This is a genomic window from Streptomyces sp. NPDC001816, from assembly GCF_042892235.1.
Lineage (GTDB): Bacteria > Actinomycetota > Actinomycetes > Streptomycetales > Streptomycetaceae > Streptomyces.
In genome coordinates this window covers 594,713-637,480 of record NZ_JBIATY010000003.1, presented here as the reverse complement: position 1 = coordinate 637,480, position 42,768 = coordinate 594,713, and the positions used below count along the sequence as shown (strand labels likewise).

The following is a 42,768-nucleotide window of genomic DNA, read 5'->3' as shown; positions in this document are numbered from 1 at the left end:
CCGCCGCGGCGCCGGCCCGCGGGCGGGGCGCGCGGGCGCCGGGCGCCGGGGGCCCCCCCCCGGGGGGCCCCCCGGGGGGGGGGGGGGCGCGGCCCGCCCCCCCCCCCCCCCCCCCCCCCCCCCCCCCCTCGAAACTTCAGGGCGTCAGTCAGACCCCGAGCCACGACCGCCGGAACCTGAGTATCAGCATCAATGTCAGAGCCGGGCGGTAGCGTCGGATCATGTCCAATCAGGCGGGGAGCGGCGAGCGGCGGCCGGCCGTACTCGAAGGTGTCCTGGAGCGGATCACGTACGCCAACGAGGAGAACGGCTACACGGTCGCCCGGGTCGACACCGGCCGCGGTGGCGGCGATCTCCTCACGGTGGTGGGCGCGCTGCTCGGCGCCCAGGTCGGCGAATCCCTGCGCATGGAAGGCCGCTGGGGCTCCCACCCCCAGTACGGCAAGCAGTTCACGGTGGAGAACTACACGACGGTCCTGCCGGCCACCGTCCAGGGCATCCGCCGCTACCTCGGATCCGGCCTGGTCAAGGGCATCGGCCCGGTCTTCGCCGACCGCATCACCCAGCACTTCGGCCTGGAGACCCTCCAGATCATCGAGGAGGAGCCGAAGCGGCTGATCGAGGTCCCCGGCCTCGGCCCCAAGCGGACGAAGAAGATCGCCGACGCCTGGGAGGAGCAGAAGGCGATCAAGGAGGTCATGCTCTTCCTCCAGACCGTCGAGGTCTCCACGTCCATCGCGGTGCGGATCTACAAGAAGTACGGCGACGCGTCGATCTCGGTCGTGAAGAACCAGCCGTACCGGCTGGCCGCCGACGTCTGGGGCATCGGCTTCCTCACCGCCGACAAGATCGCCCAGTCGGTCGGCATCCCGCACGACAGCCCGGAGCGGGTGAAGGCGGGCCTCCAGTACGCGCTGTCCCAGTCCGCCGACCAGGGCCACTGCTTCCTGCCCGAGGAGCGGCTGATCGCGGACGCGGTCAAGCTGCTCCAGGTCGACACCGGGCTGGTCATCGAGTGCCTCGCCGAGCTGGCCGAACCGGCCGAGGAGGGCGCGGATCCCGGGGTGGTACGCGAGAAGGTGCCCGGACCAGAAGGGGACGCGGAGCCCGTCACCGCCGTCTACCTCGTGCCCTTCCACCGCGCCGAACTCTCCCTCTCCGCCCAGCTGTTGCGCCTGCTGCGGACGCCGGAGGACCGGATGCCGGCCTTCCGGGACGTGAACTGGGCCAAGGCGCTGGGCTGGTTGAGGTCCCGCACCGGAGCCGACCTCGCCCCCGAGCAGGAGGCCGCCGTCCGGCTCGCGCTGACCGAGAAGGTCGCCGTGCTCACCGGCGGGCCCGGCTGCGGCAAGTCCTTCACAGTCCGCTCGATCGTGGAACTGGCCCGCGCCAAGCAGGCCAAGGTACTGCTGGCCGCCCCCACCGGCCGCGCCGCCAAGCGGCTCGCCGAACTGACGGGCGCTGAGGCCTCCACGGTCCACCGGCTGCTGGAGCTGAAGCCCGGCGGCGACGCGGCCTACGACCGGGACCGCCCGCTGGACGCCGACCTGGTCGTCGTGGACGAGGCGTCCATGCTGGACCTGCTGCTCGCCAACAAGCTGGTGAAGGCGGTGCCGCCGGGGGCCCATCTTTTGTTCGTCGGTGACGTCGACCAGCTGCCCAGCGTCGGCGCCGGGGAGGTGCTGCGCGACCTGCTGGCCGAGGGCGGCCCGGTCCCGGCCGTGCGGCTCACCCGGGTCTTCCGGCAGGCCCAGCAGTCCGGCGTGGTCACCAACGCGCACCGCATCAACGCCGGGCAGCATCCGCTCACCGACGGCCTGAAGGACTTCTTCCTCTTCGTGGAGGACGACACCGAGGAGGCCGGCCGGCTCACCGTGGACGTGGCCGCCCGGCGCATTCCGGCCAGGTTCGGGCTCGACCCGCGCCGGGACGTCCAGGTGCTCGCGCCCATGCACCGCGGCCCGGCCGGCGCCGGCACCCTCAACGGCCTGCTCCAGCAGGCCATCACGCCCGGCAGGCCCGACCTGCCGGAGAAGCGGTTCGGCGGCCGGGTCTTCCGCGTCGGCGACAAGGTCACCCAGATCCGCAACAATTACGAGAAGGGGAAGAACGGCGTCTTCAACGGCACCGTGGGCGTGGTCACCTCGCTCGATCCGGTCGACCAGCGGCTGACGGTGCTGACGGACGAGGACGAGGAGGTCCCGTATGAATTCGATGAACTGGACGAGCTGGCACACGCGTACGCGGTGACGATCCACCGTTCACAGGGGAGTGAATATCCCGCCGTGGTGATCCCCGTCACCACGGGAGCCTGGATGATGCTTCAGCGGAACCTCCTGTACACGGCGGTGACACGGGCGAAACGGCTGGTCGTCCTCGTCGGTTCACGCAAGGCGATCGGACAGGCGGTGCGCACGGTCTCGGCCGGACGGCGCTGTACGGCACTGGACTTCAGGCTCCAGGGCTCCTGACCGGCCCCTGAGCAGGGGCGGCGACAGCGGCGGCGGGCCGCATCGCAAAAAATGATCGATCAAACGAGTCGCAAAGGTCACAGAGCACTTCCAGATGCCGGTCGGAGGGGGCAGGATGAGCAGGTTGGCGGCACTGAGTGCCGCCAATAGGCCCAATGGTCGACCCCGAGTGCACTCTCCTGAGCCAAATGGGGGATGGTAGAGACAGTCAGGGCACCTCGAAGATGAGGCACTACGTCGGTGAGGGAAGACGTGAGCGACAACTCTGTAGTACTGCGGTACGGCGACGGCGAGTACACCTACCCGGTGGTCGACAGCACCGTCGGTGACAAGGGCTTCGACATCGGGAAGCTCCGCGCCCAGACCGGTCTGGTGACTCTGGACAGCGGTTACGGCAACACGGCCGCCTATAAATCCGCCGTCACCTACCTGGACGGCGAGGCGGGCATCCTCCGCTACCGCGGCTACCCCATCGAGCAGCTCGCCGAGCGCTCCACCTTCCTCGAGGTGGCCTACCTGCTCATCAACGGTGAGCTCCCGACGGTCGACGAGCTGAGCACGTTCAAGAACGACATCACGCAGCACACCCTGCTGCACGAGGACGTCAAGAACTTCTACAAGGGCTTCCCGCGCGACGCCCACCCGATGGCCATGCTGTCCTCGGTCGTCTCGGCGCTGTCCACCTTCTACCAGGACAGCCACAACCCGTTCGACGAGAAGCAGCGCAACCTCTCCACGATCCGCCTGCTCGCCAAGCTTCCGACGATCGCGGCGTACGCGTACAAGAAGTCGATCGGTCACCCGTTCGTCTACCCGCGCAACGACCTCGGCTACGTCGAGAACTTCCTGCGCATGACCTTCTCGGTCCCGGCGCAGGAGTACGACCTGGACCCGGTCGTCGTCTCCGCGCTCGACAAGCTGCTGATCCTGCACGCGGACCACGAGCAGAACTGCTCGACCTCCACGGTCCGTCTGGTCGGCTCCTCGCAGGCCAACATGTTCGCGTCGATCTCGGCCGGCATCTCCGCCCTGTGGGGCCCGCTGCACGGCGGTGCCAACCAGTCCGTCCTGGAGATGCTGGAGGGCATCCAGGAGGCCGGCGGCGATGTCGACACCTTCATCCGCAAGGTGAAGAACAAGGAGGACGGCGTCCGCCTGATGGGCTTCGGCCACCGGGTCTACAAGAGCTTCGACCCGCGCGCCAAGATCATCAAGGCCGCCGCGCACGACGTCCTCTCCGCTCTCGGCAAGTCCGACGAGCTGCTGGACATCGCGCTCAAGCTGGAGGAGCACGCGCTTTCCGACGACTACTTCGTCTCGCGCAGCCTCTACCCGAACGTGGACTTCTACACCGGCCTGATCTACCGCGCCATGGGCTTCCCGACCGAGATGTTCACGGTCCTGTTCGCCCTCGGCCGCCTGCCGGGCTGGATCGCCCAGTGGACCGAGATGATCAAGGAGCCCGGCTCCCGCATCGGCCGCCCGCGCCAGATCTACACGGGCGTGGTCGAGCGCGACTTCGTGCCGGTCGAGGAGCGCTGACACCTGCCGGTGGGGGCGCCGGGTGACTGGTGCCCCTCGTTGGGCTGTGCCGTTCGGGGGCGCTCGTCCAAGAGCTCGATGCTCAAGGAGCGTGGGCGGCTGCCGGTCCGTTGCGGTTGGTCGCGCAGGTCCCCGCGCCCCTTGGGGCGCTGCACTGAGCGAGCTCCAGAAGTTGAGCGAAAACAGAAGGCGCCCTGAGCCGTCAGTCCCCCCACGGGCCGACGACCAGGGCGCCTTCCCATGTCCCGGTGCGGATTCCCCCCACGGGATCCGGCCGGGCGCTCGGAGAGGACAGCGCCTGAACCGCTGTCTGAGCACGACGAGCAAAACCCGTCGTACTCCAGTGATGCGGTGCGATCTGCCGGGACAACGCACGCTGGGAGGGCCGCTCAAAGCTTCCCGGTGTGCGTGCCCCGGCAACGCATCTCTGAGGAAGTCCCCCAAGACATCCCCAGATGCCAGTCAGCGCCCCCCAAGACGCTGTTCTGACATCGCCAACTTAGACCTTCGAACCCCTTCGATGGTTACGTTCGCATCACTGTGATCTGCGTCTCTTGCATATGTCCCTTAGGTGCGCAAGAGCCCCGATACGGCGATCGAGGCTCAAGCGTAAGGAAGATGCGCGAGCCTTGTGAAGAGCTTATGTGAGGCGCGCGCCCGACTCTAGAGGGACTCTTACTTCGGCTCCACCTAACCCCCGGTAACACCGGGGGTACTTCAGCGGAACCGGCGCAGTCGCAGGCTGTTGGTCACCACGAAGACCGAGGAGAAGGCCATCGCCGCCCCCGCGATCATCGGGTTCAGCAGGCCCGCGGCGGCCAGCGGCAGCGCGGCCACGTTGTAGCCGAAGGCCCACACCAGGTTGCCCTTGATCGTGGCGAGGGTGCGCCGGGAGAGCCGGATGGCGTCCGCGGCCACCCTCAGGTCCCCGCGGACCAGCGTCAGGTCTCCGGCCTCGATCGCCGCGTCCGTCCCGGTGCCCATGGCGAGCCCCAGATCGGCGGTGGCGAGCGCGGCCGCGTCGTTGACGCCGTCACCGACCATCGCCACGGCGCGTCCCTCGCGCTGCAGCCGCCGTACGACGTCCACCTTCTCCTCGGGGAGCACCTCGGCGATCACCTCGTCGATGCCGACGGTGTGCGCGACCGCCTCGGCGACCGTCCGGTTGTCCCCGGTGAGCAACACCGGCGTGAGCCTGAGGGCGCGCAGCTCGCGCACCGCCGCGGCGCTGGTCTCCTTGACCGCGTCGGCGACGGCGAGCACCCCGCGGGCCTGTCCGCCCCAGCCGACCGCAACGGCCGTACGGCCGTCCTGCTCGGCCTGCCGCCCGGCCCGGGCCAGCTCCTCCGGGAGCGCGTCGAACAGCCGCCCCACGGCCACCTCGCGGCCTTCCACGCGGCCGCGTACGCCCCGCCCGGGGACGTTCTCGAAGTGCTCGACCGCGGGGAGCGTGCCGACTCGATCCTCGGCGCCCGCGGCGATCGCCCGCGCGACGGGGTGCTCGGAGGCGTGCTCCAGGGCTCCGGCGAGCCGCAATACCTCCTTCTCGTCCTCGCCGTCGGCGACGTACACCGCCTGGAGGGTCATCCGGCCGGTGGTGACCGTGCCGGTCTTGTCCAGGACCACGGTGTCGACGCGGCGCGTGGACTCCAGCACCTCGGGGCCCTTGATGAGGATGCCGAGCTGGGCGCCCCGGCCGGTGCCGACCATCAGCGCGGTCGGCGTGGCGAGGCCTAGCGCGCAGGGGCAGGCGATGATCAGCACGGAGACGGCGGCCGTGAACGCGGCGGAGGTGTCCCCGGTGGCCGCCAGCCAGACGCCGAAGGTGCCGAGCGCGATGAGGATGACGACGGGGACGAAGACGGCGGAGATCCGGTCGGCGAGCCGCTGCACCTCGGCCTTGCCGTTCTGCGCGTCCTCGACCAGCTTCGCCATCCGGGCGAGCTGGGTGTCCGCGCCGACCCGGGTCGCCTCCACCACCAGCCGGCCGCCCGCGTTGACCGTGGCGCCGGTGACCTGGTCGCCGGGGCCGACGTCCACCGGCACCGACTCGCCGGTCAGCATGGCCGCGTCCACCGCGGACAGGCCCTGGACGACCGTGCCGTCGGTGGCGATCTTCTCCCCGGGCCGTACGACGAACCGGTCGCCCACGGTCAGCGCGGCCACCGGCACCCGCACCTCGCGCCCGTCCCGCAGGATGGCGACGTCCTTGGCACCCAGCTCCATCAGGGCCTTCAGGGCCGCGCCCGCGCGGCGCTTGGAGCGGGCCTCCAGATAGCGGCCGAGGAGGATCAGCGCGACGACTCCGGCGGCGACCTCCAGGTAGACGGTGGAGGCGCCGTCCATCCGCGAGACGGTGAGGCGGAACTCGTCGTGCATGCCGGTCATGCCCGCGTCGCCGAAGAACAGCGCCCACAGCGACCAGCCGAACGCGGCCAGCGTGCCGACCGAGACGAGGGTGTCCATCGTGGCGGCGCCGTGCCGGGCGTTGGTCCAGGCGGCCCGGTGGAAGGGCAGGCCGCCCCAGACGACGACCGGCGCGGCGAGCGTGAGCGAGAGCCACTGCCAGTTGTCGAACTGCAGCGCGGGGATCATGGCGAGCAGGACGACGGGGGCGGCGAGCAGCACGGAGACGAGCAGGCGGTGCCTGAGGGCGGTCAGTTCCGGGTCGTGCCCGGCGGCTTCCCGGACCTCGGGTTCGGGCTCCGGCGGCGCGGGCTCCTCGGCGGTGTAGCCGGTCTTCACGACGGTCGCGATCAGGTCGGCGACCTGGACGCCCTCGGCGTAGCTGATCTTCGCCTTCTCCGTCGCGTAGTTCACGGTTGCGCTCACGCCGTCCATGCGGTTGAGCTTCTTCTCCACCCGTGCGGCACAGGAGGCGCAGGTCATCCCGCCGATGAGCAGCTCGACCTCGGACGTGCCGCCTATCTCGCTCGCTGTCTCGGTGGTGGTGCTGGTCATGTCCGGACTCCAGACATCGGACCGGACCGCGCGGATCCAGTATCAGCTGGCCGGCACGGCCCGGTCGGTGAAAGTTTTCGGGGTTCGCACCCGGGATGCGGGGCGGGCCCGTCGCTCGGGTCGTGCGCTCAGGCCCTGCCGGCCAGCTCGAAGCCCGCCTCGTCCACGGCGGCGCGGACGGCCTCGTCGTCGAGCGGGGCCTCGGAGACGACGGTCACCTCGCCGGTCGACGCGACGGCCTTGACCGAGCTGACGCCGGGAATCTGGGAGATCTCGCTGGAGACGGAGCCCTCACAGTGGCCACAGCTCATGCCGGTCACCTTGTAGACAGCGGTGACGGAGCCCGAAGTGTCGGTCTGAGCGGTCATGTCGTTACTCCTCGTCGTGGCGTGTGGGGCCAGTGGGGTCCACGGGGGAGCCCCACTTTTTTCAGACTATACCCCTAGGGGGTATTTCTCCAAGAGGTGCCCCGGTGTGCCAGTGACCGCACCCAGGCGACGCCGAGCACGGCGACGAGCATCGGACCGCCGACCGAGAACAGGGTGAACAGGTGCTCCTGCGCGGCGCTGGGCCGCGGGATGTACCCCTGCGCGAACAGCTCAGGTGCCAGGCCGGTGCCCGACAGCCGGGCCACCAGCCAGATCGCGATGCCGTGGGTGGCGTCCCACAGAGCGTGCAGCACGCAGACGCCCAGCCAGGCGCCGACGACCGGCGCGGCGAGCCGGAAGTGCCCGTTCGGGCGCCGGTGGGCCAGCAGGACGCCGCCCGCGATCGCCGTCCACAGGCCGTGCCCGAAGGGGGCGAGCACCCCGCGCAGGATCTCCGTCTCCAGCAGTGCCCTGAGGCCGACGCCGTCGGCGGAGACGGCCGCGCCGAACGCGTACCCGCAACTCTCCAGAGCCGCGAAGCCGAAGCCGACCGCCGCGCCGAGCACCAGCCCGGCCCGCATCCCGCGGATGCCCGGCTGCCGGCGCAGCGCGAACACCAGCGCGCCGAGCTTGGCCGCCTCCTCGATCAGGCCGACTCCGGTGAACATGCCCAGGGAGGGGCGGAGCAGGTACGACTCCATCAGCGAGGCGCCGAGCACGCCGAGCGTGCCCCCGGCGAGGAAGCAGCCGAGGATCGCGCTGACGCCCAGGTCCCGGGCGTGCCGCTCGTACGCCCACAGCGCGAAGACGACGGGGACCAGGAAACCGCCGAGCAGGATGAGGGTCGGCAGCAGTGCGGTGCTCTGTGTCGCGTACGTCAGCAGTTCGGTCAGCGCCCACAGGGTGAGCCCGCCGCCCAGGCAGCGCTTCCACAGGCCGGCGCCGATGCGCGGGTACGGCGGCGGGGGCTGCTGGGGGCCGGGAATGCGGGCCCGGGGCATACCGGGCGGCGGCGAGTGGGTCACGTCGGTCCTCTGGAGCTCCTGCTGGGCGATTTATCCGCACTCTAGGCAGATGTTCCCAGGGGTGGCAGTCCGGGGACCGCAGCGGGGTCACGCGCCGCCGAGCCGGTCGCCCACCAGAGGCTGCAGGTAGCGGATCAGGACGTCCTTGATCTCCTGGACGTAGGCCGCCTGCTCGGCGCCCTCGTGGGCGAGGACGAGCTCCAGGCCCGCCTTGTAGATACCGAGGCAGACGTGGGCCGTGCGCGTGACGTCGGCCGGGTCGGCCTCGGGCAGGAGGGAGCCGAGCAGGCCCTCGATGCGGCCGATCACGGTGGCGTGCAGCTGGTCGTGGGCCTCGGCGATCCTGCCGGGCACGTCGGGGCCGTGCATCAGTGCGAAGAAGACCGGGTGCTCGGTGTTGAAGGCCATGAACCGGTCGACGGCCGTGCCGATGGCCTCCTCCAGCGGGGTGGCGGGGTCGACCGGCGTCAGCACCTCGCCGTACGTCTCCTGCATCTGGTGCATGAGGCGGTCGCCCAGCTCGACGGCGAGCGCCTCCTTGTTCGGGAAGAACTGGTAGAGCGTGCCCGGCGAGACGCCCGCCTCGCGCGCGATGGCGTTGGTGCTGGCGGCGGTGTAGCCGGTGGTGCAGAAGACCCGGGCGGCGGCCTGGAGGAGCTGCGCGATACGGCGTTCACCGCGTGCCTGACGACGGCGCGGCTGCTCCTTCTCCGAGGTGTCGGACACGCGTGATCCCCAGCCCTTCAAAGGCGATTGACAAACACGAGCGGTCGCTCGCATTCTTGAGAAACGCGAGCGATCTCTCGTGTTTGCCAGTTTATGGCAATGACCGATCCATGCTGCCTGCCTGCACAGACATGGGTCAGGGTGAAGGGGACACCGCACGATGACCGAAGTCAACAAGGCGCCGACCCCGGGGGACGGACCGCCCCGCGTCGGGGGATGGACACGTTTCGTGACCGCCCGCCCGCGCCTGTCGCTGCTGGTGGCCCTGGTGCTCACCGCGCTCGCCGTGCTGGCCGGCAGCGGCGTCGCGGACCGGCTGGGCAGCGGCGGCTGGGAGGACCCGGCCGCCGAGTCGACGTACGCGACCAAGGCGCTGGAGCGCGAGTTCCCCGACTCCCAGCCCAACCTGCTGCTCCTGGTGGACTCCGGCCACGCCTCCGTGGACGACCCGGCGGTCGCCGCCCGGGCCCGCGACCTGGCCGAGCGGCTGGCCACCGAGCAGGGCGTGACCGGCGTCGGCTCCTACTGGCAGTCGAAATCCCCCGCCCTGCGTGCCGAGGACGGCCACGAGGCGCTCATCGCCGCCCGCATCACCGGCGACGAGAACGCGATGGGCAGGACCCTGGACCGCATAGCGCCCCACTACCGGGGCACGCACGGCCCGGTCCAGGTGAAGGTCGGCGGCATCGTCGCGGTACGGCACGAGATGCAGACGATCATCAAGGAGGACCTCACCCGCGCCGAGATGATCGCCCTGCCCATCACCCTGGTCCTGCTGGTGATGGTCTTCGGCAGCGCGATCGCGGCCCTGCTGCCGCTGGGCATCGGCATCGTCGCCATCCTCGGCACGAACGCGGTGCTGCGCGGCCTGACGTCCTTCACCGACGTCTCCGTCTTCGCGCTGAACCTCACCACGGCCCTCGGCCTCGGCCTCGCCATCGACTACGCCCTGTTCATCGTCCGCCGCTACCGCGAGGAACTCTCCACCGGAGCCGACCCGTTGACCGCCGTGGGCACGACCCTGCGCACGGCCGGCCGCACGGTCCTGTTCTCCGCCCTCACCGTCGCGGTCTCCCTGGCCGCCATGATGGTCTTCCCGCAGTACTTCCTGCGGTCCTTCGCCTACGCCGGCATCGCCGTGGTCCTGCTCGCCGCCGCGGCCGCGCTGATCCTGCTCCCGGTCGCCCTGCTCCTGCTCGGCCACCGGGTCAACGCCCTCGACCTGCGCCGCCTCTTCCGCCGCGGCCGCGAGCCGAAGGCCGCCGGAACCGAAGGCACAGCCTGGGCCCGCGCCGCCACGCTGGTGATGCGCCGTGCCCCGCTCTTCGCGCTCGGCACGACCGCCCTGCTGGTGCTCCTCGGACTGCCCTTCCTGGGCGTGAAGTTCGGCACCGCCGACGACCGCCAGCTGCCCTCGGGCGCCGAGTCGCACGTGGTGCAGCAGCACATCCGGGACGGCTTCCCGGGCACCCCCGGCGGTGGCCTGGAGATCCTCGCCGAGGGCAAGGCCACCGAGACCCAGTACGCGGACTACAAGCAGCGGGTGGCCGCCCTGCCCGAGGTGGTCCGCGTCGACGGCCCGCTGGTCAAGGGCGACACGGCCTACTTCACGGTGCAGCCGAAGGGCGAGGCAGTCGACAGCGCCGCCCAGAGCCTGGTCGGCGACCTGCGCTCGCTCAAGGCCCCCTTCGACACCAAGGTGACCGGCACGGCGGCCGTCCTGGTCGACTCCAAGCACGCGATAGGCGAACACCTGCCCTGGGCGGGCGCGTTCATCGCGATCGTCACCCTGCTGCTGGTCTTCCTGCTCACCGGCAGCGTGCTGATACCCCTGCAGGCCGTGGTGCTCAACGCGCTCAGCCTGACGGCGATGTTCGGCGCGGTGGTCTGGGTGTTCCAGGACGGCCACCTCTCCGGAGCGCTCGGCTTCACCAGCCCCGGCTCGATCGAGACCACCCTGCCCGTCCTGATGTTCTGCGTGGCCTTCGGCCTCTCCATGGACTACGGCGTGTTCCTGCTCTCCCGCATCAAGGAGGAGTACGAGCGCACCGGCGACCACAACGAGGCGGTCCGCCACGGGCTGCAGCGCACCGGCGGGCTGATCACCGCGGCGGCGGTCATCCTCGCGGTGGTGATGGTCGCCATCGGCACCTCCCGGGTGACCAACACCAAGATGCTGGGCCTCGGTATCGCCCTCGCGGTGCTGATGGACGCGATGGTCGTCCGCAGCCTCCTGGTCCCGGCGATCATGCGGCTCACGGGCCGCGCCACCTGGTGGGCCCCGGCCCCCCTGCGCCGCTTCCACCAGCGGTTCGGACTCAGCGAGGGCGAACCGGCCGTGCCGGCGCAGGAGGAGAAGGAGCCGGCAGGGGTGTGAGGCCCGTGGCTTCCATGGCAGGGTGACGCGCATGAGAGCCGTGGTGTTCGACCAGTACGGGGAGCCGGCCGAGGTACGGGAGGTGCCGGACCCGGAGCCCGCCGAGCACGGGGTGGTGGTGCGGGTCGAGGCGACCGGGCTGTGCCGCAGCGACTGGCACGGCTGGATGGGACACGACCCGGACATCACGCTCCCGCACGTACCGGGGCACGAACTCGCCGGTGTCGCGGAGACCGTGGGCGCCCGGGTCACCGGCTGGCGGCCCGGCGACCGGGTCACCGTGCCGTTCGTCTGCGCCTGCGGCAGCTGCCCGTCCTGCGCGGCCGGCGACCAGCAGGTGTGCGAGCGCCAGACCCAGCCCGGCTTCCACCACTGGGGCTCCTTCGCCCAGTACGTGGCCCTCGATCACGCCGATGTGAACCTGGTCGCGATCCCGGACGGGATGGCGTACGCCACGGCCGCCGCCCTCGGCTGCCGCTTCGCCACCGCTTTCCGCGCGGTGGTGCAGCAGGGCCGGGTGGCGGCGGGGGAGTGGGTCGCGGTGCACGGCTGCGGCGGGGTCGGGCTGTCGGCGGTGATGATCGCCGCGGCCTCGGGAGCGCGGGTGGTCGCCGTCGACGTGTCGCCCCGGGCCCTGGACCTGGCCCGGAAGTTCGGGGCGGCCGAGTGCGTGGACGCGACCGGCGTGCCCGGCACCGCGGCCGCCGTCCGGGAGCTGACCGGCGGTGGCGCCCATCTCTCCCTCGACGCCCTCGGCTCGCCCGCCACCTGCGCGGCCTCCGTCGACTCCCTGCGCCGCCGCGGCCGGCACGTCCAGGTGGGCCTGCTGCCCTCACCGGACGGCACCACCCCCGTCCCACTGGCCCGCGCCATCGCCCTGGAGCTCGAACTCCTCGGCAGCCACGGCATGGCCGCCCACGCCTATCCGGGCATGCTGGAGCTGGTCGGGTCCGGGGTGCTGCGCCCGGACCTGCTCATCACACGCACGATCGCGCTCGACGCGGTCCCCGAGGCCCTGGCGGCGATGGGGACGGCGCCGGGCGCGGGCGTGACGGTCATCGAGCCGTGGAGCTGAGCGCCGCCCACTCACGGTCCAGGATCGACATGATCACCTCGTCGGTCCACTCGCCGTCCTGCCGCTGTATCTCCCGCCGGACCCCCTCGACCCGGAACCCGACCTTCTCGTAGACGTGCAGGGCCCGGCGGTTGTGGGCATAGGCGCCCAACTCGATCCGGTGCAGGCCGAGTTCCCCGAAGCCATGGGCGACGATCAGCCGGGTCGCCTCGGTGCCGATACCGCGGCCGCGGCCCCGGGGCCCGATCAGCGTGCGGAACGTGCAGCTGCGGGTGGCCGGGTCGTACTCGTGCAGGACGACCTCGCCGAGGACTTCGCCGGTCGCGGGGTCGGTGACGGCCAGGTCGAGACGGTCGGGGGCGGTGGCCCGGGAGCCGTACCAGGACCGCACCCGCTCCGGGGTCAGGTCGGTGGACGGATCGTAGGTGAAGCGGAGGACCTCGGGGTCTTCCATGATCTCCCACATGACCTCGGCGTCGGCCTCGGTGAAGGGACGCAGGACGGTCTTGTGGCCGGTCAGGACGGGTTTGATGGAGAAACTCATGAGGCGACTGTGCCCCACGAGGCAGGTGGGGCACAGGTGAATTTCCGGCAGGCGAGGTCCGGGTCAGTCCATTCTTCGGCCCCGGTTGCCCGGCCGGGAGGCGACCCATGCGCGGACGGTGTCGGCGTACCAGTAGGGCTTGCCGCCCTCCACGTGGTCGGGCGGAGGCAGCAGGCCGTGCTTGCGGTAGGACCGTACGGTGTCCGGCTGCACCCGGATGTGCGCCGCGATCTCCTTGTAGGACCAGAGCCCTCGGTCGGTCATGAGTTGCACCTCCCTGCGCGCGCCGCGGCGGCGACCGGGGGCGGCCGTCGGGGGAGCCGGGCGTTGCGCTGGCGATCACCAAGCCTGTGTCCGGTGAACGACGCAGAGTGACCGCAGGAAAGCGGCTGTTGACCTGGTGTGACCGAGAACCCGCAGAGCCGCGACATGTGTGACAGGAAGTGGGTGTTTGTGACACGCCTGCAGCAATAGGCGTGCGCCGACGTGATCGCCGAGCCGGTCCGGACCGGCGCCCGCGCACGGGAGGGCGGACCGGGGCTCGCTGCGTCGAGTCCCGGTCCGCCGGCTTCCCGCACCTCCGACGGCTCCTCGCTCCCGGCCGGGCTGCCGGATCCCCCGTGTCCAACAGCCGAGCCGCCGACGGCCTCGCTTCCCCCGGGAATCGACCGGCCGGAAGATCAGCGTGCCCCTACCGGTTGCCGCGGGTATTGGAAAAAACCGCACCCCGGCCGGGTGCGAGAACCAGGCTCGTCGCCTCGCCCGCCATCCGGTCCGGCACCGAGCGCGCCGCCGGCAGGCGCCGGGCCGCAAGGAACTCGCCGGGCGTGCAGCCCGTCATCGCCTTGAACTCGCCGCTCAGGTGCGCCTGGTCGTAGAACCCGCACAGGGCCGCCGTCTCCGCCGGCCCGCGCCCCGCCGCCAGCAGTCGCTTCGCCCACTGCAACCGGAGCACCCGGGCGGCGGCCTTCGGACCGAGGCCGATCTGCTCACGGAAGCGGTTCTCCAACTGCCTTACGCTCCAGCCGACTTCCTCGGCCAGCCGGGGGACCGGGATCGCACCCCGGCTGTGCCTCAGCAGCGACCAGGCACGCACCACCCGGGCAGAGCCGGGAACGCCCGCCCGGGTCCACCGCAGCAACACCTCGTCCAGCAGGGCGAACCGCTCGGACCAGCCGGGCAAAGCGGCGAGAGCGGCGGCCAGTTCACCCACACCGGTTCCCAGTGGATGGGGTAACTCGTCCGGATCCAGGGACCGGTTGGCCAGTTCGTGCTGGGGCGTGCCGAACAGCGTGAACGCGGCCCATGGCGCGAGCAGAACCTCGATGCCGGAGAGCCGCCCCGCGTGTTCGCCGAGGGCCGGTGTGGTGGTCAGCCCGTTGACTACGGAGACCAGGGTCGCCGGGGTCCGCCCGGCCCGCGAGATACGTACGGGCTCCTCGAAGCCGAGCAACAGCGTGGCCGCCCCGATCGGCGTCTCCAGCCGCCGCCGCGGCCGGTCGAGGGCCATGCGTATCCCGCGATAACTGATCACACCGGGCCGCAATGCCGGATGGGGCTGTGCGGGAACGACCTCCCACGAGACCCCGTCCGTCATGCGCCCTCCTGCACTGAGCCGAAGGGCACTCATACTACGAGCGGCGAGGACAACCCCCTAGGGGCGCGGGGAACTGCGCGACAAGCCACATAAGACCTGCACGCGCCCACCCATAGAACCCGGCACCCCCGTAGGCACCCTCACGCCCCGCACGACCGAAGAAACGCCCGAGTCCGCCGAGCGACAGGCAGCGGAGCGTCGGGCGCGCACGGGTACATGTCCTGCTCGACGATCCCGAACAGATCCACCCCCAGCCTCTGCGCGGCCTCCAGCACCGGCCCCAGCGCAGGCACCCCGGAGGGCGGCTCACACATCACGCCCTGGGCGACCGCGGGCCCGAACGGCGTCCCCTTCGCCCGCACGTCGGCCAGGATCTCCGGATCGACCTGCTTCAGATGCAGGTACCCGATCCGCTCGCCGTACGTCTCGATCAGCTTGACGCTGTCCCCGCCGCAGTACGCGTAGTGCCCGGTGTCCAGGCACAGCGACACCAGGTCGGAGTCGGTGCCGTCGAGGAATCGGGTGACGTTCTCCTCGCTGTCGATGTGGGTGTCGGCGTGCGGGTGGACCACGATCGACAGGCCGTACCGCTCCCGCACCTCGTGTCCGAGTCGCTCGGTCAGAGAGGTGAGATTCCGCCACTGTTCGGAGGTCAGTGTGTCGGGCTCCAGCACCTCGCCGGTCTTGTCGTCCCGCCAGAAGGACGGGATGACGACCAGGTGGCGGGCGCCCATGGCCTGGGTGAGGGCGGCGATGTCGGAGACGTGCGACCAGGTCTTGTCCCAGACCGCCGCGCCGTGGTGCAGGCCGGTGAAGACCGTGCCGGCCGACACGTTCAGGCCACGCCGCGCGGTCTCCTCGGCGAGCACCGCCGGGTCGGTCGGCAGATAGCCGTAGGGGCCCAGCTCGATCCACTCGTAGCCCGAGTCGGCGACCTCGTCGAGGAAGCGCTGCCAGGGGACCTGCCGCGGGTCGTCCGGGAACCAGACGCCCCAGGAGTCGGGCGCCGATCCGATCCGGATACGGGAAAGTGAGGAGGGTGACAACGACGTCATGCCCGTCAGCGTGCGGGGCGGTGGAAAGCGGTGTCAAGGTCTGGTCCGAATGTCTGGACAAAACATTGACAGGGCTCGGCGGACAGGACTAGAAAGCCGGGGAGAGCCGTGACGAAGGGAAGCCGATGGCGTACGACCTGATCACCATGGGGCGGATCGGAGTGGACCTCTACCCGCTGCAAACCGGTGTCCCGCTCGCCCAGGTGTCGTCCTTCGGCAAGTTCCTCGGCGGGTCGGCGACGAACGTCGCGGTGGCCGCGGCCAGGCTCGGCCGGCGGACCGCCGTGATCACCCGCACGGGCGACGACCCGTTCGGCGCCTATCTGCACGAGGCCCTGCGCGGCTTCGGCGTCGACGACCGCTGGGTCACCCCGGTGCCCGGACTGCCCACGCCGGTCACCTTCTGCGAGGTCTTCCCGCCGGACGACTTCCCGCTCTACTTCTACCGGCAGCCCAAGGCGCCGGACCTGGAGATCGACGCCCACGAGCTGGACCTGGACGCGATCCACGAGGCACGCGTCTTCTGGGTCACCGGCACCGGCCTGAGCGAGGAGCCCAGCCGTACGGCGACCCTCGCGGCCCTCGCCCACCGCGCGAAGTCGGGCCCGACGGTCTTCGACCTCGACTGGCGGCCCATGTTCTGGAACGACCCGGCATCCGCCCGCCCCTTCTACGCCGAGGCGCTGCGCCACACCACCGTGGCCGTCGGCAACCTGGACGAGGTGGAGGTCGCCACCGGCGTGCGCGAGCCCCACGCCGCGGCCCGCGCACTGCTGGACGCCGGGGTCGAGGTCGCCGTGGTCAAGCAGGGACCCAAGGGCGTCCTCGCCGTCAACAACAAGGGCGAGTCCGCCGAGGTCCCGCCGCTCCCCGTCAACGTCCTCAACGGACTCGGCGCCGGTGACGCCTTCGGCGGCTCCCTCTGCAACGGCCTGCTGGAAGGCTGGGACCTGGAGATGATCATGCGACACGCCAACGCGGCCGGCGCCATCGTGGCCTCCCGCCTGGAGTGCTCCTCCGCGATGCCCACCCCCGACGAGGTGGCCGCCGCGCTCGAGGCCGGAGCGGTCCTGTGAGGGCGGGCAGGGTGGCAGGCACCCACCACGAGGGCGGGGACGGCAGCCGGTCGCCGCGCGTCGACGTCGCCGAGCTGGTCCACACCCGCACCCACCACCCCGAGGCGATCGCCGAGGCCGCCGCCCGGCGGGCGCGTAGGCCCCTCCTCAACGAGCACGGCCGGCTGATGATCGTCGCCGCCGACCACCCGGCCCGTGGCGCACTCGGCGTCGGCGACCGGGGGCTCGCCATGGCCAACCGCGCCGACCTGCTGGAACGCCTGTGCCTCGCGCTGTCCCGGCCCGGCGTCGACGGCGTCCTCGCCACCGCCGACATCCTGGACGACCTGCTTCTGCTCGGCGCCCTCGACCACAAGGTCGTCATGGGCTCCATGAACCGTGGCGGCCTGCAGGGCGCCAGCTTCGAGCTGGACGACCGCTTCACCGGGCACCGGCCCGAGGACATCCAGCGCCTCGGCTTCGACGCCGGCAAGCTGCTGCTGCGCATCGACTACGACGACCCGGGCTCCCTGACCACCCTGGAGTCCACCGCCCGCGCCGTCGACGCGATGGCCGCGCTCCGGCTCCCGGTCTTCGTGGAGCCGTTCATCAGCCGGCGCGGCCCCGACGGACGGCTCCGCAACGACCTGAGCGCCGAGGCGGTCACCAAGTCCATCGCCATCGCCTCCGGCCTCGGCGGCTCCTCGGCCTACACCTGGCTGAAGGTGCCGGTCACCGAGAACCCCGACGACATGGCCCGGGTCATGGAGACCTCGACCCTGCCGGCCGTGCTGCTCGGCGGCGACGTCGGCGACTCGCCCGAGGAGCAGGTGGCCGCGTACGAGAAGTGGCGCGGCGCGCTGCAACTGCCCACCGTGCGCGGCCTGGTGGTCGGCCGCTCGCTGCTGTATCCGGCGGACGGCGACGTGGCCGCCGCCGTGGACACCGCCGTAGGACTGCTGTGAGGGCCGCATGACCAGCACCGACCTGCACCTGCCCCGGGGCGCCACCGCGAACGCCCAGTACGCCGTCGACATCGACCCCAAGCGGGCCGGCTGGACGCACAGCAGCCTGCGCATCGTGGAGTTGTCACCGGGCGGTACACATACGTTCACCACCGGGGACAGTGAGTGGATCGTGCTTCCGCTGCACGGCGGATGTACCGTGCGAATCGCGGAAGAAGAATTTCAACTCCTGGGCCGGGAAAGCGTGTTCGCGGGGGTTTCCGACTTCGCGTACGTGCCCCGGGACGCCCAGGTCCTGATCGCCTCCGGCGCGGGAGGCCGCTTCGCCCTGGCAGGAGCGAAGTGCGAGCGACGACTCCCCGCCCGCTACGGCCCCGCGCCGGAGGTCCCCGTCGAGGAGCGCGGCAGCGGCACCTGCGCCCGCCGGGTGCGCAACTTCGCCTCTGCCGACTCCTTCGACTGCGACAGGCTGATCGCCGTCGAGGTGATCACACCCGGCGGCAACTGGTCCTCGTACCCGCCGCACAAGCACGACGAGTACCGGCCGGGCGAGGAGTCCGAGCTGGAGGAGATCTACTACTTCGAGATCGACGGCCCGAACGGTTTCGGCTATCAGCGCGTATTCCCCTCGCGCGAGGGCGGGACCGACGTCCTCGCCGAGGTCCGCTCCGGTGACGCCGTCCTCGTACCCGACGGCTGGCACGGCCCGTCGATCGCCCAGCCCGGGCACGACATGTACTACCTGAACGTCATGTCCGGTCCGGGGCAGACGCGGGAGTGGCGGATCTGCTTCCACCCGGACCACGTAGAAGGCACAGGGGGTTACCGATGACGACCTCGACGACGAGGCTCACGGTCGCGCAGGCACTCGTCCGCTTCCTCGCCGCCCAGTACACGGAACGCGACGGCCGGCGGCAGCGGCTGATCGGCGCCACCTGGGGCATCTTCGGGCACGGCAACGTGGCCGGCCTCGGCCAGGCGCTGGTCGAGTACCAGGACGTGATGCCGTACCACCAGGGCCGCAACGAGCAGTCCATGGTGCACGCGGCGGTCGGCTACGCCCGCCAGTCGAACCGCCTGTCCACCCACGCCGTGACCACCTCCATCGGGCCGGGCGCGACCAACCTGGTCACCGGCGCCGCCCTGGCCACCATCAACCACCTCCCGGTGCTGCTGCTGCCCGGCGACGTCTTCGCCACCCGCCCCGCCGACCCGGTCCTGCAGCAGCTGGAGGTGCCGTACGCGGGCGACGTGTCGGTCAACGACACGCTGCGCCCGGTGTCCAGGTACTTCGACCGGATCACCCGGCCCGAGGCCCTGATCCCGAGCGCCCTGCAGGCCATGCGGGTCCTCACCGACCCCGTGGAGACCGGCGCGGTCACCCTCGCCCTGCCGCAGGACGTGCAGGCCGAGGCGTACGACTGGCCCGCGGAGTTCTTCGCCGAGCGCGTGTGGACCGTACGACGCCCCGGCGCGGACCCCACCGAACTCGCCGAGGCGGTCCGGGCGGTCCGGGCCGCGAAGCGCCCGCTCGTCATCGCGGGCGGCGGAGTCCACCACAGCCGCGCCGAGGAGACCCTCGCGGAGTTCGCGGAGGCCACCCGGATACCGGTCGCCTCCACCCAGGCAGGCAAGGGCTCGCTGCGCCACGACCACCCGCAGGACGTCGGCGGCGTCGGCCACACCGGCAGCGCGACCGCCGACGAGCTGGCCCGCACCGCGGACCTGGTGATCGGCGTGGGCACCCGCTACACCGACTTCACCACCGCTTCCGGCACCCTCTTCGAGAACCCGGACGTGCGTTTCCTCAACCTCAACATCGCGCCCTTCGACGGTCACAAGCTGGCCGGGCTGCCCCTGGTCGCGGACGCCCGCAGCGGCCTGGGCGAGCTGACCGAGGCGCTGGAGATGCACGAGCACCGGGTCGCCGACTCCTACGTCACCGAGTACACCGAGGACAAGGAGCGCTGGGAACAGCGCGTCGACGCCTGCTTCGAGGCGGACGAGCCGGACATCAGGCCGACCCAGCCGCAGGTCCTCGGCGCCCTGGACGCCCTGGTGGACGAGTCCGACATCATCATCAACGCGGCCGGATCGCTCCCCGGCGACCTGCACAAGCTGTGGCGGGCGCGCTCGTTCGACCAGTACCACCTGGAGTACGGCTACTCCTGCATGGGCTACGAGATCCCGGCCGCGATCGGCGTGAAGCTCGCCGCGCCCGAGCGGAACGTGTGGGCGCTGGTCGGCGACGGGACGTACCTGATGATGCCGACGGAGATCGTGACCGCCGTGCAGGAGGGCATCGCGATCAAGATCCTGCTCGTGCAGAACCACGGGTACGCCTCGATCGGGGGTCTGTCGGAGTCCGTGGGCGGCGAGCGGTTCGGCACCGCCTACCGCTTCACCTCGGACGACGGCACCTTCACCGGTGCCCCGCTGCCCGTCGACCTCGCCGCCAACGCGGCCAGCCTCGGCATGCGCGTCCTGCGAGCGAAGACCGTACGGGACCTGCGCGCGGCGCTCGCCGAGGCGCGGGCCGCCGACACTGCCACATGTGTCTACGTGGAGACCGAAACGTCCGACACTGTGTCGGGCGCGCCTCCGGCGCAGGCCTGGTGGGATGTTCCTGTGGCCGAGACCGCGACCCGATCGTCCGCGGTCAAGGCACGTGAGCTGTACGAACGGCACGTCTCGACCCGACGCCGCCATCTGTAAAAGGAGTTTCTGGGCATGACGAAGATCGTCAACCACTGGATCGGCGGCAAGACCGTCGAAGGCGCGTCGGGTACGTACGGGCCGGTCACGGACCCGGCGACCGGCGCGGTCACCACCAAGGTCGCGTTCGCGTCGGTCGACGAGGTGGACGCCGCGGTAGCCGCCGCGAAGGACGCCTTCGTGACCTGGGGCCAGTCCTCGCTGGCCCAGCGCACGTCCATCCTCTTCAAGTTCCGGGCGCTGCTGGACGCCAACCGGGACGCCATCGCGGAGCTGATCACCGCCGAGCACGGCAAGGTGCACTCCGACGCCCTCGGCGAGGTCGCCCGCGGTCTGGAGATCGTCGACCTGGCCTGCGGCATCAACGTGCAGCTCAAGGGCGAGCTGTCCACGCAGGTCGCCAGCCGCGTCGACGTGGCCGCGATCCGCCAGCCGCTGGGTGTCGTCGCCGGCATCACGCCGTTCAACTTCCCGGCGATGGTCCCGATGTGGATGTTCCCGATCGCCATCGCGACCGGCAACACCTTCGTCCTCAAGCCGTCCGAGAAGGACCCGTCGGCCGCCGTCAAGATCGCCGAGCTGCTGTCCGAGGCCGGTCTGCCCGACGGCGTCTTCAACGTCGTCCACGGCGACAAGGTGGCCGTCGACCGCCTGCTGGAGCACCCGGACGTCAAGGCCGTCTCCTTCGTCGGCTCGACCCCGATCGCCCGCTACATCCACACCACGGCCTCCGCCAACGGCAAGCGCGTGCAGGCCCTGGGCGGCGCCAAGAACCACATGCTGGTCCTGCCGGACGCCGACCTGGACGCGGCCGCCGACGCCGCCGTGTCCGCCGCCTACGGCTCCGCGGGCGAGCGCTGCATGGCCATCTCCGCCGTCGTCGCGGTCGGCTCCATCGGCGACGAGCTGGTGGAGAAGATCCGCGAGCGCGCCGAGAAGATCAAGATCGGCCCCGGCGACGACCCGACCTCCGAGATGGGCCCGCTCATCACGAAGGTCCACCGCGACAAGGTGGCCTCCTACGTCGAGGGCGCGGCGGCCGAGGGCGCCGAGGTCGTGCTCGACGGCACCGGCTACACGGTCGAGGGCTACGAGGACGGCCACTGGATCGGCATCTCCCTGCTCGACAAGGTGCCCACGTCCGCGAAGGCCTACCAGGACGAGATCTTCGGCCCGGTGCTGTGCGTGCTGCGGGTGGACACGTACGAGGAGGGTGTCGCTCTCATCAACGCCTCGCCGTTCGGCAACGGCACCGCGATCTTCACCCGCGACGGCGGCGCCGCCCGCCGCTTCCAGCTGGAGATCGAGGCCGGCATGGTCGGCGTGAACGTCCCGATCCCGGTCCCGGTCGGCTACCACTCCTTCGGTGGCTGGAAGGACTCGCTCTTCGGCGACCACCACATCTACGGCAACGACGGCACGCACTTCTACACCCGCGGCAAGGTCGTCACCACCCGCTGGCCGGACCCGTCCGAGGCCCCCGCCGGCGTCGACCTCGGCTTCCCGCGCAACCACTGAGGGCTCCACCACCTCTTGTCAGGCCGTCCGGATTCCGGACGGCCTGACATTTTTTTGACGCCCCAGCTGCGATTCTCGTTCTGGTGGGATCAAACGGATGACGAAAGGGTTAGCGGCAAATGACCTTGGAAAGCAAGGTCAGATTCCACTGTGGCTTGATGGATGCGCCTACAGGGCGCTACAGCCTGCGAAAGTGATGCCGCGTGAGTCTTTCGGGAACTGCGAATTCCGTAGGTAAACGGCCATTGACGCAGCGGTTTTCGTCGGGGTTCTATGCAGCGCCGGGAGCGGACGAGACAAACGCAAGACGAGCCGCCGGAGGCGATAGCGCTCCCGACCCCACCCTCAGTCGCACGAGTCGATCGGAACCGCCGCATGACCGACACGCTCCGCCCTGTCGAGACAGCCGTCATAGACGCTTCCGGGGCCCCTGACAGCCCCCAGAAGCTCAAGCGTTCCATCGGCGTCGTCGGCGGCACCCTGCTGACGCTCTCCTGTGTCACGCCCGCCTCCACGCTCTTCGTGGTCGTCCCCGACCTCTTCGGCTCCCTCGGTACCGCCACCGCCCTGACGATCGCCATCGGCTCCCTCCTCTGTATCGCCGTGGCGTTCTGCTACTCCGAGCTGGGCACCCTCATCCCCAGCGCGGGCGGCGAGTACGCGATGGTGTCGACGATGGCCGGCCGGCTCGCGGGCTGGCTCGTCTTCGTGCTGTCCCTGCTGGTCGTGATGATCGTCCCGCCGGTGATCGCGATGGGCACGGCGGACTACCTCGCCCCGATCGTGCACCTCGACCCGTCGATGACCGGCGCCGGCGTGATGCTGCTCGCCACCCTCGCCGGCCTGCTCGACCTGCGCGCCAACGCCTGGATCACCGGCATCTTCCTGGTCCTGGAGGTCATCGCCGCCGGGGTCGTCGCCCTCCTGGGCTTCACCCACGGCCACCGCGGGGCCGGCAGTCTGCTCTCCATGCAGGTGGCCGGCGAGAACGGCCACACGGACACCGTGACGGCCATGCTGGTGGTCTCCGGACTCGCCATCGCCCTCTTCGTCACCCAGGGCTTCTCGACCGCCGTCTACCTCTCCGAGGAACTGGAGCACCCGCGCCGCAACGTCGCCCGCACCGTGCTCGCCACCCTCGCGATCTCCACCGTGATCATCCTGGTCCCGGTCGCCGCGATCACCATGGGCGCCTCCGACCTCAAGGAACTGACCGGCGGCGACATCAGCTCCATGGTCACCGCCTGGTCCAACTCCGCGGTCGGCACCTTCGTCAGCCTCTGCGTGGCCCTCGCGATCATCAACGCGGGCATCGTCATGGTCATCCAGAACTCCCGCGTCCTGTTCGCCTCCGCCCGCGACAAGGCCTGGCCCGAGCCGGTCAACAACGTCTTCTCCAAGCTCGGCCGCTTCGGCTCCCCCTGGGTCGCCACGCTCGCGGTCGGCGTCCCCGGCGCGCTGCTCTGCTTCGTCAACCTGGACACCCTGTACGGCGTGACGGGCGTCTCGGTGACCGGCATGTACCTGCTGGTCGCGGTCGCCGCCCTGCTGTCCCGCCGCGGCTCCCACAAGCACACGCCGGCCTGGCGGATGCCGCTGTGGCCCGCGATGCCGGTCCTGCTGATCGTGGTCCTCGGTTACATCCTGAGCCAGCAGGAGGCGAGCTACCTGCTGTGGACCGGCGGCATCACCGCGGCCGCCACCCTCTACTGGGCCTTCTACCTCCGCCCGCGCCGGGAGACCCGCTGGCTGGTGTCGATCCCGGAGGACGCGCAGGCGTAACGAACCCGCTCGACACTTCCCGCGTCCTCGCCGCCCGCACCGTGCCGGGCGGCGAGGACGTCGTCGTACCACGCCTGAAGTACGCCGGGGCGGACCCGTACTCCCCAAGGAGGGCCCCGGGTTCAGCCCGGCGGCCGCATCCGTTGTCGGAGGCGGACCGTACCGTTGAGGCATGGATCTTCGAGTGCCCGCGCCCGCACTGCGCGGGCTGCTGAAGGGACCGCGGCGGCTTTGGGCCGCCGCGGCCGCCGTCGTGGTGCTCGCCGGCGCCGGTACGTGGACGGCCGTCGCCTCCGACGACGCGCCGCCGGTGCACCGGAGCGACCGGGTCATGACCATGGCCGACGGGACGCGCATCGACACCTCGTACTTCACGGGCGCCGCCGCCGGCCGTCGCCCCGCCGTGCTGCTCGGCCACGGCTTCGGCGGCAGCAAGGACGACGTACGGCAGCAGGCCGAGGACCTCGCCCGCGACGGGTACGCGGTGCTGACCTGGTCCGCGCGCGGCTTCGGCCACTCCACCGGGAAGATCGGGCTGAACGACCCGAAGCACGAGGTCGCCGACGTCTCCCGGCTCATCGACTGGCTGGCGAAGCAGCCCCAGGTCCGCCTCGACAAGCCGGGCGACCCCCGCGTCGGCGTGGCGGGCGGCTCCTACGGCGGTGCGATCTCCCTGCTCGCCGCCGGACACGACCACCGCGTCGACGCCATCGCCCCGGCCATCACCTACTGGAACCTCGCCGACGCCCTGTTCCCGAACGGCGTGTTCAAGAAGCTGTGGGCCGGCATCTTCTTCAACACCGGGGGCGGCTGCGCCAGGTTCGAGCCGGAGCTGTGCCGGATGTACGACCGGGTCGCCGAGTCCGGCACCCCGGACGCGGCCGCCCGCGAGCTGCTGGAGCAGCGCTCGCCGTCCGCGGTCGCCGACCGCATCAAGGTGCCCACCCTGCTGGTGCAGGGCCAGACCGACTCCCTGTTCACCCTCGCCCAGTCCGACGCCGCCGCGCAGGCCATCAGGGCGAACGGCGCGCCGGTCGACGTCGACTGGATCGCCGGCGGACACGACGGCGGCGACCTGGAGAGCGGCCGGGTGCAGGGGCGGGTCCGGGCCTGGTTCGACCACTACCTCAAGGGCGACACGTCCGTCGGTACCGGCCCGGCCTTCCGGATCACCCGCACGGGAGGTGTCGACGCCACCGACGGCGCCGCCCAGTTGCGCGGCGCGAGCGCCAAGAGCTATCCCGGCCTGCACGACCACCGGCGGACCATCGCCCTGACCGGCCGCGCGCAGCGCTTCGCGAACCCGGCCGGCGCCAGCCCGCCCGGCGTCTCCGCCCTGCCCGGCCTCGGCGGCACCGGCGGCCTCGCCCAGCTCTCCGCGCTCGGCGTCGGCGTCTCCCTCGACTTCCCCGGCCAGTACGCGAAGTTCGACTCGGCACCCGTGACCACCGACCTCAGGATCACCGGCTCGCCGACCGTGACGGCCCACGTCACCTCCACCAGCGAGGACGCCGTCCTGTTCGGCAAGGTCTACGACGTCGGCCCCGACGGCACCCAGCAGGTGCTGCCCGCCCAGCTCGTCGCCCCCCTCCGGGTCACCGGCGCCCGCACCGGCAAGGACGTCACGATCACCCTCCCGGCGATCGACCACGACGTCCAGAAGGGCCACCGGCTGCGCCTGGTCCTCGCCTCCACCGACCTCGGCTACGCCTCACCGGCCGCCCCGGCCACGTACACCGTCTCCCTCCGGGGAGACCTGAGCGTGCCGACGGCCCCCGCCGTCACCACCGCGGCGGCCCCCCTGCCCGCCTGGGTGTGGTGGCTGCCCCTGGCCGGCGCCGCGGGCGCGCTCGCCCTGCTGTTCACCGGCCGCCGCCGTACGACAGCCCCGGCGCCCGACCCGGCACTCGCCGAAGTCCCGCTGCAGATAACGGACCTGAGCAAGCGGTACGCCAGGTCCGCCGACCGGTACGCGGTGCGCGAGCTGTCCTTCCGCGTGGAGAAGGGCCAGGTCCTCGGCCTGCTCGGGCCCAACGGTGCGGGCAAGACCACCACCCTGCGCATGCTGATGGGCCTGATCAAGCCGGACGGCGGCGAGATCCGCGTCTTCGGCCACGCCATCCGGCCCGGCGCGCCCGTGCTGTCGCGGGTCGGCGCCTTCGTCGAGGGCGCGGGCTTCCTTCCGCACCTGTCCGGCCGGGAGAACCTGGAGCTGTACTGGCGGGCCACCGGCCGCCCGCCCGAGGACGCGCACCTGGCCGAGGCCCTGGAGATCGCCGGCCTCGGCGACGCCCTCGCCCGCGCGGTGCGCACCTACTCCCAGGGCATGCGCCAGCGCCTCGCCATCGCCCAGGCCATGCTCGGCCTGCCCGACCTGCTCATCCTCGACGAGCCCACCAACGGCCTCGACCCGCCGCAGATCCGCGAGATGCGCGAGGTGATGATCCGCTACGCGGCCGCTGGCCGCACGGTGATCGTCTCCAGCCATCTCCTCGCCGAGGTCGAGCAGTCCTGCACCCACCTGGTGGTGATGGACCGCGGCCGCCTCGTCCAGGCGGGTCCGGTGGGCGAGATCGTGGGCTCCGGTGACACCCTGCTGGTCGGCACCGGAACCCCCGTCGAGGAGCCGGTCGTGGAGAAGGTGGCCGCGCTGCCCGGCGTCGCCTCCGCCGTGCGCACCGAGGACGGACTGCTGGTCCGCCTCGAACCCGGCGGCACGGCCGCGCGGCTGGTCGTGGAGCTGGTGCGCCTGGAGGTGCCCGTCGCCTCGGTCGGCCCCCACCGGCGCCTGGAAGACGCCTTCCTCACCCTGATCGGAGGTTCCGCATGAGCACGCTCGCCGAGCGCACCGAAACGGCCTCCGGCTACCGCGCGGGCCGCACCCTGCCCCTGCGCGTGGAGCTGGTCCGCCAGCTCAAGCGGCGCCGCACGCTGGTCATGGGCGGGATCCTGGCCGTCCTGCCGTTCGTGCTGCTCATCGCCTTCGCGATCGGTGGCGACCCGGCAGGGCGCAACGGCCAGGTCACCCTGATGGACACGGCCACCGCGTCCGGCGCCAACTTCGCCGCGGTCAACCTGTTCGTCTCGGCGGGCTTCCTGCTGGTGATCCCGGTCGCCCTGTTCTCCGGGGACACGGTCGCCTCCGAGGCCGGCTGGTCCTCGCTGCGGTATCTGCTGGCCGCGCCCGTGCCCCGGGCCCGGCTGCTGTGGTCCAAGCTCGTCGTGGGGCTCGGGCTGAGCCTCGCCGCGATGGTGCTGCTGCCGGTCGTGGCCCTCGCGGTCGGCACGGCCGCCTACGGCTGGGGCCCGCTGCAGATCCCCACCGGCGGTGCACTGGACTCGGGCACGGCGGCCCAGCGACTGGTGGTCGTGGTGGCGTACATCTTCGTGTCCCAACTGGTCACCGCGGGACTGGCGTTCTGGCTGTCGACCAGGACGGACGCCCCGCTCGGCGCGGTCGGCGGCGCGGTCGGCCTGACCATCGTCGGCAACGTCCTGGACGCGGTCACCGCCCTCGGCCACTGGCGCGACTTCCTGCCCGCGCACTGGCAGTTCGCCTGGGCCGACGCCGTCCAGCCGCACCCCGAGTGGTCCGGCATGATCCAGGGCACCGCGATTTCCATAACGTACGCCCTGGTGCTGTTCGCCCTGGCCTTCCGGGGTTTCGCCCGCAAGGACGTGGTGTCCTAGGTCACCGGAAGATCACCCGCCGGTCTCGACGGGCCCCCGCCGTGGCCGGTTCGAGACGCATCCGCAACCCCCTGGGGCGCACGTTCCGGCAGCCCGCGCCGTCACAGTCGGCAGAGGTCGCACAAGCCGACGTCAACCGACGCAGGGGGAACGTGAGATGGAGCGGAACCGGACACAGCGATCACGGCGGACACGCGGCACGCTGCTCGCCCTCACGGCGGCGGGCAGCCTGCTGCTGACGGCCTGCGCGGCGGGCGGCACCGGAGACCACACCAACAGTGCCGACAAACACGGCCTGCCCGCCCCCGCCCCCGGTCAGGACAACGGGAGCGACGACAAGGGCTTCGAGACGGCCCCGTCCGACGACCACCTCTCCACCTTCGCCCTCGACGTCGACACCGCCTCCTACACCTACGCCCGCCGCACCCTCGCCGACGGCCGCACCCCCGACCCGTCGACGATCCGCCCCGAGGAGTTCGTCAACAGCTTCCGCCAGGACTACCGCCGCCCCGACGGCAACGGCTTCTCCGTCACCGTCGACGGCGCCCGCACCGCCAGGCCGGACTGGTCCCTGGTCCGCGTCGGCCTCGCCACCCGGGCCGCCGAACCGGCGCAGAAGCGCCCGCCGGCCGCGCTCACCTTCGTCGTCGACGTCTCCGGCTCCATGGACGAACCCGGCCGCCTCGACCTCGCCCGGCAGTCCCTGGACACCATGACGGACCGGCTGCGCGACGACGACTCGGTGGCCGTCGTCACCTTCAGCGAACACGCCGAGACCGTCCTGCCGATGACCCGGCTCGGCGGCCACCGCGGCGAGGTCCACGACGCCGTCGACGGCCTTGAGGCCCAGTCCTCCACCAACCTCGGCGCGGGCGTCGAGACCGGCTACGCCACCGCCGTCGAGGGCCTGCGCAAGGGCGCCACCAACCGGGTCGTCCTGGTCTCCGACGCCCTCGCCAACGACGGCGAGACCAGCCCCGACGCGATCCTGCGCCGCATCGACTCCGCCCGCCACGAGCACGGCATCACCCTCTTCGGCGTCGGCGTCGGCAGCGACTACGGCGACGCCCTCATGGAACGCCTCGCCGACAAGGGCGACGGCCACACCGCCTACGTCTCCGACACCGACGGGGCCCGCAAAGTGTTCTGCGAGCAACTCCCGCAGAACATCGAGCTGACCGCCCGCGACGCCAAGGCCCAGGTCGCCTTCGACCCGCACACCGTCGCCGAGTTCCGCCTCGTCGGCTACGACGACCGCAAGGTCGCCGACGACGACTTCCGCGACGACCACGTGGACGGCGGCGAGGTCGGCCCCGGCCACACCGTGACCGCCCTGTACGCGGTGCGCACCCGGCCGGGCGCCGACGGCCACCTCGCCACCGCCACCGTCCGCTGGCTCGACCCCACCACCCGGGCCCCGCACGAGGAGACCGGCGCCCTGGAGACCGGAGCCCTCAAGGACTCCGTCTGGGAGGCGAGCCCCCGCTTCCAGGTCACGGCGGTCGCCGCCTACTTCGCCGACGCCCTGCGCGCCGGCGGCACCGACCACGGCCCCACCCTCCCCGGCGCCCCCAGCCTCACCCGCCTCGCCGCCCGGGCGGCCACGCTGGCCGACGTCACCGAGGACCGGGACGTCCAGGCGCTCGCCGACACGATCCGGGAGGCGCACGACACGGACACCCGGGACTGAGACACCGCACGTCCCATTGACCGCTCCTTACTTCGGAGTAAGTTGCCGTCCCGGCAGCCACGTTCCTCGCCACCACCGGGAGCCGTCATGGGCGTACGCAGGGATCTGAAGCGGGCACGGCGGCGCACCGACCTGGCGGCCCGTGGCTCGGTCGAGATCGTGAGAGACGCGATGGGCGCCGTGCGCGAGGTGCGGGCGGCGCCCCTGGCAGCGCCGCTCGCCGCCGGCTCCCTGGCCGACCTCCCGTTCACGCACGCGGCCGAGACCCCGGACGCGGTGCTGCTGCGCCGCCGTACCGAAGGCGCCTGGTGCCCGGTCACGGCAGCCGCCTTCGCCGCCGAAGTCACCGCCGTCGCCAAGGGGTTGATCGCCGCCGGACTCGAACCCGGCGGCCGGGTCGCCGTGATGTCCCGCACCCGCTACGAGTGGACCGTCCTGGACTTCGCGATCTGGGCGGCCGGCGGCCAGTCCGTGCCCGTCTACCCGACCTCCTCCGCAGAGCAGGTGGAGTGGATTGTCCGCGACTCCGGCGCCCGCTACGTCGTCACCGAGACCGCCGAGCACACGGCTGTGGTGACCGCCGGCACTGCCGGCCACTCCCGGCTGCCGCGCGTATGGCAGATCGAGGCAAGTGCCCTGAGCGGGGCGACGCCCCGAAGGGGCGCGGGGCGCCATCGACATGCGGCTCCGCCGCGGGGCGCGACCGGCCACGACGGCACTGCAGACGATCGACGGCCCTTCGCGGCGCTGCCGGCGGAGCGCCTCGCCGACCTCACCGCCCTCGGCCGCGATCTGGCCGACGACGAGCTCGCCAAGCGGCGCGCCGCCCTGACCCCCGACACCATCGCCACCCTCTGCTACACCTCCGGCACCACCGGGCAGCCCAAGGGGTGCGTCCTCACCCACGCCAACCTGCACGCCGAGGCCGCCAACACCCTCGAACTGCTGCACCCGGTCTTCCGGGCCGTCACCGGCCGGACGGCCTCCACCCTGCTCTTCCTGCCGCTCGCCCACATCCTCGGCCGCACCCTGCAACTCGCCTGCCTGATGGGCCGGATCGAGATCGGCCACTTCCCGAGCGTCAAGCCGGACGAACTCCGGCCCGCGCTCAAGGAGTTCCGGCCCACCTTCCTGGTCGGGGTGCCGTACCTCTTCGAGAAGATCCACGACACCGGGCGCGCCACCGCCGAGAAGATCGGCCGCGGCGCCTCCTTCGACCGCGCCGAACGGATCGCCGTGCGCTTCGGTGAGGCGTACCTGAGGAAGTTCCTCGGCACAGGCAAGGGCCCGGGGCCCGGCCTGTACGCCGCCTGGGCCCTGTACGACCTGCTGGTCTACCGGCGCATCCGCAAGGAGCTGGGCGGCCGTATGCGGTACGCCATCAGCGGCGGCTCCCCGCTGGACCGCAACCTCAACCTGTTCTTCCACGCGGCCGGGATCGTCGTCTACGAGGGCTACGGCCTGACCGAGACCAGCGCGGCCGCCACCATCGTGCCCCCGCTCGGCCCCCGCCCCGGCACGGTCGGCCTGCCGGTCCCCGGTGTGTCCGTGCGCATCGCCGACGACGGGGAGGTGCTGATCAAGGGCGGGGTGGTCTTCGGGTCGTACTGGAACGACCCGGCGGCCACCGGCGCCGTCCTCGCCGACGACTGGTTCGCCACCGGCGACCTCGGCTCCCTGGACGAGGACGGCTACCTCACCATCACCGGCCGCAAGAAGGACATCCTCGTCACCTCCGGCGGCAAGAACGTCTCCCCGGCCGTCCTGGAGGACCGGCTGCGCAGCCGCTCGCCGGTCGGCCAGTGCGTGGTCGTCGGGGACAACCGGCCCTTCGTGGCGGCCCTGATCACCCTCGACCCCGAGGCGGTCGCGCACTGGCTGGCGGTACGCAGGCTGCCCCCGGACACCCCGCTGACCGAGCTGGTCCGTGACGAGCGGCTGCGGGCCGAGGTGCAGAAGGCGGTCGACTACGCCAACGAGGCCGTCTCGCGCGCCGAGTCGATCCGCACCTTCGCGCTGGTCGAGGGAGAGTTCACCGAGGACAACGGGCTGCTGACGCCGTCCCTGAAGGTGCGGCGGCACGCCGTGACGGCGGTCTACGCCGAGCGGATCGAGGAGCTGTACCGGAGGTAGCGCACGCGAGCGGCGGGCCACCGGGGGAACCGGTGACCCGCCGCTCGGGGGAGTCTGCTCAGCTGTTGGACTGGCCGTTCGCCGACAGGGCCGAGATGTCGTCCAGGATGTGCGAGGCCGGCTCGTCGCCCTTGGCCTGGGTCGAGTTCTCCGCGCACTGCTGGTTCTGCGGCGCGGACAGGACCGGGATGTCCTGGACGCCGACGTTCGCGATGAGCGCGGCCACCGACTGGACGTTGACCTTCGCCGGCAGGCCGACACAGGGCTTGTTCACCGAGCCCTGGACCAGCGACAGCTGCGGGCTCATGTCGCCGAGCGTGGCGGAGTTGCCGAACGAGGACTGGGCCTGGTTGCCGCTCTGGGCCGTGGTGCCGTGGTCGTTGCCGGTGGCAAGGGCCTGGGGGGCGGCCGCACCCGCGAGACCGGCGACGGAGGCGGCGACGGCCGCGGTTGCCCACAGCTTCTTCATGTTCGTTCCCTTCGAAAGGCGGACTCCGGGGAGGAGCTGCGTGATCGTCAACGGCCCCCGCCGCGCCGGAGTTGCGGGCTTTGCCTCGATCGGAGGAGCGCAGTCCGATGAGGTGGCAAACGCCCTGGCCTTGGTGCATCCGGGTGGGCCGGAACAGGCCGACGGGCCGCCGAGAAGTCGGCGGCCCGTCGGGGAGGGCCCGTGCAGGGCCGGGGCGATCTCCGGATCAGCTGTTGCTGGTGCCGTTGGCGGACAGCGCGGAGATGTCGTCCAGGATGTGCGAGAGCGGCTCGTCACCCTTGGCCTGGGTGGAGTTCTCGACACACTGCTGGTTCTGCGGCGCGGACAGGACCGGGATGTCCTGCACGCCGACGTTGACCAGCGCCAGAATGGACTGGGCGTTGACCTTGGCCGGCAGCCCGATGCAGGGCTTGTTGAACGAGCCCTGGATGAGCGCCAGCTGGGGGCTCAGGTCCCCGCTCGTGCTGGAGTTGCCGAACGACTGAACGGCGTCGTTGCCGCTGAGGGCGGTGGTGCCCGTGTCGTTGCCGGTGGCGAGGGCCGGCGACGCGGCGGTGGCGGAGAAGCCGACGACGGAGGCGGCGACCGCGGCGGAGGCCAGAACCTTCTTGATCACTTGCAATTCCCTTCTGGAGAAACCCCGTCCATCGGAGCGTCCTGGTCAACTGCCCATCAGGCGATGGGTTGCTGTCCTTCACTCTGATGGCCTACGCGGGGGCCGTGACGCATGCGCGAGGGGCGAACGGCAGGGGAATTCCACGGAATCCACGGAGTCGAACGATCCGATCGGGTGATGCCCCGCTGATGCCCCGCAACCTATCGGTTCGGGCGTGGTTGATGCCGGGCAGGAACGTGCGTCTTGGCGAGCAGTGAGGAAAGGAAAGCGAAATGCTGAAGAAGGCAATGGCCGCGGCGGCGGTCGCCGCGTCCGTGATCGGCGTGTCGGCGGCGGTGGCCCCCCAGGCGCTTGCCATCGGCAACGACACGGGCACCACGGCTCAGAGCGGCAACCAGGCCCAGGAGGCGTTCGGCAACTCCACCACGGCCGGGAACATGAGCCCGCAGCTGTCGCTGGTCCAGAGCTCGCTCAACAAGCTGTGCGTCGGCCTGCCGGCGAAGGCCAACGCCCAGTCCATCCTCGCCGCCGTCAACGTCGGCGTGCAGGACATCCCGGTCCTGTCCGCGCCGCAGAACCAGCAGTGTGTCGAGAACTCGACCCAGGCCAAGGGTGACGAGCCGCTGTCGCACATCGCGGACGACATCGCCGTCCTGGCGGGCAACGGCACCGGCAACGGCTGACCCGCTCCGGTCCGAAGGCCGCTCGGGTGGCGCGCGGAGTTCCCCGCCGCTGCCCGGGCGGCTTTCGCTGTCTTTCCCGGCCCTTCTCGAAGAAGCGTTTCTCCACGCATACGCCAACTTGTCAATTCTCTGAAGGCGTTCGAGTGAATTCCAGGACGACGCGCGTTCCGCAGTTTCTTCGGCTGTCTATCCCTCGTTTTACAACCTGCCGGTCATGGTGCGAGCCGTTCAAGCTGTGCTCGCTCGGTTTCGGCCGTCATAGGGGCATGACCGCAGAGAAGGGAAAGTTCATGAAGAAGAGCGCTGCCGTCGTCGCCGGCGCCATCCTGGCCCTGGGCGGGGCGGCTCCCGCGTTCGCCGACGCCGGGGCAACCGGCGAGGCGTCCAACTCCCCCGGCGTGCTGTCCGGCAACGTGGTCCAGGTCCCGGTCCACGTGCCGCTCAACGTCTGCGGCAACACGGTGGACATCATCGCGCTGCTGAACCCGGCGTTCGGCAACACCTGCGCCAACGGCTGACGCACGTAACGCAACGAACCAGCCCACCGGCTGTGTCCTGGCCGGCCTCGGACCGTCGATCCTTCGATCTCTTCGTCCCGAGGCCGGCCTTCCCACTTCTTCGAGCAGGAAGACAACGAGATTGCGACAGACCCTCAGCAAGGGCATGGTCGTGGCCGCCGCCGCGACAGGGATGGTGTCCTTGTGCGGCAGCCACGCGTTCGCCGACACGGGCGCGCAGGGCGCCGCCCAGGGCTCGCCCGGCGTGCTGTCCGGCAACACTGTCCAGGTCCCGGTGGACGTCCCGGTCAACGTCTGCGGCAACTCCGTGGATGCTGCTGGTGCGTTGAACCCGGCGTTCGGCAACTCCTGTGCCAACACGCACGGTTCGACGAGCGGTGGCAGCGACGAGGCCGCGTCCTCGCGCAGCGGCGGCAGCCACACGATTCCGTCTCCGCGTGGTGGCAGCCACACCACTGTGCCTCCCTATGGCGGCGAGGTTCACAGGACTCTGCCCGCGTACGGCGGCGGTGAACACTCGACTGCGCCCCTCTACGGCGGCGGCGACCAGCAGCCGGGGCAGCCGCCCGGCCTGGCGCACACCGGTGGTGACACAGGGGCCATGCTGGCGACCTCGGCCGCCGGTGCCGCGCTGCTCGCGGCAGGGGCGGTTCTGTACCGACGCAGCCGGACGGCCGCCGGTCGGTAGCGCGCGGGGTGCCGGACCCCAGTGCCCGGCACCCCGCGTTCCTGCCACACGCAGGCGCCCTCCGCAGTGGCGCCGTCCCGCATCCTTCAGTGCCGTACCGTCTCCGGCATCTCGCCACGCCGTGCGGCCGGGATCCGCCGACCCCGCGCGCAGTCGGCGTCGGCCCCGCGCACCAGCGTGCCCGCCGTGAAGGTCGCGCCGTGTACGAAGCGCATCGCCGGGCCGAAGCCCGGGGCCGTGACCAGACCGGCCAGGAACAGGCCGGCGGGGTACGACGACTCGAAGTCCATCCCCACCGCCGGGGCGCTGTCGGCCGCCGTCGCCGGCAGCGCGCGCAGCTCGGGGGAGAGCGGTCGCGGCCGGTCGCGGCCGGCCCGGAACCCGGTCGCCGCGATGACGTGCCCGGTCTCCAGCGTCCGCGCCCCGCCCCGCCGGGCCACCGTCTCCAGGCGCAGCCCGCCCTGCACCTCACGTGCGGCCGCCACCTCCTGGCCGAGCAGCACCTCCTCCCGGCTCTCCACCCGCTCCCGCACCCACCAGGCCCCGGCCGGACCGGACGCACTGGCCGCGATCCAGGGACGGGGATCACCCCAATGGCGGCACAACTCCGAGGGGCGCTGTGCGTTGACACAGCGCCGGGCATCCCGCCCGGATGTTTGTGTCGATTCCAAGGAGCATCTCTCCATGTCGCGTATCGCGAAGGGTCTGGTCCTGACCTCCGCCGCCATCGCGGCCGTCGCCGGCGGTGCCGGTGTGGCTGCCGCCGACTCCGGCGCGCTCGGCTCCGCCGCCAACTCGCCGGGCGTGGCGTCGGGCAACGTCGTCCAGGTCCCGGTCCACGTGCCGGTCAACGCCTGCGGCAACACCGTCAACGTCGTCGGTCTGCTGAACCCGGCGTTCGGCAACACCTGCGCCAACGGCTGACGTCGGGACGCAACCCTTGGGCCGGCCGCCCGCCCGCGCATCGTCCGCGGGTCGGCGGCCGGTTCTGGTCCCCCCCCGGATGGTTCACTCCGGGTGGGCGAGCGATTGCGGAACGTCATGGCTGGTTCAACGGTGGGCTCATACCCCTGCCCCCACCGAAAGGAACCCCATGCGTGTGCTGCCCGTGCGGCGTCTCGCGTCCACCACCCTCTGCGCCGCCCTCCTGGTCGGCATCGCCGGCCCCGCCGCCGTCGCCGCCGACTCGGCCCGGGAGCGCACCCACGCCGGCTCCCACTCGGCGGTCCCCGGCGCCGATGCGCTGCTCTCCCAGGTCAGGTCCCTGCGCAATGTCGACCCGCGCTCAACCCGGTCGTCGACCTGCTCGACCAGTCCCTTCAGAGGGGCCGACTGACCCCCGACCAGGCCCGGAAGCTCGGCGACGCGGCCAAGGAAGCCATCGCCAAGGCCGCCGCGACAGCACCGACGACGCCGGCGACGCCGACCGCGCCGGCCAAACCCACCGATCCGGCTTCGCCGACCACTCCGGCGACACCCACGGCCCCGGCGACTCCCACGGCCCCGGCGACACCCACCGCTCCGGCCACACCGAATACGGATGCCTCGCCGAGTACGTCCGCCTCGCCGAGTACGTCCGCCTCGCCGAGTATGTCGGCCTCGCCGAGTACGTCGGCTTCCCCGAGCGAGTCCGCGAAGCCGACCGTGCCCGCCACCCCGTCCCTGCCGCCCAGCCCGAGCGTGGGCGCGCCGACCGTGCCCGCCGAGCCGAGCAAGCCCGCCGTCCCGGCCGCGCCCCTGCTGACCACGTTCGCCAAGAGTGACGTCAAGGCCACCCAGGCCCGCGACCTCACCGACGACCTGCAGAACGCGATCGACGCGCTGATCCAGGCCGTCACCTCCAACCTCGACGGGCTGCCGGACGCCGTCACCGGAGCTGTGAGCGACCTGGTCGACCTGATCACCTCGATCCTCGACGGCCTGCCGCTGCCCAGCCTGCCGACGGCCCCGCCGACGCCCACGGGCTGATCCTCGCGACCCCCGCTGTCGGCCGTCGTGCCCGTCGTCACCGTCGGGCACGACGGCCGAGCGCTGTTCACGGGCGGGAGAGGGGGATCTCATATGTCTTCTCGGCGCGGGGTTTCCGGCCCGGAGGGAAGTCGTTAGGCACGGCGTCAGAACTCCCTGGGGTGACCTGAGTTGTCGAAGAAAGGAACAGGATGAAGTCCCTGAAGGCTGCCGCTGTCGTTGCCGGTTCCGTGGCCCTCGTCGGCGTCGCCGCGCCCGCGTTCGCCGCCCACAGCACCGCCGACCTCACGCCCACCAGCCTCAACGGCGCCGTGAACACACTCTCCAAGGGCGGCCTCACCCTGAACGACGTCATGCCGCTGCAGCATCAGTCGGACGCGCTCAACACCGAGAACAAGGACTCCGTGCTCAGCACGGTCAAGGGCGCCACCGGTGCCCTGAACCAGCACAACCCGCTGCTCGGCGGCCTGCCCCTGCAGAGCTGAGGTTCGAGACCCCTTCCCTCGATCGTGTGGAGCGGCCCCGGGCGCTGGGCCGTAAGGGTGAGAAGCCGCCGGGCCGCGCCACACCCCGTCGATAAGGTCGCGCGGTGACCTCAACCTCAAGTGAAGCCCGCCCCTTCCGCGCCGCCGCCCTCGGCACGCTCGTCGTCCTTCCCTGGAGCGGCGAGGCACCCGACGGCAGCGACATGCCCTACCTGCTGGCCTACTCCCTCGGGGACGCCGAGGGAGGCCCGGAGGCCACCGCCGCCGCGGTCGGGCAGCTGCTGGAGCGCAACGGACTGCCGGTCGGCGGCGACCTGGTCGACGGCACCACCAAGCCGAGCCTGCCCGTCACCCTGCTCGTCGAGGCCGGCCAGGCCGTCCTCAACATGCCGCAGCTGGTCGCCCAGGCCGACGCGCCGCCGGAGTGGCTCGCCGCCGCGGCCAAGCGCGGCTACGCCCACCTCGTCTTCACCACCCGCGCCTGGCCCGAGGGCGAGCCCGGCAAGCCCGTCGAGCCCGCCGCGCTGGCCGCCTTCGCCGGTGCGGACGAGACCCTGAAGGCCGCCGCGCACATCGTCCTGCCGGTCCGCAGCCTGCGCCGCTGATGCCCAGGGCCCTGGCCAGCGGCAGGGGGTTCGGGCTGCTGCTGGTGATCACCGGGGCGGCCGGACTGCTCGCCTCCTGGGTCATCACCCTCGACAAGTTCAAGCTGCTGGAGAACCCGAACTTCGTCCCCGGGTGCAGTCTGAACCCGGTGGTGTCCTGCGGCAGCGTGATGAAGAGCGACCAGGCCTCGGCCTTCGGGTTCCCCAACCCGATGCTGGGCCTGGTGGCCTACGGCATCGTCGTCTGCGTCGGCGTGAGCCTGCTGGCGGACGCCCTGTTCCCCGGCTGGTACTGGCTGCTGTTCGAGGCCGGATGCCTGTTCGGTGTGGGGTTCTGCACCTGGCTGCAGTTCCAGTCGCTGTACCGGATCAACGCGCTGTGCCTGTGGTGCGCTCTGGCGTGGGTCGCCACGATCGTCATGTTCTGGTACGCCACCTCGCTCGTCGTCAGAAACGGGTTCCTGCCCGCCCCCGCATGGCTCAGGACCTTCTTCACGGAGTTCACCTGGCTGCTTCCGGTCCTGCACGTCGGTGTCGTCGGCATGCTCGTACTGACGCGATGGTGGGACTTCTGGACCAGCTGACGAATGACCAGCTGACGAATGACCAGCTGGCGAATGACGAGCTGACGAGCTGATGGATGACGAGCCGACAGTTGCTGCACCCGGGCGAAATGTGCACTGACGGCGTTTTCCGGCTCGTTACGCGGTACGGACGTCGAACCCCCGGATCCTGAAAGGGCCCGTACCCGCCATGAAGTCGACCACCCGAGGAACCCTTGCCGCATTCGTCACGGGCGTCGCGGCCGTCGTGGGGGCCGCCGGCCCCGCCGCTGCGGTCGGTGCGGTCCCCGTCCCCGTGCCGCTGGAAGGCGTCTCCGACTCCCTGAACATGGAGATGCCCAAGGCCGGTCTGGAGGTACCGCTGCTGACGCCGGGCGCCCCCGACGGGCCGCGGTACGTCACCGGCCGGCTCCTGCCCGAGCGGACGCTGCCCCAGCTGCCGGTGACCGGCGCCCTGCCCGGCGCGGACCTCAGGACACCCCTTCCGCACGTCCTCGGTGACGGCTTCGACCAGGTCGGCGTGGGCGCCCCCGCCTCCGATCTGCGCACCCTGAGCCCCGGCCTGGCACTGGACGCCCCCCTGACCCAGCCCAACCCGGACAACTTCGGCCTCCCGGACCTCAGGCTTCCCCAGGCCGGCGTCATCGCCCCGGTTCTGCAGACCGTCCCCGGCGCCGCCCTGGGCACGGGACCGAGCCAGTAGCCGGCGGTAGGTCACCGTCTCGGGCGGGTGTTAATGGGAGGCGTCGGGTGCGGCCGTCCCCCTAGCCTCCGGTCATGACCACCGACACCGACACCGACACCGATACCGATACCGACGCCGGCGCAGCCACGGCCGAGCGGGCCCGGCAGCTGATCGGGCTGCTGGCCGAAAAGAGCCGGCTGCGTGTCCTCGCCGCCGTGGCACTGGGCGCGGACAGCCCCGAGCGGATCGCCGAGGTGGCCGGACTGTCGGCGAAGGACACGGCGCTGGCGCTGCTGCGGCTGCGCGAACAGGGCGTGGTGACGGACGGTGCGCAGGGCGGACCGGCCGTCTCCTACGACCTGTTCCGCGAGCTGGCCCGGCGGGAGCGGCCGACGCCACGGGCCGGGGACGGGACGAACGCCGTCCTGGACACCTTCGTACGGGACGGGCGGCTGGTACGGCTGCCTGCCCAGTGGACCCGGAAGAAGCTGGTACTGCGGCACATCGCCGAGCGGACCTTCGAGCCGGGCGTCGAGTACCCGGAGCGGGTCGTGAACGAGCGCCTGCGCGCCTGGTGCGAGGACTCCGACGAGATCGACCATGTGACGCTCCGGCGCTATCTGGTGGACCTCCACCATCTGCACCGGAGCGAGGGGATCTACCGGCGTCCGGAGACTGATTGACGCACCGTCAAGCGGATGCCCGTACCGATCACCGGTCACCGGTCCTGCCGCCGTGTGACGGGACCTCAGGGCAGCCGTCGTACCGGAGAACCCGCGAGGTAGGCCTGGATGTCCTCCACCGCCTGGCCGTAGTACGTCGCGTAGTTGGCCCGGGACACATAGCCGAGGTGGGGCGTGGCGAGGAGGCGGGGTGCGGTGCGCATCGGATGGTCCGCGGGCAGCGGCTCGACGTCGAAGACATCGACACCGGCGCCCGCGATCCGGCCCTCGTGGAGCGCGGCCAGCAGGGCGTCCTGGTCCACGATCGCCGCGCGGGAGGTGTTGACCAGGTAGGCGTCCGGCTTCATCAGAGCCAGTTCGGCGGCGCCGACGAGGCCCCGGGTGCGGTCGCCGAGGGCCAGGTGGACGGAGACGAAGTCGCTGGTGGCCAGCAGGTCCTCCTTGGAGGCGGCGAGCTCCACGCCCACCTCCTCGGCCCGTTCCTTGGTCAGGTTCTGGCTCCAGGCAGCGACGTGCATGCCGAAGGCGAGCCCGACCTGCGCCACCCGGGCGCCGATCTTCCCGAGCCCGAGCAGCCCGAGCCGGCGGTCGTGCAGGTCGGCGCCGACGGTGGACTGCCAGGGCCCGCCGGAGCGCAGCGCCTCGCTCTCCTCGACGATCCCGCGGGCCAGGCCCAGCAGCAGCGCCCAGGTCAGCTCCACGGGAGGCGTCGACGCACTCGCCGTACCGCACACGGTGACGCCGTGCGCCTCGGCGGCGGCGTAGTCGATGACGCTGTTGCGCATCCCCGAGGCGACGAGCAGCCTCAGCCGCGGCAGACGGGCGATCAACGAGCCGGGGAACGGGACGCGTTCGCGCAGGGTGACGACGATGTCGTAGTCGGCGAGGGCCGTGGCGAGGGCGTCCTCGCCGTCGAGGTGCTCGCGCAGTGCGACGACCTCCACCTGATCCTCGATCACCGACCAGTCGGCCGACTCGGTGGCCACACCCTGGAAGTCGTCCAGTACCGCGCAGCGAAGTCGCACGTCGCCTCTCCCTTCCCCGCGGCGACTGTACCGGCAGGTCCGGAGCGGGCGCCGGGCGCCATACACCAGCCAAACGGAACGTGAACTGTTTCTTTCTGTCTGGTGTACAACTCTTCACCCTCTTCTTACGTCGAACTGGCGAACAGCGGCGTTTGCCCCACCACGCGCCTGCCATCTTTGAAGAGGAATCCTGCTGATGACGATCCGTCGGTTGTGTGGTGTCCTGCGCGTGCGCGGGGCGGCCGACCTGCTCCTCGTACTCCTGCTCGGCGCCGGCTTCGCCGCGCTGCCCGTCTTCGCGCTGCTCCCGTCCCTGTGGGGCTTCGCCGCGGCGTCGGCGGTGACGTATCTGGCGGACGAGGTGCTGCACTCCAGGGCTCCGGGCTTCGTGCGCAGGCTGGCGACGCTGCAGCTCACCCGCCCGCTGCGGTTCGCCGTCCGCACGGTGATGCTGCTCGCGCTGGCCAGCCGGATGGACGCGCCGGACGAGGTGCTGGTCGCTGCGCTCGCTGTCTTCAGCGCCCACTTCGCGATGATGATGCTGTACACGGCGGTGCATCATGCGATCCGCCGGCGCCGGGTGCTGCCGCTTGTCGTGCGCAACCTCGACATGAGCGGGCTGCCCGTCCCGAAGCAGCCGCCCGCCCTCCTCTACCGCCGCTTCCTGCGCAAGCTCCTCCACCTGGACCTGCCGGCCCACGCCGGCCTCCTCGCCGCGCTGGCCGCCGGGACCTGGGGACCTGCGTACACCGGCTTCGCGCTCACCGTCGGTGTGACCGTGGCGGGCGTCCTCGCGCTGCTGGGCCAGTACCGCAGGGTCCGCCGCATGCCCACCCGGGACGAGGTGTTCGCCGAGGTCAACCGCCAACTCGCCGGATACCGCCCCGAGGTGGCGCTGTACTTCAGCTTCGCCTCCGTCTCCCGGGACTTCATGTACCAGGTCAACATGTGGATCGAGACGCTGGAGCAGCTCGACCTGCGCCCGGTCATCATCCTTCGGGAGCGTGCCTCGTTCCGTCATCTCAGCCGCACCTGGATCCCGGTGGTCTGCGTCCCCAAGGCCGACGACCTGGCCGAACTGGAGCTGTCCGGCGTCCGGGTCGTCCTCTACCCGGGCAACGCGGGCAAGAACGTGCACATGCTGCGGGTGGCCGAGGCCAAGCACGTCTTCATCGGCCACGGCGACAGCGACAAGCTCGCCAGCAGCAACCGGGTCAGCAAGGTGTACGACGAGATCTGGGTGGCCGGCCGCGCGGGCCGCGACCGCTACCAGCGGGTCCGGCACGCCATCAGCGACAGCGCCATCGTCGAGGTGGGCCGCCCGCAACTCTCCCCGATCCGCCTGCACGCCGAGCACACACCCGGCCTGCTCCCCGTCGTCCTCTACGCGCCCACCTGGGAGGGCTGGAGCGACGACGACTGCCACACCTCGCTGATCCCGATGGGCGTTCCCCTGATCGAGCAGCTCCTCGCGCAGAACGTCCGGGTCATCTACAAGCCGCACCCGCTCACCGGCAAGCGCTCCGCCGAGGCGGCCGCGGCCGACAAGGCGATCCGCGAGCTGCTGCGGGCCGACAACGAGCAGCGTGGCGCGGCGGAGGCGGAGGCCGCGGTCGCCGCGGCGAAGCCCCGGCTGCAGGAGATACAGGCCCGCCTCGACGAGCTGGCCGGCCGGCTCGGCGGCGACGACGCCGAGCAGCTGCGCGAGGCCCGGGTGCCCGACCGCGCGGGGGCGGCCGAGTGGCAGGAGCTGCGCGCCGAGTGGCACCGGATCTTCTGGGAGAGCCGGGGTCCGGTCCGCCACAACGTGATCCTCAAGCAACTGCCCGCCCTCTACGAGTGCTTCAACCAGGCGGACATCCTCATCAGCGACGTGTCGTCGGTCGTCGCCGACTTCGTGGCCGGCCTCAAGCCGTACGTCCTCACCAACGCCCGCGACCTGCCCGACGACGAGTTCCGGGCCGCCTACACCACCGCCGGCGGCGCCTACCTCCTCGACCGCGAGTGCACCCGCCTTCCGGAGATCCTGAACGCGGTCCGGGCGCCGTACACCGACCCGATGACCCTCGACCGCCGCACCCTCAAGGAGTACGTCCTCGGCCCGGACCACCCCACTTCCATGGAGCGCTTCAACGCGGCGGCGAATGCATTGGCGGCGCGGGCGGCGGCGGAACGCGCGGAAGGGGACGAGGGGGACGAGGGGGACGCGGGGGGCGCAGGGGGCGCGGGACTGGCGGCCTGAGCGGGGGAGGGGGCCGAGCGGTATCTGAAGCTGTGGCGGCCTGAGCGGGGGAGGGAGGAGGGCCGAGCCGTGTCCGGGGTTGGCTGCGTCAGTCGAGGTCGCCCGGAAACAGCCAGTCCAGGTAGGTGTCCAGCGCGGCCTCCAGATCGGCCCGGGTGAAGGTCCCCGGGGCGCTGACCGCGTCGAACACGAGGCCGTCGGTGACGGCCAGCAGCAGCCGCGCCTCGA

At 71.5% G+C, this 42,768-nt stretch carries 40 protein-coding genes (1 of these 40 running past the window's edge); 26 read left to right on the top strand and 14 right to left on the bottom strand.

The window, feature by feature from the left end; all coding sequences use genetic code 11:
• Nucleotides 1–221 precede the first annotated feature (221 nt).
• Complete coding sequence (locus ACFYZZ_RS13920) at nucleotides 222–2,471, top strand: ATP-dependent RecD-like DNA helicase (RefSeq protein WP_389175067.1); 2,250 nt, start codon at nucleotides 222–224, stop codon at nucleotides 2,469–2,471.
• Nucleotides 2,472–2,723: 252 nt separating this feature from the next.
• Complete coding sequence (locus ACFYZZ_RS13915; protein ID WP_389175064.1) at nucleotides 2,724–4,013, top strand: citrate synthase; 1,290 nt, start codon at nucleotides 2,724–2,726, stop codon at nucleotides 4,011–4,013.
• A 717-nt stretch (nucleotides 4,014–4,730) separates the two neighbouring features.
• On the opposite strand, the gene ACFYZZ_RS13910 is transcribed toward ACFYZZ_RS13915, so the two are convergent.
• The 4 genes from ACFYZZ_RS13910 to ACFYZZ_RS13895 form a co-directional block, all read right to left on the bottom strand.
• Complete coding sequence (locus ACFYZZ_RS13910; protein ID WP_389175061.1) at nucleotides 4,731–6,974, bottom strand: heavy metal translocating P-type ATPase; 2,244 nt, start codon at nucleotides 6,972–6,974, stop codon at nucleotides 4,731–4,733.
• A 128-nt stretch (nucleotides 6,975–7,102) separates the two neighbouring features.
• Nucleotides 7,103–7,342 (bottom strand): heavy-metal-associated domain-containing protein, encoded by a 240-nt coding sequence (locus ACFYZZ_RS13905; protein WP_386581127.1) that lies wholly within the window; start codon nucleotides 7,340–7,342, stop codon nucleotides 7,103–7,105.
• Nucleotides 7,343–7,416: 74 nt separating this feature from the next.
• Entirely contained in the window at nucleotides 7,417–8,367 is a 951-nt protein-coding gene (locus ACFYZZ_RS13900; protein ID WP_389175059.1) for a PrsW family intramembrane metalloprotease, read from the bottom strand.
• 87 nt (nucleotides 8,368–8,454) lie between these two features.
• Nucleotides 8,455–9,093, bottom strand: coding sequence for a TetR/AcrR family transcriptional regulator (locus ACFYZZ_RS13895; RefSeq protein ID WP_389175056.1), 639 nt, complete (start codon nucleotides 9,091–9,093; stop codon nucleotides 8,455–8,457).
• 160 nt (nucleotides 9,094–9,253) lie between these two features.
• On the opposite strand from ACFYZZ_RS13895, the gene ACFYZZ_RS13890 reads away from it, so the two are divergent.
• Nucleotides 9,254–11,470 (top strand): MMPL family transporter, encoded by a 2,217-nt coding sequence (locus ACFYZZ_RS13890; protein WP_389175054.1) that lies wholly within the window; start codon nucleotides 9,254–9,256, stop codon nucleotides 11,468–11,470.
• A 31-nt stretch (nucleotides 11,471–11,501) separates the two neighbouring features.
• Complete coding sequence (locus tag ACFYZZ_RS13885; RefSeq protein WP_389175052.1) at nucleotides 11,502–12,545, top strand: zinc-dependent alcohol dehydrogenase family protein; 1,044 nt, start codon at nucleotides 11,502–11,504, stop codon at nucleotides 12,543–12,545.
• Here the strand turns inward: ACFYZZ_RS13885 and ACFYZZ_RS13880 are convergent.
• The 4 genes from ACFYZZ_RS13880 to ACFYZZ_RS13865 all read right to left on the bottom strand — a co-directional run bounded on the left by ACFYZZ_RS13880 (nucleotide 12,526) and on the right by ACFYZZ_RS13865 (nucleotide 15,741).
• Complete coding sequence (locus ACFYZZ_RS13880) at nucleotides 12,526–13,089, bottom strand: GNAT family N-acetyltransferase (RefSeq protein WP_389175049.1); 564 nt, start codon at nucleotides 13,087–13,089, stop codon at nucleotides 12,526–12,528. The genes ACFYZZ_RS13885 and ACFYZZ_RS13880 overlap by 20 nt on opposite strands.
• Before the next feature lie 63 nt (nucleotides 13,090–13,152).
• Nucleotides 13,153–13,353 carry a helix-turn-helix transcriptional regulator gene (locus ACFYZZ_RS13875; protein ID WP_386581135.1) on the bottom strand — a complete coding sequence of 67 codons (201 nt, stop codon included), beginning with the start codon at nucleotides 13,351–13,353 and terminating at the stop codon, nucleotides 13,153–13,155.
• A 427-nt stretch (nucleotides 13,354–13,780) separates the two neighbouring features.
• The gene (locus tag ACFYZZ_RS13870) at nucleotides 13,781–14,686 is read right to left on the bottom strand and encodes a helix-turn-helix domain-containing protein (RefSeq protein WP_389175046.1); all 906 of its coding nucleotides are present in this window, start codon (nucleotides 14,684–14,686) and stop codon (nucleotides 13,781–13,783) included.
• Nucleotides 14,687–14,826: 140 nt separating this feature from the next.
• Complete coding sequence (locus tag ACFYZZ_RS13865) at nucleotides 14,827–15,741, bottom strand: sugar phosphate isomerase/epimerase family protein (protein WP_389175043.1); 915 nt, start codon at nucleotides 15,739–15,741, stop codon at nucleotides 14,827–14,829.
• Between the two features lie 125 nt (nucleotides 15,742–15,866).
• On the opposite strand from ACFYZZ_RS13865, the gene iolC reads away from it, so the two are divergent.
• The 10 genes from iolC (at nucleotide 15,867) to ACFYZZ_RS13815 (ending at nucleotide 31,289) form a co-directional block, all read left to right on the top strand.
• A complete protein-coding gene (iolC, locus tag ACFYZZ_RS13860) occupies nucleotides 15,867–16,817 on the top strand; it encodes a 5-dehydro-2-deoxygluconokinase (protein WP_389175040.1) in 951 nt (316 codons plus the stop codon).
• Nucleotides 16,818–16,828: 11 nt separating this feature from the next.
• Nucleotides 16,829–17,761 carry a deoxyribose-phosphate aldolase gene (locus ACFYZZ_RS13855; RefSeq protein WP_389175037.1) on the top strand — a complete coding sequence of 311 codons (933 nt, stop codon included), beginning with the start codon at nucleotides 16,829–16,831 and terminating at the stop codon, nucleotides 17,759–17,761.
• 7 nt (nucleotides 17,762–17,768) lie between these two features.
• Nucleotides 17,769–18,593, top strand: a complete 825-nt coding sequence (gene iolB, locus ACFYZZ_RS13850) for a 5-deoxy-glucuronate isomerase (protein ID WP_389175035.1) — start codon at nucleotides 17,769–17,771, stop codon at nucleotides 18,591–18,593.
• Entirely contained in the window at nucleotides 18,590–20,476 is a 1,887-nt protein-coding gene (gene iolD / locus ACFYZZ_RS13845) for a 3D-(3,5/4)-trihydroxycyclohexane-1,2-dione acylhydrolase (decyclizing) (protein ID WP_389175032.1), read from the top strand. Before iolB ends, iolD begins: the two co-directional genes overlap by 4 nt.
• Nucleotides 20,477–20,491: 15 nt before the next feature.
• The gene (gene mmsA, locus ACFYZZ_RS13840) at nucleotides 20,492–21,994 is read left to right on the top strand and encodes a CoA-acylating methylmalonate-semialdehyde dehydrogenase (RefSeq protein ID WP_389175029.1); all 1,503 of its coding nucleotides are present in this window, start codon (nucleotides 20,492–20,494) and stop codon (nucleotides 21,992–21,994) included.
• A 375-nt stretch (nucleotides 21,995–22,369) separates the two neighbouring features.
• Nucleotides 22,370–23,776 carry an APC family permease gene (locus tag ACFYZZ_RS13835; protein WP_386581149.1) on the top strand — a complete coding sequence of 469 codons (1,407 nt, stop codon included), beginning with the start codon at nucleotides 22,370–22,372 and terminating at the stop codon, nucleotides 23,774–23,776.
• A 172-nt stretch (nucleotides 23,777–23,948) separates the two neighbouring features.
• Nucleotides 23,949–26,606 (top strand): CocE/NonD family hydrolase, encoded by a 2,658-nt coding sequence (locus ACFYZZ_RS13830; protein ID WP_389175024.1) that lies wholly within the window; start codon nucleotides 23,949–23,951, stop codon nucleotides 26,604–26,606.
• Nucleotides 26,603–27,466 carry an ABC transporter permease gene (locus ACFYZZ_RS13825; protein WP_389175021.1) on the top strand — a complete coding sequence of 288 codons (864 nt, stop codon included), beginning with the start codon at nucleotides 26,603–26,605 and terminating at the stop codon, nucleotides 27,464–27,466. Before ACFYZZ_RS13830 ends, ACFYZZ_RS13825 begins: the two co-directional genes overlap by 4 nt.
• A 157-nt stretch (nucleotides 27,467–27,623) precedes the next feature.
• Nucleotides 27,624–29,156: a von Willebrand factor type A domain-containing protein gene (locus ACFYZZ_RS13820; protein ID WP_389175018.1), complete on the top strand. Its 1,533-nt coding sequence runs from the start codon at nucleotides 27,624–27,626 to the stop codon at nucleotides 29,154–29,156.
• 87 nt (nucleotides 29,157–29,243) lie between these two features.
• Nucleotides 29,244–31,289, top strand: a complete 2,046-nt coding sequence (locus ACFYZZ_RS13815; protein WP_389175015.1) for an AMP-dependent synthetase/ligase — start codon at nucleotides 29,244–29,246, stop codon at nucleotides 31,287–31,289.
• A gap of 58 nt (nucleotides 31,290–31,347) precedes the next feature.
• Here the strand turns inward: ACFYZZ_RS13815 and ACFYZZ_RS13810 are convergent, their stop codons facing one another.
• Both ACFYZZ_RS13810 and ACFYZZ_RS13805 read right to left on the bottom strand, forming a co-directional pair.
• The gene (locus tag ACFYZZ_RS13810; RefSeq protein WP_386581157.1) at nucleotides 31,348–31,758 is read right to left on the bottom strand and encodes a rodlin; all 411 of its coding nucleotides are present in this window, start codon (nucleotides 31,756–31,758) and stop codon (nucleotides 31,348–31,350) included.
• A gap of 226 nt (nucleotides 31,759–31,984) precedes the next feature.
• The gene (locus tag ACFYZZ_RS13805) at nucleotides 31,985–32,395 is read right to left on the bottom strand and encodes a rodlin (protein ID WP_386581159.1); all 411 of its coding nucleotides are present in this window, start codon (nucleotides 32,393–32,395) and stop codon (nucleotides 31,985–31,987) included.
• Between the two features lie 272 nt (nucleotides 32,396–32,667).
• Here ACFYZZ_RS13805 and ACFYZZ_RS13800 point away from each other — a divergent pair, with 272 nt between their 5' ends.
• From ACFYZZ_RS13800 to ACFYZZ_RS13790, 3 genes are all read left to right on the top strand, one after another.
• The gene (locus tag ACFYZZ_RS13800) at nucleotides 32,668–33,078 is read left to right on the top strand and encodes a rodlin (protein WP_389175010.1); all 411 of its coding nucleotides are present in this window, start codon (nucleotides 32,668–32,670) and stop codon (nucleotides 33,076–33,078) included.
• Between the two features lie 266 nt (nucleotides 33,079–33,344).
• Nucleotides 33,345–33,596 (top strand): chaplin, encoded by a 252-nt coding sequence (locus ACFYZZ_RS13795; RefSeq protein WP_389175008.1) that lies wholly within the window; start codon nucleotides 33,345–33,347, stop codon nucleotides 33,594–33,596.
• A 121-nt stretch (nucleotides 33,597–33,717) separates the two neighbouring features.
• Entirely contained in the window at nucleotides 33,718–34,284 is a 567-nt protein-coding gene (locus tag ACFYZZ_RS13790; protein ID WP_389175006.1) for a chaplin, read from the top strand.
• A gap of 86 nt (nucleotides 34,285–34,370) precedes the next feature.
• Here the strand turns inward: ACFYZZ_RS13790 and ACFYZZ_RS13785 are convergent, their stop codons facing one another.
• A complete protein-coding gene (locus ACFYZZ_RS13785; protein WP_389175003.1) occupies nucleotides 34,371–34,805 on the bottom strand; it encodes a hypothetical protein in 435 nt (144 codons plus the stop codon).
• A 163-nt stretch (nucleotides 34,806–34,968) separates the two neighbouring features.
• Here ACFYZZ_RS13785 and ACFYZZ_RS13780 point away from each other — a divergent pair, with 163 nt between their 5' ends.
• Nucleotides 34,969–35,208: a chaplin gene (locus tag ACFYZZ_RS13780; RefSeq protein ID WP_389175001.1), complete on the top strand. Its 240-nt coding sequence runs from the start codon at nucleotides 34,969–34,971 to the stop codon at nucleotides 35,206–35,208.
• Nucleotides 35,209–35,377: 169 nt separating this feature from the next.
• Nucleotides 35,378–35,620, top strand: coding sequence for a hypothetical protein (locus ACFYZZ_RS13775; RefSeq protein WP_389174998.1), 243 nt, complete (start codon nucleotides 35,378–35,380; stop codon nucleotides 35,618–35,620).
• On the opposite strand, the gene ACFYZZ_RS13770 is transcribed toward ACFYZZ_RS13775, so the two are convergent.
• Complete coding sequence (locus ACFYZZ_RS13770; protein ID WP_389174996.1) at nucleotides 35,604–35,939, bottom strand: hypothetical protein; 336 nt, start codon at nucleotides 35,937–35,939, stop codon at nucleotides 35,604–35,606. The two genes, ACFYZZ_RS13775 and ACFYZZ_RS13770, sit on opposite strands and share 17 nt — an antisense overlap.
• Here ACFYZZ_RS13770 and ACFYZZ_RS13765 point away from each other — a divergent pair.
• The 6 genes from ACFYZZ_RS13765 to ACFYZZ_RS13740 all read left to right on the top strand — a co-directional run bounded on the left by ACFYZZ_RS13765 (nucleotide 35,929) and on the right by ACFYZZ_RS13740 (nucleotide 39,273).
• Nucleotides 35,929–36,252 (top strand): hypothetical protein, encoded by a 324-nt coding sequence (locus ACFYZZ_RS13765; protein WP_389174993.1) that lies wholly within the window; start codon nucleotides 35,929–35,931, stop codon nucleotides 36,250–36,252. The two genes, ACFYZZ_RS13770 and ACFYZZ_RS13765, sit on opposite strands and share 11 nt — an antisense overlap.
• Nucleotides 36,253–36,443: 191 nt before the next feature.
• The gene (locus ACFYZZ_RS13760) at nucleotides 36,444–36,737 is read left to right on the top strand and encodes a hypothetical protein (protein ID WP_389174991.1); all 294 of its coding nucleotides are present in this window, start codon (nucleotides 36,444–36,446) and stop codon (nucleotides 36,735–36,737) included.
• Between the two features lie 104 nt (nucleotides 36,738–36,841).
• Nucleotides 36,842–37,342 carry a DUF5949 family protein gene (locus tag ACFYZZ_RS13755; RefSeq protein WP_389174987.1) on the top strand — a complete coding sequence of 167 codons (501 nt, stop codon included), beginning with the start codon at nucleotides 36,842–36,844 and terminating at the stop codon, nucleotides 37,340–37,342.
• Entirely contained in the window at nucleotides 37,342–37,926 is a 585-nt protein-coding gene (locus ACFYZZ_RS13750) for a vitamin K epoxide reductase family protein (protein WP_389174984.1), read from the top strand. Before ACFYZZ_RS13755 ends, ACFYZZ_RS13750 begins: the two co-directional genes overlap by 1 nt.
• Nucleotides 37,927–38,095: 169 nt before the next feature.
• Nucleotides 38,096–38,608 (top strand): hypothetical protein, encoded by a 513-nt coding sequence (locus ACFYZZ_RS13745; RefSeq protein WP_389174981.1) that lies wholly within the window; start codon nucleotides 38,096–38,098, stop codon nucleotides 38,606–38,608.
• Between the two features lie 74 nt (nucleotides 38,609–38,682).
• The gene (locus ACFYZZ_RS13740) at nucleotides 38,683–39,273 is read left to right on the top strand and encodes a DUF2087 domain-containing protein (RefSeq protein WP_389174978.1); all 591 of its coding nucleotides are present in this window, start codon (nucleotides 38,683–38,685) and stop codon (nucleotides 39,271–39,273) included.
• Nucleotides 39,274–39,338: 65 nt separating this feature from the next.
• On the opposite strand, the gene ACFYZZ_RS13735 is transcribed toward ACFYZZ_RS13740, so the two are convergent.
• Entirely contained in the window at nucleotides 39,339–40,298 is a 960-nt protein-coding gene (locus ACFYZZ_RS13735; RefSeq protein ID WP_389174975.1) for a D-2-hydroxyacid dehydrogenase family protein, read from the bottom strand.
• Between the two features lie 196 nt (nucleotides 40,299–40,494).
• On the opposite strand from ACFYZZ_RS13735, the gene ACFYZZ_RS13730 reads away from it, so the two are divergent.
• Nucleotides 40,495–42,540 (top strand): hypothetical protein, encoded by a 2,046-nt coding sequence (locus ACFYZZ_RS13730; RefSeq protein WP_389174973.1) that lies wholly within the window; start codon nucleotides 40,495–40,497, stop codon nucleotides 42,538–42,540.
• A gap of 88 nt (nucleotides 42,541–42,628) precedes the next feature.
• On the opposite strand, the gene ACFYZZ_RS13725 is transcribed toward ACFYZZ_RS13730, so the two are convergent.
• On the bottom strand, nucleotides 42,629–42,768 hold the 3' end of the coding sequence (locus ACFYZZ_RS13725; protein ID WP_389174970.1) for a TetR family transcriptional regulator C-terminal domain-containing protein. 286 nt of this gene lie beyond the right edge of the window; the window shows 140 of its 426 coding nt (coding positions 287–426); its start codon lies beyond the right edge, outside the window; the stop codon is at nucleotides 42,629–42,631.

Excerpts from the sequence above, each read along its gene's own strand:
- iolC (WP_389175040.1), top strand. The coding sequence starts at position 15,867 with ATGGCGTACGACCTGATCACCATGGGGCGGATCGGAGTGGACCTCTAC.
- ACFYZZ_RS13810 (WP_386581157.1), bottom strand. The coding sequence starts at position 31,758 with ATGAAGAAGCTGTGGGCAACCGCGGCCGTCGCCGCCTCCGTCGCCGGT.
- ACFYZZ_RS13835 (WP_386581149.1), top strand. The coding sequence starts at position 22,370 with ATGACCGACACGCTCCGCCCTGTCGAGACAGCCGTCATAGACGCTTCC.
- ACFYZZ_RS13890 (WP_389175054.1), top strand. The coding sequence starts at position 9,254 with ATGACCGAAGTCAACAAGGCGCCGACCCCGGGGGACGGACCGCCCCGC.
- ACFYZZ_RS13775 (WP_389174998.1), top strand. The coding sequence starts at position 35,378 with ATGCGTGTGCTGCCCGTGCGGCGTCTCGCGTCCACCACCCTCTGCGCC.
- ACFYZZ_RS13870 (WP_389175046.1), bottom strand. The coding sequence starts at position 14,686 with ATGACGGACGGGGTCTCGTGGGAGGTCGTTCCCGCACAGCCCCATCCG.
- ACFYZZ_RS13760 (WP_389174991.1), top strand. The coding sequence starts at position 36,444 with ATGAAGTCCCTGAAGGCTGCCGCTGTCGTTGCCGGTTCCGTGGCCCTC.
- ACFYZZ_RS13780 (WP_389175001.1), top strand. The coding sequence starts at position 34,969 with ATGTCGCGTATCGCGAAGGGTCTGGTCCTGACCTCCGCCGCCATCGCG.
- ACFYZZ_RS13880 (WP_389175049.1), bottom strand. The coding sequence starts at position 13,089 with ATGAGTTTCTCCATCAAACCCGTCCTGACCGGCCACAAGACCGTCCTG.
- ACFYZZ_RS13875 (WP_386581135.1), bottom strand. The coding sequence starts at position 13,353 with ATGACCGACCGAGGGCTCTGGTCCTACAAGGAGATCGCGGCGCACATC.
- ACFYZZ_RS13820 (WP_389175018.1), top strand. The coding sequence starts at position 27,624 with ATGGAGCGGAACCGGACACAGCGATCACGGCGGACACGCGGCACGCTG.
- iolB (WP_389175035.1), top strand. The coding sequence starts at position 17,769 with ATGACCAGCACCGACCTGCACCTGCCCCGGGGCGCCACCGCGAACGCC.
- mmsA (WP_389175029.1), top strand. The coding sequence starts at position 20,492 with ATGACGAAGATCGTCAACCACTGGATCGGCGGCAAGACCGTCGAAGGC.
- ACFYZZ_RS13830 (WP_389175024.1), top strand. The coding sequence starts at position 23,949 with ATGGATCTTCGAGTGCCCGCGCCCGCACTGCGCGGGCTGCTGAAGGGA.
- ACFYZZ_RS13795 (WP_389175008.1), top strand. The coding sequence starts at position 33,345 with ATGACCGCAGAGAAGGGAAAGTTCATGAAGAAGAGCGCTGCCGTCGTC.
- ACFYZZ_RS13745 (WP_389174981.1), top strand. The coding sequence starts at position 38,096 with ATGAAGTCGACCACCCGAGGAACCCTTGCCGCATTCGTCACGGGCGTC.
- ACFYZZ_RS13740 (WP_389174978.1), top strand. The coding sequence starts at position 38,683 with ATGACCACCGACACCGACACCGACACCGATACCGATACCGACGCCGGC.
- ACFYZZ_RS13905 (WP_386581127.1), bottom strand. The coding sequence starts at position 7,342 with ATGACCGCTCAGACCGACACTTCGGGCTCCGTCACCGCTGTCTACAAG.
- ACFYZZ_RS13865 (WP_389175043.1), bottom strand. The coding sequence starts at position 15,741 with ATGACGTCGTTGTCACCCTCCTCACTTTCCCGTATCCGGATCGGATCG.
- ACFYZZ_RS13750 (WP_389174984.1), top strand. The coding sequence starts at position 37,342 with ATGCCCAGGGCCCTGGCCAGCGGCAGGGGGTTCGGGCTGCTGCTGGTG.
- ACFYZZ_RS13815 (WP_389175015.1), top strand. The coding sequence starts at position 29,244 with ATGGGCGTACGCAGGGATCTGAAGCGGGCACGGCGGCGCACCGACCTG.
- ACFYZZ_RS13910 (WP_389175061.1), bottom strand. The coding sequence starts at position 6,974 with ATGACCAGCACCACCACCGAGACAGCGAGCGAGATAGGCGGCACGTCC.
- ACFYZZ_RS13800 (WP_389175010.1), top strand. The coding sequence starts at position 32,668 with ATGCTGAAGAAGGCAATGGCCGCGGCGGCGGTCGCCGCGTCCGTGATC.
- ACFYZZ_RS13885 (WP_389175052.1), top strand. The coding sequence starts at position 11,502 with ATGAGAGCCGTGGTGTTCGACCAGTACGGGGAGCCGGCCGAGGTACGG.
- iolD (WP_389175032.1), top strand. The coding sequence starts at position 18,590 with ATGACGACCTCGACGACGAGGCTCACGGTCGCGCAGGCACTCGTCCGC.
- ACFYZZ_RS13825 (WP_389175021.1), top strand. The coding sequence starts at position 26,603 with ATGAGCACGCTCGCCGAGCGCACCGAAACGGCCTCCGGCTACCGCGCG.
- ACFYZZ_RS13730 (WP_389174973.1), top strand. The coding sequence starts at position 40,495 with ATGACGATCCGTCGGTTGTGTGGTGTCCTGCGCGTGCGCGGGGCGGCC.
- ACFYZZ_RS13920 (WP_389175067.1), top strand. The coding sequence starts at position 222 with ATGTCCAATCAGGCGGGGAGCGGCGAGCGGCGGCCGGCCGTACTCGAA.